The following is a 42,519-nucleotide window of genomic DNA, read 5'->3' as shown; positions in this document are numbered from 1 at the left end:
CTGGCGCTTTATTAACCCTAAACTTAAAGAATTGTATGGTGTAGATACCATGCCCCAGACTGCCGAAAACGTCGCTGAACAGTTCAACGTTAATCGTGCAGATCAGGACCAGTTTGCCTTGGTGAGCCAACAACGCACCGCAAGCGCGCAAGCCAAAGGCTTTTTTTATAAAGAAATCGTGGCAGTTGAAATCCCTCAGCGTAAGGGCGATGCTGTTGTGATTGATACCGATGAGCATCCACGTGCATCGACCACGCTTGAAGCTTTAAGCAAACTTAAACCTGTTGTAAAAGCAGATGGTTCTGTGACTGCGGGGAATGCTTCAGGTATTAACGATGGTGCAGCAGCATTGCTGATTGCTTCTGATGAGGTAGTTCAAGCTTACAATTTAAAACCACGTGCCAAGATCATTGCTTCAACAGCAGTGGGTGTAGAACCGCGCATTATGGGTTTTGCTCCGGCACCAGCGATTAAAAAATTACTTAAACAAGCCAACCTGACTTTAGATCAGATGGATGTGATTGAGCTTAACGAAGCTTTTGCTGCACAAGCTTTGGCCGTGACCCGTGATTTAGGCTTACCAGACGATTCTGACAAGGTAAATCCAAACGGTGGTGCGATTGCTTTGGGTCATCCGCTTGGTGCATCAGGTGCACGCCTAGTGACCACAGCCTTAAACCAGCTTGAGCAAACAGGTGGCCGCTACGCTTTGTGCTCAATGTGTATTGGTGTAGGTCAAGGCATCGCATTGATTATTGAGAGAGTCTAATCATGAGCCAGTTATATGCCAGCTTGTTTTATCAAAAAGACGTCACGGACATCTTTAGTGACTCATCTTTAATCAAATATATGATTCAGGTTGAAGTTGCGTTAGCTCAAGCACAGGCAAAAGTTGGCGTGATTCCTCAAAATGCGGCTAATACCATTGCTCAAGTAGCTGAGCAGGCAATAGAAAAGTTTGATTTTCCAGCGTTGGCTGTAGCAACAGGCTTAGCTGGAAATATCGCAATTCCATTTGTAAAACAGCTTACGGCAATTGTTAAAGATGTAGATGAAGATGCTTCACGTTATGTGCATTGGGGTGCAACGAGTCAGGATATTTTAGACACAGCCTGCATTTTGCAATGCCGCGATGCGTTAAATATTGTGGAAGCACAACTTCAACACTGCTACAGCACTGCATTACAACAAGCTAAGCAATATCGTCATCAAGTCATGATTGGACGTACATGGTTACAGCAAGCTTTGCCAATCACTTTAGGGCATAAACTCGCTCGTTGGGCTTCTGCATTTAAGCGTGATTTAGATCGTATACAAGCTATGAAATCACGTGTACTCACTGCTCAGTTAGGCGGTGCTGTAGGTTCATTAGCTTCTTTGCAAGATCAAGGTTCATTTGTAGTGAGTGCATTTGCTCAGCAGCTGAATCTGACTGTACCGACAAGCACATGGCATGGTGAGCGCGACCGTATTGTAGAAATCGCAAGTGTGCTTGGCATGATTGTTGGGAATACGGGCAAGATGGCACGTGATTGGTCACTAATGATGCAAACTGAAATTGCCGAATTGTTTGAACCAACTGCAAAGGGCCGTGGTGGTTCATCAACTATGCCGCATAAGCGGAATCCAGTTGCAGCAGCTTCAGTACTTGCAGCAGCAAATCGTGTACCAGCACTTATGTCTAGCATCTATCAAAGCATGGTGCAGGAACATGAGCGTAGCTTAGGTGCGTGGCATGCTGAATGGTTAGCAATCCCTGAAATTTTTCAGCTTTGTGCTGGAGCATTAACTCGTACTGGTGAAGTTTTACAAGGTTTCGAAGTTAATGCTGAGCATATGCAGCAGAACCTTGACTGTACCAACGGGCTGATTATGGCAGAAGCTGTGATGATGGCGCTTGCTCCAAAAATTGGACGTTTAAATGCTCATCATGTTGTTGAAGCCGCTTGTAAAATAGCCGTGGCTCAAAAGCAGCATTTATCTGAGGTTGTTAGTCAGTTAGATGAAGTAAAAGAACATTTTAGTCAAACAGAAATTTTGGAAATATTTAAAGCAGAAAACTATTTGGGCAACATTCAAGCTCAAATTGATGCTGTTCTGCAAGAAGCACAAGGAGGAGACATAAAGTGAAACAGCTTATAACCAATCGACAAGGTAAACAGCTCGCTGTATATACCGACGGATTAAAAGATGCTCCAGCACTTGTGTTATCTAACTCGTTAGGAACAGATCATGGAATGTGGCAGCCGCAAGTAGATGAGCTTAAAAGTCATTTTAATGTCATTACATACGATACACGTGGTCATGGCGAAAGTGATGTGATTGCTGAAACTTCTTTGCAAAATTTAGGTGAAGATGTTGCTGATATTTTAGACGCCTTAAATATTGAAAAAGCTCATTTTTGTGGCATTTCAATGGGCGGAATTACAGGGCTTTGGTTAGCTATCCATTACCCAGAGCGCTTTCTAAGCATTACTGTCGCAAATTCGGCGGCAAAAATTGGACAGGCTGAGGCGTGGTTGAGTCGCGCAGAATCAGTAGAACAAAATGGACTGGCTGAATTGGTTAAAACCACGCACACACGTTGGTTTAGCGAAAAATTCGACTATCAACATAATGTGGTTGCACAAACGACGATTCAAAGTCTGGCAAACACACCAGCTCAAGGTTATGCCAATGCGTGTCGTGCTTTAGCACATGCTGATTTAAGAGATGAAATTACGCAAATCCAAGTTCCAGTATTGCTCATTGCAGGAACGGCAGATCCAGTGACAACAGTAGCAGATGCTGAGTTTATGCAGAATGCTATTAAGAACAGTCAAATTGCTAAATTGGAAGCATCTCATCTTTCTAATATCGAGCAACCGCAAAGATTTACACAGGAATTGACTAGGTTTATTCAGCAAATCTAATAGCTTAGTAGTTTAAAAGGAATTGGCCTTAAGGAGGCAAATATGGCGTCTCAGGATTACGCTGCACCAAATAAAAGTATCGATGCTCAAGCATTAATTAATGATGCTCCACTCAGTAAGTATCAATGGATGATTGCAATCATCTGTTTCTTAATTATTTTTACAGATGGTATCGATACTGCTGCAATGGGTTTTATCGCTCCAGCTTTGGCTCAAGACTGGGGTGTTGATCGCTCTCAGTTAGGCCCAGTGATGAGTGCTGCACTTGGTGGAATGATTATTGGAGCTTTGGTTTCTGGCCCAACAGCTGACCGTTTTGGTCGAAAAATCGTTTTAGCTTTTTCGATGCTTGTATTTGGTGGTTTTACTTTAGCATCTGCTTATGCAACCAACTTAGATAGTCTTGTCGTTTTACGCTTTTTGACAGGTATTGGTTTGGGTGCAGCGATGCCAAATGCCACCACATTATTCTCTGAATACTGTCCAACACGCATTCGTTCACTGCTGGTGACATGCATGTTCTGTGGCTACAACCTAGGAATGGCAACAGGTGGTTTTATTAGTAGTTGGCTTATCCCGACCTACGGTTGGCACAGTCTATTTTTACTTGGCGGCTGGTCACCTTTGATCTTAATGGTTTTAGTGATTTTTGTCTTACCTGAGTCTTACCGCTTTTTAATTGTTAAAGGTAAGAACCCTGAAAAAGTACGCAAGATCTTAAATCATATCGCGCCAACTCAAGTTCAAAATGCGACTGCATTTCACGTACCTGAAGAGAAAACTGAAACAGCTCAAAAGAAAAATGTGTTTGGAATTATGTTTTCTAAACCATATGCAAAAGGAACACTTTTACTTTGGTTGACCTATTTCATGGGCTTAGTGGTTGTTTACTTGCTTACAAGCTGGTTACCAACACTCATGCGTGAAACAGGTGCTTCAATGGAGCGTGCTGCATTTATTGGTGGATTGTTCCAGTTTGGTGGTGTGGTAAGTGCATTGTTCATCGGTTGGGCGATGGATAAATTTAACCCGAACCGAGTTATTGCCATTTTCTACTTTGCTGCGGGTCTATTTGCGATTGCTGTTGGTCAAAGTTTAGGAAACTCAACATTACTTGCTGTATTGGTTCTTTGCGCAGGTATCGCGATTAATGGTGCGCAATCTTCAATGCCAGCTTTAAGTGCTCGTTTTTATCCAACGCAGTGCCGTGCAACAGGTGTGTCTTGGATGACGGGTATTGGACGTTTCGGCGCAGTATTTGGTGCTTGGATTGGTGCCGTACTACTTGGTAATGATTGGTCGTTTACTGCCATTCTCAGTTTATTACTAATTCCAGCGACTGCTGCGGCTGTTGCTGTATTTGTTAAATCACTTGTTGCGCATACCGATGCAACTTAATAGAGGTCTATCACAATGAATGATGAACAACGCTATAAACAAGGCATTGAGGTGCGGACTGAAGTTTTGGGTGAAAAGCATGTTGGTCGGTCTTTGCAAAACTTAAATGACTTTAACCAAGATTTTCAAAACTTTATTAGCCGTTACGCATGGGGTGAGGTGTGGTCTCGTCCGGGCCTACCGCGTCATACACGTAGTTTAGTGACGATCGCAATTTTATTGGCGCTTGGCCGTGAAGATGAACTACGCATGCATTTACGTGCTTGCTTCAACAATGGCGTAACCAAAGAAGATTTAAAAGAGTTGATCTTACATAGCTCACTCTATGCAGGTTTACCTGCTGCAAATGCTGCAATGCATATGGCCGAAGAAGTCTTTAAAGAGTTGGGAATAGAAGTCAACTCAGTTGCAGCAAAAGAACAGGATTAAGGAGATAAAGATGTCACAACATAGCTGGGGTGCTTACGCCCAACGTAATACAGAAGACCATCCACCTGCATATGCGGAAGGTTATAAGACAAGTGTTTTACGTTCGCCAAAAAATGCATTGATTTCTATTAATGAGACTTTAACTGAAGTTACTTCACCGCATTTTTCTTCAAATTTGTTTGGCCCAAAAGATAACGATTTGATTTTGAACTATGCCAAAGATGGTTTACCAATTGGTGAGCGTGTCATTGTTCATGGTTATGTCCGTGACCAGTTTGGTCGTCCTGTTAAAAATGCACTTTTAGAAGTATGGCAAGCCAATGCTTCTGGTCGTTACCGTCATCCAAACGATAAGTTTATTGGTGCAATGGACCCTAACTTTGGTGGTTGTGGTCGTACCTTAACTGATGAAAACGGTTTTTATATTTTCCGTACCATTAAACCGGGTCCGTACCCATGGCGTAACCGTATTAATGAATGGCGTCCAGCTCATATTCACTTCTCTTTAATTGCTGATGGTTGGGCTCAGCGCCTAATTTCGCAGTTTTATTTTGAAGGCGATACGCTCATTGACACTTGCCCGATTTTAAAAACGATTCCTTCTGAAGATCAACGTCGTGCATTGATTGCACTAGAAGATAAAAACAACTTTATCGAAGCTGATAGCCGTTGTTACCGTTTTGACATCACTTTACGTGGTCGTCGAGCGACTTACTTCGAAAATGATTTGACTTAATCGGGAGCACGAGCATGAATAACTGGAATTTTCAGGAACTAAAAGAAACTCCATCTCAAACAGGTGGTCCTTACGTTCACATTGGTTTATTGCCACAACAAGCAAATATTGAAGTATTTGAAAACAACTTTAATAACCAGTTAGTACAAGACCAAACTAAAGGCGAGCGTATTCGTCTTGAAGGCCAAGTGTTTGACGGATTAGGTTTACCGCTACGCGATGTGCTGATCGAAATTTGGCAAGCCGATGCGAATGGTATTTATCCAAGTCAGGCAGATACGCGTGAGCAAAAAGCTGATCCTGCATTTCAAGGTTGGGGTCGTACAGGTGCAGACTTTGAAACGGGTGTTTGGAGCTTTAATACAATTAAGCCGGGCGCGACAGCAGGCCGTAAAGGTTCAATTCAGGCACCGCATATTGCATTAGTTATTTTCGCTCGCGGTATTAACTTAGGTCTTCATACACGTGTTTATTTTGAAGATGAAGCCGAAGCAAATGGTAGTGACCCAATTTTAAATAGCATTGAGTGGGCACCGCGTCGCCAAACGCTTATTGCAAAACGTTTTGAAGAAAATGGTGAAATTGTTTACCGCTTTGATATTCGTATTCAAGGCGATAACGAAACAGTATTTTTTGATATTTAAGAAACACCTAAGGCTACACATGATTGTCCATGGATGCGTGTAGCCTTTTTAAAGGACGGTATGAAAGAGATGAAAATGAAAACATTATTAAGCTTAAGTTTGCTTGCACTCCCATTTTTTACAGCACAGGTGAATGCTGAACCTGTTGCTTTAGCTACTCAAACACAACCTGCGACTACGGCAGTTAAAACAATTGTTCCAATTACAGCAAAAACTAAAGAACAAGCTTTGGCGCAAGCTCAAGTCATTGCAAATACAGCAGATGCTGATTTGGCAGAGTTCCGTATCGACTTACTCAGTTTTGCGAGTGATACAAAACAAGTGATTGCATTGGGGCATGAATTAAAAAAGATTCTAGGTAATAAGCCACTAATCGCCACAATTCGTACTAAAAACGAAGGTGGTCAGCTTGAAATTAGCGATGCTGATTATGGTAAGACTTATCAGGCTTATTTAAAAAATCCGTTCATGGATTGGTTAGATGTTGAAATGTTCCGTGATCAAAAAGTAGTTTCAGAAATTGTTCAAAAAGCACATCAAAAGAAAGTGTTGATTGTGATGTCTAATCACGACTTCCAAAAAACGCCAAGCCAAGATGAAATTGAAAAACGCTTGTTAAAACAAGATCAAATGGGGGCAGATATTCTAAAAATTGCCGTAATGCCAAAATCTAAACAAGACGTTTTCACTTTAATGAACGCAACTTTAAAAGTAAGTCAGCAAACCACTAAACCATTGTTAACGATGTCGATGGGACAACTTGGTACGATTTCTCGTGTTGCGACTGCCAACATGGGCGGAAGTTATAGCTTTGGCATGATTGGTGAGGCGTCAGCACCAGGGCAAATTGATGTGACTAAGCTCAAACAGATTTTAAAAACCGTTCAACCAACAAACCCATAAATCATAAGGATATGATGAAATGAATACATTACGTTTAACTACTCTTGCATTAGGTTTGATGGTTTCAGGAATTACTGCGGCACAAACTTATGTTGTTGACCGTTATCAGGATGATAGCAATAAAGGTTCTTTACGCTGGGCAATTGAACAAGCCAATGCAAATTCAAGCGAAGCGAGCGAGATCTTGATTCAGGCGGTAGGCAAAGCACCTTATGCGATTAAATTAAATAGCGCACTTCCTGAAATTAAAGCACCTGTCAAAATCATTGGTACCCAGTGGGACAAAACTGGTGAATACATCGCAATTGATGGTTCAAATTACATTAAAGGTGAAGGTGCAAAAGCTTGTCCTGGTGCTAACCCTGAACAATACGGAACAAATGTCCGTACCATGACTTTACCGGGATTGGTACTACGTGACGTCAACAATGTCACTTTAAAAGGTTTAGACATTCATCGTTTTTGTATTGGTGTATTGGTTAACCGTTCAAGCAATAACCTTATTCAACATAACCGTATTAGTAATAATTACGGTGGTGCTGGTGTCATGCTTACTGGTGATGACGGGCAAGGTAACCCAACTGCAACCACGACCAATAACAATAAAGTTTTAGACAACATTTTCCAAGACAATGGTGATGGTTTAGAACTGACCCGTGGCGCTGCGTTTAACTTAATTGCAAATAACCATTTTGTTTCAACGAAAGCGAACCCAGAGCCATCACAAGGTATTGAAATTTTGTGGGGTAATGACAATGCCGTAGTCGGTAATAAATTCGAAAACTACTCGGATGGCTTACAGATTAACTGGGGTAAGCGTAACTATATTGCTTACAACGAAATGACCAATAACTCGATTGGCTTCAACATGACAGGCGATGGCAACATTCTTGATAGCAATAGAGTGCATGGTAACCGTATTGGTGTTGCTATTCGTTCGGAAAAAGATGCAAATGCAAAAATTACATTGACTAAAAACCTGATTTGGGACAATGGTAAAGATATTAAACGCTGTGAAGCTGGTGGTTCATGTGTACCAAATCAGCGTTTAGGTGCAATTGTATTTGGTGTACCTGCACTTGAGCATGAAGGTTTTGTCGGTTCTCGTGGTGGCGGTGTAGTTGTTGATCCATCTAAGCAACAAAAAACATGTACTCAACCAAATCAACAAAACTGTAATGCTCAGCCGAATCAGGGCATTAAAGCGCCGAAGTTAACCGCTACTAAAGGTTCAGTTGCTGTAGAAATTAATGGTTTACCAAACCAACGCTATCAAGTTGAGTTCTTTGGAAATCAAAATGCGACATCAAAAGAAGCTGAGCAATATTTAGGAGCGGTTACCGTTGCTACAGATGCCGAAGGCAATGCAAAAGCGAATTGGAAGCCAACTCTCAAAGTTGCTTCAATTACAGCGAATGTAACGGATCGTTTTGGCGCGACGTCTGAACTTAGTTCGGCCGTACAAACTAAATAATAACAATAAGGGAAGCGCCTCAAACTGAGGCGCAGCATAGAAATATAGAAATGATAAAAGGGACTTGAAATGCCAAATATAATGAAACTGAGTGTGTTAACAATCGCAGTATTAGGCAGTCAATTTGCACTTGCTAATGAGCCTTGGTCACAAGACCGTCAATGGTTGCTAGGCGACTGGAATGGTGAGCGCCAACAGCTAGAGCAACAAGGCTATAAATTTACGGCTTCTATTATGAGCCAAAGTGCCACAAATTTAGATGGTGGTTACAACGACAGCAATACTTTTGAAAATGCCGCGCAGCTTTCTTTAGGTGCAAACTTCGATTTAGAAAAGATTGCTGGGTGGAAAGATACAACAGCGAACCTAGTCGTGACTAAACGTGACGGAAATGCGCTTACTTTGGAGCGTATTAAAGACCCTCGTTCTAGCCAATTAGGTAATGCTCAAGAGATTTATGGTCGCGGTAAAATCTGGCGTCTGTCTCAAGCATGGGTAAAGAAAGGCTTTGTTGATAATACTATACAGGCCAAAGTTGGCCGAATGGGCATGTCAGAAGACTTTAATAGTTCTCAATGTGAGTTTCAAAACTTATTACTTTGCGGTGGACAGTTAGGAAAATCAATCGGTTCAATTTGGTACAACTCACCAGTTGGTGTCTGGGCTGCAAACGTTAAATATCAGTTTGCACCTGAGTGGACTTTGGGTGTCGGTGTTTATGAGGTAAATCCAGACAACATTAAAACTGAATCAAATAGTGATGGTTTTAATCTGGATATGAACAACGTTAAGGGTGCAACCATACCAGTTGAACTCGCATGGAAACCAAAGCTTGCTACTTTTAATGGTTTACCGGGTGAATATAAAGTAGGTGCGCTGTATTCAACCGCAGAAGCGAATGATATTAAAACTGCGGGTAAGGTTCATGATGGAAAACAAAGTTTCTGGATTAATGCACAACAACAACTGACGAATAACGGCCAAGATCCGAAACGCGGTTTATATGTAAGTTTTAACGGCGTTGTAAATGATAAAGCAACGACTTTTGTTCAAAGTACCCAACAACTTGCTCTTTGGTATAAAGGGCCATTTGATAGCCGTCCAAATGATTCGATTGGCTTTGGTATTGCCAATTATTTGGTCAATGATCGCGCTAAAGATAAGCAAATCGCAACAAACGAAAGCCGTGGATATTATAGCTATGATGCGATTGCATCTGACTATATTCCAATTCAAGACGATGAGCTAAATGTTGAATTGAATTATACCTATCAATGGTCTCCGGCCGTTATGTTACGTCCAAACATTCAATATATCCATCAACCTGCTGGTGTAAAAGCGGTCGATGATGCTTGGGTGGCGGGCTTAAGCGTTAAAGTCAATTTTTAACAATGTTGATGGCTGGTTAGACATAGTTTAACTGGCCCAAATGCTTGAACTATTGTGTTCAGTATATGTGGAGTAGGATCTATGTCTGAGTCAGATTCTAAGTTTCATATCTTATTCAAAATATGGTGTTTTCTATTAGGTCTAGTTTTATTGGCTACTGGTGTTTTTTACATCGTAGGCGGTGGAAAGCTAGTTTCATTAGGTGGATCTTGGTATTTCCTAGTTGCAGGACTGTTAATTACCATTTCTGCATTTAGTATTTTTCGTAAAAAGGCACTTGGTGTCTGGATTTTTGCGGCTGTTTTTGTTGGCACAGTCATTTGGTCATTTGTTGATGCAGGATGGGAATTCTGGCCGTTATTTTCGCGGTTAATGTTTCCTGCTGGTCTTTTTGCCGCACTGTTATTTACCTTGCCTTCAATTCGACGTTACCAATTTCAAACTAGCTTGGCATCTTCATCTTATGCAGTGGGTGGGGTAGTTGTTGTTGGTATGTTGATTGCGTTTTATCAAATGTTCCAACCGCATCCAACAGTAGCAAGTTCAGGTGAAAAGCTACCTTTAGTACCAGTTGACCCTGCTAAAAAACAGGTGAATTGGGAAAATTATGGAAATGATGCAGGTGGTAGTCGCTTTGTTGCTCTCGATCAAATTAACCGAGATAACGTTCATAAATTAAAAGAAGCTTGGCGTTTTAGAACAGGTGATTTTTCAACAGGTAGTGGTAATGGTGCTGAAGACCAAATGACCCCACTACAAGTTGGAAACAAAGTTTTTTTATGTACACCACATAACAACATTTTTGCGATAGATGCTGACTCGGGTAAACAACTCTGGAAAGCTGAAGTGAACTCAAAAGCTGATGCTTGGGAACGTTGCCGTGGGGTTGCATACTTTGATTCGACCAAGCCACTTGTACAACCAACTTTGGCTGGTGCAAATGCAGTAACCACAGTTGCAACCAATACAGCATGTCCGCGTCGTTTATATACCAATACACCTGATGGTCGTTTAATTGCAGTGAATGCAGATAACGGTCAGCGCTGTGCTGATTTTGGTGTAAATGGAACAGTTGATCTGTTAGAAGGTCTGGGAGCTGGAACTAAAGCTCCACGTTTTGAAGTGACTTCTGCACCGACTATTGCTGGAACAACCATTGTAGTGGGTAGCCGTATTGCCGATAACGTAGCAGCAGATATGCCGGGTGGTGTTATCCGTGGTTATGACGTCATTACTGGTAAACTTCGTTGGGCATTTGACGCACGTAATCCAGATCCTAACTATGTTCTTAAACCAGGTGAAATTTATAAACGTAGTTCGGCAAACTCTTGGGCTGCAATGTCATATGACCCTCAAATGAATACGGTGTTCTTACCTATGGGTAGCTCATCTGTCGACATTTGGGGTGGTAACCGTAATCCGTTAGATCATAAATACAATACTTCTGTTTTGGCACTTGATGCGACAACAGGTAAAGAAAAGTGGGTATATCAAACTGTTCATAACGATTTATGGGACTTCGATTTACCAATGCAACCAAGTCTAGTTGATTTCCCATTGAAAGATGGTACGACTAAACCTGCTGTTGTGATTGGAACCAAATCAGGTCAATTCTTTGTGCTTGACCGTGTAACTGGTAAACCACTGACTAAAGTAATTGAACAGCCAGTTAAGCCTGCCAATATTCCGGGTGAGCAATATAGTGCAACTCAACCACGTTCAGTTGAAATGCCTCAAATTGGTAATCAGACTTTAACTGAATCAGATATGTGGGGTGCAACACCGTTTGATCAGCTCATGTGCCGTATTAACTTCAAGTCAATGCGTTACGAAGGTCTATTTACTGCACCGGGTACTGACGTTTCATTAAGCTTCCCAGGTTCTTTGGGTGGCATGAACTGGGGTAGCATTGCTTTTGATCCGACTCATCGTTATATGTTCGTCAACGATATGCGCCTTGGCTTATGGGTTCAATTAATGGAACAAACACCTGAAGATATTAAGATTCAGGCGAGTGGCGGTGAAAAAGTAAATACAGGTATGGGTGCTGTACCAATGAAAGGTACACCATATAAAGTGAATAAAAACCGCTTTATGTCTGCCTTAAGTATTCCTTGTCAGAAACCACCATTTGGTACTATGACTGCAATTGACATGAAAACTCGTCAAGTCGCATGGCAAGTACCACTGGGTACGGTTGAAGACACTGGACCTATGGGCATCAAAATGGGCTTAAAAGCACCGATCGGTATGCCAACAATTGGCGGGCCGATGGCAACTCAAGGTGGCTTGGTTTTCTTTGCAGCAACACAGGACTACTATTTACGTGCATTTGATTCATCTACAGGTAAGGAACTGTGGAAATCACGCATGCCAGTGGGTAGCCAAGGAACTCCAATAAGCTATGTTTCACCGAAAACAGGTAAACAATTTGTGGTTGTTACGGCAGGCGGAGCTCGTCAGTCTCCTGATCATGGTGATTATGTAATCGCTTATAGCTTAGAACAATAATTAAATAAGGCAAAAGAGAGCAATTCTCTTTTGCCTTTAATTTTAATATGTTTTTTATATTAAAGTACTGTGGTAAATTCTATTGTTTTAATTAGATAGATTTACCAAATAGTAAAAAAGTGCTTTAACTCATTGCAAAACCTAAAATATTCTTAAGATTGAGAATACTTGAACCATAGATGTGGCCGAATGATTAGATATTTTTCACAATGTTTTACCTATAAATAAAACTGATTTGTTTATTAAGTTTTGTTTAACTTAAGGTTGTGAATTTTAATTAGAAATAAACATTATTGTCTTTTTAGTCCTTAAAAGTCGGATTTTTTTGCTGGAAAAACCAGCGTAAATATATATTTATATTATATTTATATAATTTATAGCATTACGTTAGAATGGTCATCGCAGATTATTACTACCCAGTAATAATTTGTATTTCAGGAATTTAAGCTTTTATTGGCTTAAGGCTCATCGCAAGATGGGCCTTTTTTTATGCTCTTTCGATCATAACATCTAATTATTATAAAAATAGCCTAAGCAATAAGCTGTATGAATTGATGAAAACAATCACAAAAAATAGTCTTTAATGACAAGAAGTGTATGATTTGATAAATTAAAGCCACTTGATAATAATAGGTGATACGATGAGATTTTTGGTTCTTGCAACTTTATCTGGTTTAGCTTTGATGGGTTGTGCTTCTGTTCAGCAAGCACCGAATACACAAGAGACAATTCGTTATGCTTCTAGTCCATGCTTTGGCGCATGTCCAATCTATTCTGTAGAAGTAACGCCTACAGGTTTAATTCGTTTTGAAGGCAAGCAATACACTAAAGCTATCGGTGTTAAAGAAATTCAAGGTAGCGTAAAAGACTATAAAAAACTTGCAGATGATCTAAAAGCTTATCGTCCTGAAACAGGTACACAATCTAAAACTGCTGGTTGTCAGCAAACGGCAACCGACATGTCTAGCTATTACATTTCATGGATTCAACCAAATGGCACGGAAACAAAATTAAGCCATTACACAGGTTGTATCTCCCCGGCAAATACTAGATTGAATAAGGTCATGGAAAAACTGCCTGAACAATTAGGCATTAAAGATCTAATTTAATGACAAAAGCCCCAAAATTTTGGGGCTTTTTCTTGTTAAGAAGAATTATAAACTCAAAAGTTTTATATTAAGTATTTCTAAAAAAATCAGCGTATAATACAGATTATAAAAACATATATTGTTAAGAGTGGTTATATGTCAAATATTGTCTATGCCTTTTTTGGTGGTTTATTACTCGGCATCGCAACAGTTGGATATTTATATATAAATGGTCGTATAGCAGGAATTAGTGGATTGCTTGCTCAAGTCATTAATCCTACTAAAGATACTTTTAAAAGTTCTGCATTCTGGTTCATTGCAGGACTTGTGATTACACCTTTCATATATGGCTATTTTTATCAGCCTGAAATTGAAATTAAAGCCAATACATTTGCACTTATTTTAGCAGGTTTACTTGTTGGTTTTGGAACACGACTAGGCTCTGGATGTACAAGCGGCCATGGCATTTGTGGTATGAGCAGGCTATCAAAACGCTCGATGATAGCGACAGCAGTTTTTATGTTTGCTGGCATGTTAACCGTTTATATCATTCGTCATGTATTGGGGTAATCCTATGAAAAACATTTTTGCTTTTATATTTGGTGGTTTGTTTTCATTAGGCTTAATGATTTCGGGCATGTCTAATCCAGAAAAGGTATTAGGTTTTTTAGATATCTTTGGGCAGTGGGATATCAGCTTAATGTTTGTGATGTTAGGTGCGATTGCTGTGGCATTTATTCCATTTCAAAAGGCTATAAGAAGTCCTAAAACGCTTTTTAATGAGAAAATTCAATTACCAATGAATACACAGATTGACCAAAGGTTAATTGTTGGTGCTTTTATTTTCGGTATAGGCTGGGGAATAGCAGGTATATGTCCAGCACCCGCTTTAACACTTATTGGATTAGGACATTTTGAAGCGCTCTATTTTATTGTGGCAATGTTATTAGGAATGTTTATTTACCGAGTCTTAAATAAAGGAAATTAAATCTATGCAACAACCTCTAGTAAAAGATTTTTTTGATGAAAACACCAATACTTTTAGCTATGTTGTTACGGATTTAGCGACTCGTCAATGCGTTATTATTGATAGTGTGCTTGACTACGATGCAGCTTCGGCGACTACAAAAACAACTAATGCTGATCTGATTGTCGATTATGTCTTGGCTCAAAACTTTGAAGTGCAATGGATTTTAGAAACCCACGTCCACGCCGACCATATGACTGCTGCCCAATATTTAAAATCTAAATTGGGCGGTACAATTGCGATTAGTCAAAAAATCTCAATCGTACAAGAAACATTTTCAGCTATCTATAATTTTGATTTTAATAAATTCAATGAAAATCAACCTTTTGACTATTTATTCGAAGATCATGAACATTTCAAAATAGGGGATATAGAAGCCTATAACATTCCTACACCAGGGCATACACCTGCTTGCTTAAGTTATGTGATTGCCGATGCTGTTTTTGTAGGTGATACTTTATTTATGCCTGATTATGGTTCGGCCAGATGCGACTTTCCTAAGGGAAGTGCTGCTGCACTTTATGATTCGGTACAAAAGCTTTATACACTTCCTGACAACATGCGCATGTTTTTATGCCATGACTATAAGCCCGAAGGCCGCGATGAATATGTCTGTCAAACAGATATTAAAACTCAAAAGCAAAGCAATATTCATTTAAACCGACGCGTTTCCAAAGACTCATTTATAAGAATGCGCCAAGAAAGAGATGCTACTTTGGCAATGCCAAAATTAATTCTGCCTTCAATTCAAATTAATATGAACGGTGGAAACTTTCCAGAACCAGAATCGAATGGCATCCGTTATTTGAAAATTCCATTCAATTACTTTTAGAAATAGCCTAAGCAGATTCATTTCGATCGTTTACGTGTTCGAATAGCCTAAGCTAATTATAAAATTGACACCTTATGGAATAGCCTAAGTAAGATTTAAAGAACTTGCCTTAAATCCCGCGAAGTCTCTTGCAATAAAGGCAAAATGTGTTGAATTAAATATTCTTCAGTTGTTTTCATAGTTGGAGAAACAATATTTAAAGCTGCAACCACTTTAAAGTCTTGTCCATAAATGGGTACGGCGAGCGCATGAACGCCTAATTCGTGTTCTTCACGTGAATAACACCAATCTTGCTCTCGAATCTCTTTTAGTAACTCTAAAAATTTATCATTTTCGACATGCGTATATTTAGTTAGACGCTGAAGAGGGTATTTTTGAAGCCAGTCCAATTGTTCTTCTTGGCTTAAATGTGCCAGTAAAATTTTACCCGCCGATGTCGCATGTGCAGGTAAGCGGTTACCCAAATGTAAGCCGTATGGGTTTACGCGGTCAGTTTGTTGGTGGGCGGCACTACGGGCAATAGTAATCGCTTCATAACCATCAAGCACCATCACTGAATAAATAAGTGAAGTTTGGTTAGTTAACAGATTTAATAAAGGCTGAGATACTTTTGGAAGTTGAGCTGCACCTAAATAAGCTCCTGAAAATTTAAGAACTTTCGGGGTTAAATAATAATAGTGACCATCTGACTCAAGATAGCCTAAATATTCTAAAGTTAATAAATGACGTCTTGCTGCTGCTCGGGTAAGTCCGGTTTTTTCGGCCGCCATGGAAATATTTAAACGGTGTTGATTACTACTAAAGCTATCTAAAATCGCCATGCCTTTACCGATGCCAGCAATGTAATCTTCATGACGAATCGTTTTTTTGTTGTCCTGATTCTGGATTATCCGTTCATCTTTACTCATTACTGGTCCTTGTACGATAGAAGCTTAGTAGATCAATTTGCTTTACTGAAAAAGTTTAATAATTTCATGTCGCAAAAATTGATGTCTTAAATTATCCCTTAAATCTTCGTGCCAAAACATACCCATTTTAATATTGGTTATCTGAAAAGGCATAGAATGTAAGCAAATTTCAGGACTATAAGATAAATGCTGCAAAATCATACGAGGCATGGTCAGGATTGCGTTGGCTTGAGCTGCCAGAACTTGTAATGCCGTTGAGTAGTTTTGACAGCGCATAAATACATTTCTTGAAATTTTTTGATGTTGGTTTAAATAAATATCTTCAAGTAAGGCACCCGTACGGCGTGATGAAACACCAATGTGTCGTCCATTAATATAACGAGATAAATCGACTTCTTTAAGTTGGCTGCAAATGACGAACTCATCTGTTACCAAATGATCAAAGGTAATTTTTGGAGATAAATATTGTTCTAGGTCAATCACGAAATCGAGCTGCTGCGTCGCCAAGTCCGTCATAATATGTTTTCGATCTAGCTTCATACTGACAAACTGCAAATCTAAATTAAGATTTTGAAAATGTTGAGCAAGCCTTGGAAGAATAATCGGTTCAATCTCATCATGAACGGCGATTTTTAAGCTTTTTAAACTGGTTGGATCAAAGACATGTTTCTGTTGGCTAATATTTTGAATCGTTAAAAGTGCTTGCTTAACAGTTGGATAAATTTGTTCTGCAAAAGGCGTTGCAGACATTTTATTGCCTACACGTATAAATACATCATCTTCAAGTTGCTGACGTAAACGCTGCAAAGCATGACTTGCTGCTGACTGCGTAATATTGAGACTGCTTGCCGCATTTGAAATACTTTTTTGCTCATAAATTGCGATAAAGAGCGGATATAAATTGATATCAATTCGGTGGAAAAAACTTAAGTCTAGGCCATACAAGTTATGAATATTATTCATGAGGTGTTATTTAATAAAATCATTTCATTCATATTAAGTTTCAAGTTATGTTGATGTAAAGACCAGATAATGATGTAAAGGAAAAAGAATGTTTGAACTCTCCAAGAAAGCTCAGGATTTTACTGAGCGAACAAGAAAATTTATTTTAGAAGAAATAGAACCTGTCGAAGCAAAATTTTGGGAAGAAGTTCATGAATTAAATCCAGATGGAAACTGGAAAAAGTGGCAGTGGCCCGAGCTTTTAGAAACTCTGAAATCTAAAGCTAAACAAGCTGGTCTTTGGAATATGTTTTTACCTGATGAAAAGTTGGGTGCAGGGTTAACTGTTCAAGAATATGCGCACATAGCTGAATTAACTGGCCGTAGTTTATTGGCACCAACCATTTTTAACTGTAATGCACCAGATACAGGAAATATGGAATTGTTATGGCGCTATGGCAGTGAACAGCAAAAACAACAATGGTTACAGCCTTTATTGAACGGAAAAATTCGTTCGGTTTTTTGTATGACTGAACCCGATGTTGCTTCAAGCGATGCAACCAATATGCAAGCGACTGCACTCATTGATGGTAATGAAATTGTTTTAAATGGCAAAAAGTGGTGGTCGTCTGGCTTAGGTGACCCAAATGCTAAAGTCATTATTTTTATGGCACATACACCAGATGAAACCAAAGACCGCCATCATCAACACTCTATGGTTTTAGTACCGATTGACACAGCTGGTGTCGAAATTCAACGGATGTTACCTGTGTTTGGTGACTACGATGCACCACATGGACATGGTGAGGTTCATTTTAATAATGTTCGAGTACCTATTGAAAACTTTATTGGTGGAGCGGGTCAAGGTTTTGAAATTGCACAAGGTCGTTTAGGTCCAGGGCGTATTCACCATTGCATGCGCTGTATTGGAGCTGCAGAAAAAGCTCTAGAACTGATGATTGATAGAGGCATGTCTAGAACAGCGTTTGGTAAAGAAATTTTAAAACTCGGTGGAAACCTTGAACGTGTAGCCGATGCACGGGTAGCCATAGATCAAGCCAGACTTTTAACCTTGTATGCTGCTTATAAAATGGATACTTTAGGAAATATGGCTGCTTTAACAGAAATATCTGCAATTAAAGTAGTCGCTCCGAGCGTTTTAGAAAAAGTAGTCGATATGGCAATTCAGCTACATGGCGGTGCAGGTGTTTCAAGAGATACGCCATTAACGGGTTTCTTTGCCCAAGCACGCAGTTTACGTTTAGCTGATGGTCCGGATGAAGTACATAAAGGCATGATTGCCAAATTAGAGTTGGCCAAACGTGGTTATTTCGGTCGTCATAAGAAAGTATAAGTTTAAAGGAAGTGAATATGTCGGTAATTGATGTAGGCGGTGAAGTACGTGAAGGTGAAGAGCTTAATATTGGGGCAGTTGAAAACTGGTTAAAAAACCAAGGTGTTGAGTTGGTTGGCCCAGCAGTCGTTACTCAATATACAGGTGGGGCGTCGAATTGGACTTATCGTTTAAAGTATGAAAATACCGATTTAATTTTGCGCCGTCCTCCAAAAGGAACAAAAGCGAAGTCGGCCCACGATATGGCCCGTGAATATATGGTGCAAAAAAATCTTGCGCCTTATTATCCGGTGCTTCCTAAAATGGTGGCACTTTGTCAGGATGAATCGGTCATTGGCTGTGATTTTTATGTCATGGAACGCATTGAAGGCATTATTCCTCGTGCAAAATTGCCACCTGAGCTTGGCTTTAATGAAGAAAATGTTCATGAGCTTTGTGTAAATGTTATTGATAAGCTGATTGAGCTGCATCAAGTTCCTTATGAGAACACACCTTTAGCTGAACTTGGCAAAGGTACTGGCTATTGTCGTAGACAAGTTGAGGGTTGGGATAAGCGCTATGAAAAAGTCCGTACAATCAACGTTCCTTCATTTAAATATGTTCGAAAATGGCTAAACGATAATATTCCTCAAGACTCTAAGACTTGCATTATTCACAATGATTGGCGTTTTGATAATGTGATTTTAGATCCACAGCATCCAACTGAAGTGATTGGCGTGCTCGATTGGGAAATGGCGACCTTGGGTGATCCATTAATGGACTTGGGCAGTGCTTTGGCCTATTGGGTTGAGCCTACGGATAATATGATTTTTAGATCAACACGCCGTCAGCCTACTCACTTAAAGGGAATGTTCTCTCGTAAAGAAGTCGTGGACTATTATTTGCAAAAAACAGGATTGGAGCCTCAAAATTGGGCTTTTTATGAAGTGTTTGGTGTATTCCGTTTAGCAGTAATTGCCCAGCAAATCTATTACCGTTATTACCATAAACAAACCCGAAATCCTGCATTTAAAGATTTCTGGATAGTGATTCATGCACTACATATCAGAGCTTTAAAACTTATAGCACAGCAAAAATTGCAAGAATCTGAATTTGCTCAGCAATCTCTACAGAAAATACAGGGTATTTTAAGAAGATGACCACAATTTATCTGGTAAGACATGGACAGGCATCGTTTGGTAAAAGTAACTATGATGAGCTGTCTGAAAATGGCGAGGCTCAGGCGACTTTGTTAGGTCGTTATTTTAAGCAAATATTGAAAGAACAACCTTATGTGGTTGCAGGAACTATGCAGCGCCATGAGCAAACTACAAAGCTCGCACTAAATGAATGCTTTCCAGATGCGCTGATTCATCATAATAATTTATGGAATGAGTTTAACCACCAACAAGTTTTTGCACGCTATGAGCCGCGTTTTGAACAGCCTGAACTGCTAAAAGCTGACGTAGCACAAGAACAAAACCCACGTGCGTATCTTGCCAAAATATTTGAAGGTGCCATTGGGCGATGGACCGATGGCGATTTTCATCATGAATATGATGAGTCTTGGCCACACTTTAAAGAAAGAGTCGAAACAGCATTGCAGCAACTTTGTGATGATTTAGCAAAAACCAAGCCTCGTTATGCAGTCGTTTTTACCTCTGGTGGTGTGATTTCTGTAGCCATTGGAAAATTGCTTGAACTGAGCCCCAATCGAACTTTTGCTTTGAATTGGGCAATTGCGAATACAAGCCTCACGACTTTGCGTTTGGTTGGAAATGAAGCTCAGGTTTTAAGTTTAAATGAACATCATTTTATAAAAGCTGAGCGTCCAGATTTACTGACATGGATTTAAAATAAGGATAAAAGCATGGCGAAGACAATTTTAATTACAGGTGCAAGTTCTGGATTGGGCGCAGGTATGGCGCATGAATTTGCTGCCAAAGGCTATAACTTAGCGATTTGTGCACGCCGTTTAGACAGATTGGAAACTTTAAAAACTGAACTTGAAAATGAGTACGGTATAAAAGTCATTGCAAAAAGTCTGGATGTCACCAATTACGATCAAGTTTTTGAAGTATTTCGCGCCTTTAAACAAGAATTTGGCTATTTAGACCGAATTATTGTAAATGCGGGAGTCGGAAATGGCCGTCGTATTGGTAAAGGTAATTTTGAAATTAACAGAGCTACAGCTGAAACAAACTTTATTTCTGCTTTAGCGCAGTGTGAGGCAGCAACAGAAATTTTTAGAGAGCAAAGCGCTGGTCATTTGGTGGTGATGTCATCCATGAGTGCGATGCGCGGATTACCAAAACATTTATCGACCTATGCGGCCAGTAAAGCTGCTGTTGCTCACTTGGCTGAAGGTATTCGTGCTGAATTATTAGATACACCAATTAAAGTCTCAACAATTTTCCCAGGCTACATTCGCACTGAAATGAATGAAGGTGCTAAACATCTACCTTTTGAGGTAGATGCCAAAACAGGATGTAAAGCTTTGGTTAAAGCTATCGAAAAACAACCTGTAAAGGCTTATGTGCCGCAGTGGCCATGGTTACCAATGAGTATTGCCATGAAGGTTTTACCTTTAAGATTGGTCAATAAACTAGGATAAAAAAATACCCCCTAAATTTAGGGGGTATTTTTTAATTAAAACTTTTTAGTGTAATTGACGAATAAACGGTCTTCGCCAAAGTCATTGCCATGTTTAACGTTGTAGTCAATCCGAATGTATTGCAGGGCAACACCTTTTAAGAACGGCTGCTGAAATGCGTAGTTTAAAATCACATTCGACTCAGTTTCATGGTTTTTCTCACCATTGGCTGCTTTAAAGTCATGTCCGTAAACATATTTCACCATCGCATTTAAACCGGGTACATAATCTTTAAAGTCGTAGCCATACATGACATGGTAAGACTTTTCATCTTCTTTAAAGAAACCTGTGGCATTCCAGTTAATGAAATACGTCTCTGGTAAGAAGCCATCTGGTAGCGGGTAAGCTGATTCACCAATAATCTGTTGGTAACCCAAACCAAAGGTATGGTTTTTTACCTTAACGGTTTCAAGTAATCCAATGTTTTGCGCATCAATATCAAAAGTATTGCCATCATCTTTTGCATTGAAGTATTTAAACTTAGAGGTGAGGGCAAAAGTTGGCTGTTTCCACGTATGTTCAAGCCCAACATAATGCTTGTTATACAGATCTTCCAAATTGCCAAAATAATATTCGCCCTTTAAAGACGGCGTGAATTGATAGCGCAGGTCAATGTAGTTCAAACCATCAGATTCTTTAGTAACCCCATTTGATGTGAAAGAAAACTTTTTAAAGTCTTCTTCATTTCTTGGCGACACTTTTTCAACCCGACCAATTTCAGCGTACAGTTGATCTGAAAGTTGTGACTTTAAGTTGGTTCCCCAATACGAAGTGAGTAACTGACGACTAGCATCGACTGCCGTTACAGGTAAATCGAGCCAGAGTTCACCGACACTTAAAAGTGTTTTGTTATAACCTAATTTTAAAGTGGCACCGTATTTTAAATAGTCTGAAGCCTGAGATTGCGTTTCTTTATTAAAAGGCAAAACTGTGTCAGCGACATGTTTGTCTGAACTCAAGCGCACGGCGTATTGAACCGATGCATCGGCCCCAATTGTGATTGGCTTGTCTGCTATGACTAACGGAGTGTCATGCATTTTCGATTTATAAAATAATGACGCTGCCTGAGACCAACTGCCGGTATCTTTTAAGGCATCATTATCAAAATCACGATTGATATAGGCATTTTTTAAAGTGAATTTCCATTCATCTTCAGTTTGCTGACTTGGATTTGCGGCCCATGAGTTGCTGCACATCAGTAATAAAGTGGCAACACCTAAAGTGCGTGGTTTAAAACGGTGAAATAATTCCATAATCCATTTCCCAGATGTATGCCAGTCCTCGGCACTACGTAATTTTGAATATTTCGGTACTCTCTAAGCGTTTAGTTAGAGAGTACATTTTGCAATTGGTGAGACCTATTAATTTAATTTTTCAAGCTTCATACTTTCACTAAAGAATTTGCAGCCTTTAAAAAGCAGTATTAGAGCCAGTACACACGACAGACCACCGACAATAGATAAAGAAGAACCCACCATTAACGGACTACCAAAAACTTTATCTGTGATAATGGCCACCAATGTTGTACCAATGCCGAGCCCAATTAAGTTACTCACTAAAAGGAAAAGGGCAGAAAGGCGTGCTCTAAATTGGTTTGGGGCTAACATTTGCAAAGCAGTTGCCGAAATTACTAGAGGGAAAGATGCGAAAAACATTGCAGGAATCAGTAAGCTTACTGAAAGCCAGAGTTGATCTGTTTGGGTAAAAAATGCAATGGGAATAATTAGGCCAACAATTCCAATCACACCAGTGAACATCGGAGCATCTTGACGACCTTTTTTAATAAACCAATCATTTAGCCAACCTGCACAAAATACGCCTAATGTATTTGCGACTAACAGAATCGTACCGAGCATATAGCCTGTCTCAGTCGGTGCGAGTTGAAACTTACGAATATAAAATGCAGGTGTCCAGCTAGTTAGACTATAGAGTGCCATTGCATAAAAGGTAAAACCTAAATAGTGACATGCAAATGTTTTCGAATGCTTTTTAATAAACTGAAGACATTGTGAAAATTTGATTTGGTCAACTTGTCCATTTTGATTGAGCTGTTGGCCTTTACGTGCAGGGTCTTTAACGGTCAGAATAAATAGCAGACCAATAATGATGCCGGGTAAACCTACTACAAAAAAGGCAATTTGCCATGCTTTAAGTGCGCCTAATAGTGGAACTTCAATGAGTGTCACGCCTTTAAGCAAGTTAATGACATAACCGCCAACTAAAAAGGCGATACCACCACCTAAAAAAGCGCCAATTGAATAAATCCCGACCGCGCGGCCTAGTTTGTCCTTACTAAACATGTCGCTAAACATTGAATAAGCAGCTGGAGATAACGCAGCTTCTCCCACACCGACCGCCATGCGGCTCAAGAATAGTTGAATAAAGTTTTTACTTAAACCACAAGTTGCCGTTGCTAGACTCCAAACAATAATCCCGATTGAAATCAGTTTTGGTCGTGAAAAACGATCGGCAATGTAGGCTAGGGGTAAACCCATAACGGCGTAAAACAGTGAGAAGGCCAGTCCATGTAACAAACTAAATTGGGTATCTGAAAGTTGGAGATCTGCTTTGATGGGTTCAATCATCAGTGCCAGAATTTGGCGATCAATAAACGAAAATATATATGCCAACATACAAAGTATGACCACATACCATGCATAGGCATTGCTTTTCTTCTGGGTCCTTTCAACAGCGATATTACTTTGGTTCATACACTTAATCCTTATGTATAAAACGCTTAAAGAAATTGATATCTAACTTTTATTATTCCTCTGAAGTTTTCGATATTTCCCCCTTTTAGATAAGAATAATAAATAGGCTAGAAATGAGTAATTTGGTCTCGTATAGACCGGAAGAGGGCGTCTAAACCCAATTAGGAGTTAATGGGTTTTTAAAGATCATGGAATTATTATTTTCTTTTTATATGTAAAATTCCATTACTTATTGAGTATGTTAGAATACCTAAAAAGTATGTTAAGTAAATAGATAGTAATAATTTGTTGAATTAAGAAACTGATTTTTATTTATTTTTTAAGATTGAAACTTATTTTGATAAAGAGCAGCGAGAAAAGAAGAACTGTTTCATGCTGCTCTTGAGTGTATCGAACCCGATAACAAGTCAAATAATTAACTTGATGGCATGAGGTCAAATAATTTTTTTAACTGGTGATTTAAATTGTGAAGCTCATCTTCTGAAAAAGCATTTAGAATGCCTGCTAAGGTAACCACACTAATTTGATTAATCTGTTCAACCAGCTCAACACCTTTGGCCGTTAATTTCACCATTGAGATGCGTTCATCGGTGGTAGAAGAGTAGACCTCAACAATTCCATCTTCTACTAAGCGATATACAGCTTTTGTTGCCGTAGTTAACTTTAAGGTAGAAAGATTAGCGATATCGGTGATACTGGCTTCACCCAAAGCATTAGTACTTAAAATGATTTTACGGCGTGTATTATCAATACCTAGTTTTTTTATTGATTTTTCAATGAGTTGTGAATATTTTCCGTTAACTTGGGAAACCCAAAAAAAAGGGAAGTTTTGAATACTCGACGGTTCTTTATTAGGAAGAAATTGTTCTAAATGATCAAGCATAGCTAAGCAATAACTTAGTGAAAAAAGGGTAATCCTATTATAAACAAAATTTTGGATATTTCCTTGAGAACAAATTATAAAAAATACTTGACAATTCCATTAAATTTTCCGATATTTCAATTAATAAATAAAAATACATGGAAAAGTGAATGAATATTGTTAGCCAAAGCGTGCACAAAGGAAGTGGCAAGCTCAAGGTGATGGTCAAGGACACAATTGATATTCAAGGTCTAAAAACCATCGCTGGTAGTCGAGCTTTATTAAATGTTGAACCTGCTCAAGATGATGCTGAGGTGGTTAAAAACATTTTAAAAGCTGACTGTGAAATTCTTGCCAAAACAAATTTGCACGAATTGGCTTTCGGTATTACTGGCATTAACCATGCTTTTGGTACACCCATCAACCCTAAATATCCTGAACTTATTCCAGGTGGCTCTTCGAGTGGTTCGGCTGCGGCAGTTGCTGCTAAACAAGCTGATTTTACTTTAGGTACCGACACGGGCGGCTCTATCCGTATGCCGGCTGCGTGCTGCGGAGTTTTTGGTTTAAAGCCAACTTTCGGTCGTGTCAGCAGAAAAGGCGTATATCCGCCGTCAAGTTCTTTAGATTGCGTTGGTCCTTTTGCAAATTCAGTCGAGATGATTGAAAAGGCTATGCAAATTATTGACCCAACTTTCAAACCTACTGAATTTACTAGCGCACCAAAACTTGTAGTTCTGGATGTAAGCGCAGATCAGGTTGTTTGGAACTGTATCCATCAAGCACTTCAAAAAGCCAATTTACAGACCGTTTTAGAAAAAGTTGAACATTTTGAAGCTGCTTATGATGCAGGCATGCAGATTATTAATTATGAAAATTGGCAAGCTTTTGGTGAGTTAACTGAAACCGGCTTAATTGGTTCTGATGTAAATGGTCGTTTATTAAAAGCGGCACACACCACTTTAGAGCAAGTGAAACAAGCGGAAGCGGTGAAAGCGCAGCTCACCCAAGAACTCGATGCTTTATTAGAAAAATATGATGCATTGGTTCTACCGACGCTTCCGCAAATTCCACCAAAAGTTTCTGAAGCTGAAAACACGGTCGCTTTTTTGAATCTTACCAGTTTAGTTCGACCATTTAATTTATCAGGTCATCCCGTTATTTCAGTGCCACTTGAAACCAGTGAAGGTTTACCTGTGGGCTTACAGATCGTATCGAAGCATCAAAAAGATGAGCAATTATGCGCAATAGCTAAATTTTGTGTTGATGCAATGCAATAAATTACAAGGAGTTAGATGATGAATAAGTTGTCTAAAATGGAGTTTGCTTCTCAGGACAAAGCAGTTGACTTAGATGCTTTGTGCCAAGAAATTCGTGAGCGCGCCTGTACAGGTGAATTTGATAATCAGGCTTATGTGAGCCAAGACGTTATCGAAAAGCTTAAGCAAATCGGTGTTTACCGTGCATTGGTTCCGAAACGTTTTGGCGGTGACGAATGTTCGCCACGACAGTTTTGTGAATTGATTGAAACATTATCTAAAGCTGATGGTTCAGTCGGTTGGGTAGCAAGTTTCGGTATGAGCCCTGCGTATTTGGGAAGCTTGCCTGAAGATACACTTAAAGAGTTGTACCAAAATGGCCCTGATGTGGTGTTTGCCGGAGGTATTTTTCCACCACAACCTGCTGAAATTACCGATGAAGGTGTTGTAGTTCGTGGACGTTGGAAATTCTCAAGTGGGTGTATGGGAGCTGACATTGTTGGGGTAGGAATTTCACCACTTAAAAATAATGAAATGCAGGGCTTACCACGCATGGCAGTGATGCCTGCCAAAAAAGCCAAAATTGAAATGACTTGGGATACCGTTGGCCTAAAAGGCACGGGAAGCCATGACTTAGTCGTCGAAGATGTATTGGTCGAAAAGAAATGGACTTTTGTCCGTGGTGAACCTTCAAAATTAAGCGAACCATTTTTTAAATATCCGTCACTGTCTTTAGCGACTCAAGTATTAACCGTTGTGGGTATTGGCGTTGCAGCTGCTGCATTAGAAGAATTTGAAAAATTAGCACCGGGTAAAGCATCTATTACGGGCGGGTCAGAAATTGCAAACCGCCCAGTGACTCAATATGAGTTTGCTCAAGCTGATGCAGAGTTTCAGGCTGCAAAATCTTGGTTTTATCAAACTATGGATATTGTTTGGAATGAAATTATTGCTGGTCGTGAAGCAACAGCTGAACAAATTAGTGATATGCGTCTGGCATGTACTCATGCAGCGCGAGTTTGCGCCAAAGTCACCCGAAAAATGCAAATGCTCGCGGGTATGACAGCAATTTATACCAACAATCCATTTAGCCGTTTTGTGAATGACACCAACGTGGTGACTCAGCATGCCTTTATGGGCGATGCGACTTTACAAAATGCAGGCTCAATCAGTTTCGGGTTAAAACCAACCCCAGGTTATTTATAAATTTTAATTTTTTAAAAAGGATATTGAGATGGAAGCTAAAAAATCATTACGCGTTTTGTTCTGCATGGGTATTAACCAAAACTTTTTTGATGCAGAACCTGCTGAAGCAAAAGCAGTTTGGGCAGCGTTTGGTGAAATGTGGAATGGTATTCATGACTTACCGGGCGTGCATGTTTTTGGAAATCTTGATGATGACCAAAGCATGGTTGGCCCAAGTGCAGGTTGGCCTTGGACAACGTACTTGCTTGCAGATGTTCCAGATATTGAAACAGTACATGCGGCTTGTAATTTGTTTAGAACTACAGTGGTTGGCGAAGGTCCATACAAACTTTGGAAATATTGCAAAGTTGAAGCTCGTGTTGGGCGTGAATTGATTATTCAACGTTAAGGCAATGACAATGACTGACAAAGTGAATATTGCAGAAATCATGAAGCGACTAGAACAGTTAGAAGCGCACAACGCCATTCGCAACTGCCTGAACCGTTATATGGAAATCTGTGATGAGCTCAATGCAAATACAGATCTTGATGAGTTAATGAATCTTTTTGATCAAGACTGCATTTGGGAAGGTATTGGTGAGAAGTATACCAAATCCTTTGGCCGTTATGATTCTTGGCAGTCGATTTACGACATGTTTAAAAGTTACACCCAAAAAGAGTCTCACTTTGTCATGAATGCGCACTTTGTAAATTCAGAACAAATTTATGTAAATCAAAATGATGCGAAAGCTTCATGGCTTATGTTGCAAACTTCAACGTTTAAAGATGGCCGTAGTCATCTGAATGCAGCAAAGCTCAATGTGAAGTTTCAAAAGCAAGCAGATGGAACATGGAAAATTAAACATTTCCAAACACAGAATATTTTCAGTCGTCCCGTATCGCATTGGCACAGTGAAGCCGAATTGCCGATACCTTCCCAGGAATGACCCAGGACATATTTAAAAGGACTATTGATATGAACAGTATTATCCCAACGCATAACATTGGCACTGATTACGAGGCTTTGGTTCAAAGTGACCGTGCCCATACTTCTCTTTATAAAGATGAACGCATTTTTGATGAAGAGATGGAAAAAATCTTTTATAGCACTTGGGTGTGGGTTGCGCATGCCAGTGAAATTCCAGAAGGCGGAAGCTATAAAACCATTAATATCGGTAAGCAACCTGTGGTTGTGGTGCGTGACCGTAAAAAGAAAGTCCATGTACTTTTAAACCGTTGCCGTCACCGTGCCGCAACCGTATGCGAACATAAAAAAGGAAAAACCAATAGTTTTGTATGTCCGTACCACGGTTGGAGTTATGCACTTGATGGCAGTTTACGCGGTGTGCCATCTCCAGAAAGTTACGGCGATTGTTTAGATAAGTCTGAATTACCGTTGGTGAGTCTACGGGTAGAAGAATATAACGGCATGATCTTCGCTTCATTTAAAGAAGACATTCAACCGCTTGAAGAGTTCCTTGGGCCTGCGAAAAAATGGATTGACCTATTTATGAAACAAGGAGCGGGTTATCCAATTAAAGTGTTGGGTGAACACCGTTTCCGTTTCCCAGGTAACTGGAAAATTCAGCTTGAAAATACCACTGATGCATATCACTTCCCGTTAGTACACAAGTCATTCTTAAGTTCTGTCGATGAAAAAACCGAAGAACTCTTTAACTTCGAGAACCAACCGGGCTTTGTTGAAGACTTAGGTAATGGTCACAGTGTCATGGTGATGATTCCTGAACTGGTTGATTTAGACGAAGACTTAATGGAGCGTCCAATACAAGAACGTTTTGAAGACTTGGCTCAAGCTTTGCGCGACGAAGGTCATGAAGAATTAGAAGTACGCCGTATTGTTCGTGCCGTTGGTGGTTCTGGCTTTAACTTAAATTTATTCCCGAATATTGCATGTTCAATGGCGTTCTTCCGTGTGTTACAGCCAATTTCAGTTGCTGAAACAGAAATTCATCACTCGGTGATTACGATGGACGGCGGTCCACAAATTGCCAACCAATACCGCTTACGTTTGCATGAACATTTCCAAGGTCCATTTGGTTTTGGTACGCCAGATGACTCGGAAGCTTGGGAACGCGTACAACATGGTGCCAATGCGGGTAATGATTTATGGATCATGCTGAACCGTGGTTTACCAGGCGAAGTCAAAACCGAAGATGGCTTAAAAAGTGATGTCAGTGCTGAAACTGGTATGCGTGCAGCATATCAGCAGTGGAAAAAGATGATGACGGCTTAAGGAGAGAGCAATGAATATGAATCTGCAATTATTAAATGAAGTCACTGCTTTCATCTGGGCTGAAGCAGATATGTTAGACCATAGTGAATACCGTGAATGGCTCAATTTATGGAATGAAAAGGGTGTTTATATCATTCCGATTGACCCAAACCTCACTGACTACGAAAACAACTTAAATTATGCCTATGACGATAATCATATGCGCACTTTGCGTGTAGAGCGTCTGGAAAATGGTGAAGCGATTTCTACAGCACCTAAAGCCAATACTGTGCGTAGTGTTTCTCGTGTACGAGTGATTCAAGATCAGGATGATGAAATCGTTTTGCGTTGTGCTCAAAATTTACGTGAATTTCGTAAAGAAAACCTCAAGCATTACACAGCTGATATTACTTACCATTTGACTCGTGATGCGGCTACAGGCTTTAAGATTAACCGTAAAATCATTAACTTGGTTAATTCAACCGATACCTTAGCTGGTATTAGCTACATTCTTTAGGAGCGGTAACATGAAACAAGTTGTTTTAGTGACAGGTGCTGCTTCTGGACTCGGTAATGTGATTGCTGAATATTTTGCGAGCCAAGGCCATCAAGTGATTTTGTCAGCCAGTACACTTGAAAAAGCCGAAAACGCTAAGGCACAAAGTCAGTATGCACAAAATATGTTTCCCTTGAAATTAGATATTTCAGTCGAGGCAGATTTTCATGCAGCAGTGCAATGGATTGAAGAGAAATTTTCTAAACTTGATGTGTTAATTAACAATGCCACCGTTACCAAAGCAACGCCCGTATTAGAAATTACTGCAGCCGATTTTGATTGGGTGACCCAAGTTAACCAACGCGGCACTTTTCAAGCTTGTCAAATTATTGGTCAATATATGGCTAAAAAAGGCTATGGACGCATCATTAATATGGCCTCGTTAGCGGGACAAAATGGCGGTACTGCAACGGGTGCACACTATGCGGCAACCAAAGGTGCGATTGTGACGTTAACCAAAATTTTTGCCAAAGAGTTTGCGGCAAAAGGGGTGACGGTCAATGCGGTTGCACCGGGTCCAATGGAATCACCAATCGTTCATAGCGTGGTGTCTGACGAGAAAATGGAACAGTTCATCCAGAATATTCCGGTTAAAGCCTTAGGAAGTATGCATTTTATTGCTGAAACTTGTGGGTTGCTTGCGAGTCCAAATGCGGGGTTTGTGACTGGTGCAACATGGGATATTAACGGTGGTTTATTCATGCGTTAAGCCAATCGCTTAACCATGAAAAGGGAGTTAAATCATGACTACACTTTATGATGTTGTCGTTAAAAATCGCCATGTGGAAGGTGGAAATATTGCAGTCATGGAATTTGAATCTGCAACTTCTACAACCTTGCCAAAAGTTGAAGCGGGTGCGCATATTGATGTGCACTTACCGAATGGCATGGTTCGCCAGTATTCACTTTGCCAAAATCCAAATGACGAAGGTAAGTTCCGCCTTGGTATTTTACGTGACCCTGAATCACGTGGTGGTTCAGTCTCGGCTTTTGATGAAATTAAAGATGGCATGCAAATTCAGGTGAGCGAGCCAAAAAATTTATTTCCACTTTTAAAAGCCAAACACAGCGTATTGATTGGCGGTGGAATTGGAATTACGCCGTTAATCACGATGGCATATCAACTTGCACACGAAGGCGAATCATTTGAGCTTCACTACTGTGGCGCTAGCCCTGAAAACTGCGCTTTTGTTGATGAAATTAAAAATGGTGAGTTAGCAAAATACACGAATTTCCATTTTAAATCCGAAGGTGCAAGCCACCGAGCATTTTTTGAATCTGCCATTAAAGATATTGACTCGGAAAGCCATATTTACACCTGTGGTCCAGTCGGTTTCATGGACTGGGTGATTAACCTTGCCACGACTCACGATTTTCCTGAGCAGCAAATCCACAAAGAATATTTCCAAGTTGAAACTGATACTTCTGGAGATTCATTTGAGGTGGTGGCTGAGCGTAGCGGAAAAATCATTATGGTTGAAGCTGGCGAAACAATTTTGCAGGCTTTGGCTAAAGAAGGCATCGACATTGAAATGTCTTGCGAGCAAGGCGTATGCGGAACCTGTATGTGCGATGTAATTGAAGGCGAACCTGACCATCGAGATGTTTATTTTACTGATGAAGAAAAAGCCAGCAATGAACAAATATTGGTGTGCTGTTCGCGCTCTAAAACACCGAGATTAGTTTTAGATATCTAATGCTCTCGCGATTTATATGGATGTAAGAAAAGGTTTAGGAGAAAGATGATGAATGTATTACAACAAATAGATGAGTTTACGGTCGATCCATTACAGTTCCGACGAGCATTAGGAAATTTTGCAACAGGCGTTACCATTGTTACCGCACAAAATGCACAAGGTGAGAAAGTCGGTGTAACCGCAAATAGTTTTAACTCGGTGTCACTCGACCCACCACTTATTTTGTGGAGTATTGATAAAAAGTCTTCAAGTTTTTCAGTGTTTGAAGAGGCGACACATTTTGCAGTCAATATTTTATCGGGTACCCAAATTGAGCTGTCTAATAAGTTTTCGAGACGCAATATTGATAAATTTGCCGACACCAATTTTCAACTTGGTGCAGGACGCGCACCTATTTTAGAAAATTGTTCTGCAGTGTTTGAGTGCGAACGTTATCAAGTGATAGAAGGTGGTGACCACTGGATTATTGTTGGTAAAGTGGTTCGTTTCCATGACCAAGGTCGAAGCCCGCTGGTCTACCACCAAGGCGCATATTCTTGTGTAATGCCGCATCCAAGTCTTCAAGTTAAGCAAACTGAAGAGAATGGCATAGACCAAACACATTATGGGCACTTATATAATAATGTTTGCTATTTGATGAGTCGTGCTTTTAAAGCTTATCAAACCGACTATATCCCTAAACAAATGGCTTCGGGTTTCCGTACCAGTGAATCACGTCTTTTGCTCGTTTTAGCCAGCGGTACTGCCTCAAGTAAAGAGGATTTACCGCGCGATATTGCCATGCCAATGCAAGAAGTTGAAAGGTCGGCTGAAATTTTAAAATTTGAAGGGTTGCTGGTCGATCACGATAATTTATACGGATTGACCGAGAAAGGTAAACAAACGGCGCAGTATTTATTTGATATTGCCGATAGCCACCAAAATGAAGTGTTTAAAAAATATTCTGAGGAACAAAAGGATATTTTTATTACCATGCTGCGAGACTTTGCAGGAGTAGCATAAGCCTCATTAAGCTGATAAATTGAATTGATTTATCAGCTTCTTTACATCTAGCTGACTATCATCAAAACAATTCCAAGGATAAGGAATTTTTGGCACACAATTTGTTTCTCAATAAAACAAGATTGTAAATAAGCCAAGACAGTGCACCACCACAAACGCAAAATTTTGAGCGGTGGCACATGTATAGAGAGGTAAGGGATGAACCAATATGTAAGCGATGCATTACTCACATGGACGCACCATATTAAAAGTGTGTGCGGCAATTTTGAAACCGATTTTGACGGAACCCGTAATTTATTCATTGGTGAAGTTCAGTGCTTTTTATTGGGCGATACCGAAATTGCTTTTATCAAAAACAATGCCAATAAAATTGTCCGGAAAGCCGATGAAATTGATCGAGTGAATAATCGTTTTTGTTTTTTGATTTTGCAGTATTCGGGGAAAATGCTACTCGAATATAAAAATGAAACCTTAAGCCTAAATGAAGGCGATATTGTGTTGGTCGACCCGGTCGAAACAATTTCGATGTATCCGCAAGGTTTGGTAAGTCAGATTTCAGTCCATCTGTCGCGTGAAAAATTACTTAAAGAAAATATTAGTACCGAATATTTTGGAAAACTGATTACTCAAAATATGAGTGGTTTTTTGCTCAAGAATATTTTGAAAAATATGTCTGCTGAAAACATTAAACTTTGGTACGCAACCGAAGATGGTAATGCTTTTGAAGATGCGTTAATTGCTTTAATCAAACCCACAATTAATTATAAAAATATTAATAGCTCAAATAATCTTATGGAAAAAGCTGAGCGTTATATTATAGAAAACTTAGCAAAACCAGATTTAACCCCTAAATTAATTGCAGAGCATATTGGGGTATCGCTGCGTCATCTCTACCGTCTATTTCTTCAAGAAAATTTATCTATTAACAAATATATACAGCTCAAACGCCTAGAAAAAGTCAAAGCAGATTTGCTTGATAAAAGAAATAAACAAAGCTCAATTACCCAAGTTGCCTTGAAATGGGGTTTTTGGGACGGTGCTCATTTCTCAAAAATCTTTAAAAAGACTTATGGTATTTCTCCTAAAGAATTTAGAGAGGGTATGTCGGTTTAATTCTTTCATCTCTCAATGTCATTTTTAGACAAGTTCGACGTCATTCTTGAACAAGCTAGCCCTATGTAACTGTGTTGAAATTAAATTCATTAGAGCAGGTTAGATAAGCTTAATAACTATAAAACTATTAAGTTGGTCTAATGAATTTCACTCACAGGAAGTGCATTTTAACTGTCTGATTCAGATAGTTCAGGGATAGATGAAAAGGATGAACCCAATGCGTAAACAACGATTATTGAATGACATACAAAAAATACTGGCACTTAACTTATCAATCGCTGCAAGCTTTTGGGGACTCAATACTCAAGCGTTTGCGCATGGTGGCAAGGCCGAAATGGTCTCACTTTATCAAAACATGAGTGAGCAAGGCGCTAAAGTTGTCAAAGACGATTTTACCAATACTTATATGATCACCAAAGGCTCTATGGTGGTTCGAGCTAAACCCAATTCAGATCAGGTTTTGGTGAACGGCAAACCTTTCAAGCTCAGTGTCCCTTTACTAATCAAAGATTATAAGCCTGTTATTGGAAAAGACTTTTTTAATGAAGTATTCCAGTCTGGTTTAGATCAAACTTTTAAAATTGAAAATACGTTTCACCCGCTCAATAGCTTAAATTCTGACGAAATTAAAAAGACATTTGATGTGATTAATCGCTCGAAATACGCCTATAAAAATATGCGTTTTGCCGAGTTAAAGCTTAAAGAACCAGAAAAAGCCAAAGTCTGGGATTACTTTATTAATCACAAAGAATTTAAAGAAGATCGTATTGCCTCATTTATTTTGTTAAAGGGGAGTCAAGCGATTGAAGGTGAAGTTAATCTTAATACTCAACAAGTCACAAAATGGAATGTACTTAAAGATACTCACGGTATGGTATTGCTTGATAATTTTGAAGCTGTACAGCGCGTAATTGAGACAAGTAAAGAATATCAAGACGCGTTACGCAAACGCGGCATTTCCGATGTGAAGAAAGTGATTGCTACTCCACTAACTGTTGGATATTTTGGCGGTAAAGATGGGCTTGATAAACAACTCAATATATTAAAAGTCGTCGCTTACCTCGATGTAGGCGATGGTAATTATTGGGCGCATCCAATTGAAAATTTAGTTGCTGTAGTCGATTTAGATAAAGAAAAAATTATCAAGATTGAAGAAGGTGCGATTATTCCTGTGCCGATGGCAAATCGACCTTATATGTCGAATAAGCCAGTAGCAAGTAAGCTAAAACCACTCAATATTTCTGAACCTGAGGGCAAAAACTTTAGCATTACAGGTCAAACCATACATTGGGGGAACTGGTGTTTGCATGTGGCCTTAGACTCTCGTGTTGGCTTACAACTTTCAACTGTGACTTATAAAGACAAAGGCGTTAAGCGTAAAGTCATGTATGAAGGGAACTTGGGTGGAATGGTGGTTCCATATGGTGACCCTGATATTGGATGGTACTTCAAATCTTATTTGGACTCTGGCGAATATGGTATGGGTACGCTGACCTCATCTATTCTTCCTGGAACAGATGCACCCGACAACGCTGTTTTACTTGATGCTGTGATCGCAGACTATAAAGGCCAGCCACAAGTAATTCCAAATGCAATTGCCATTTTTGAGCGATATGCCGGACCTGAATATAAACATCACGAAATTTTTGGTAACCAAGATGCGAGTGAGGCCCGCCGTGAACTGGTGGTGCGCTGGATTAGTACAGTTGGAAACTATGATTACATGTTTGACTGGGTATTTGCCCAAAATGGTGTAATTGGGATTAATGCGGGTGCAACGGGGATTGAAGCTGTTAAAGGTGTTAAATCACGCACTATGCATGACAGTACCGCTAAAGAAGACACCAAATATGGAACTTTAATTGACCATAATATTGTAGGTACAACGCATCAGCACATCTATAACTTCCGCTTAGATATGGATGTTGATGGGGAAAATAACAGCTTTATGCATATGGACCCTGTGGTGAAAGCCAATGACAAAGGTGGTGTTCGTACAAGCTCAATGCAAATTGATAGTAAAGTGATTAGTAATGAGCAAAATGCGGCTGAAAAATTTGATCCATCCACTATTCGCTTACTCACGAATTTCAACAAGGAAAATAAATTAGGCAATCCGGTTTCTTACCAACTCATTCCGTTTGCAGGTGGAACACACCCTGTGGCCAAAGGAGCCAATTTCTCTAAAGATGAATGGTTATTTAAACGTTTGAACTTTATGGATAAGCAAATTTGGGTGACTCAGTACAATCCAGACGAACGCTACCCTGAAGGGAAATATTCAAACCGTTCAACTCATGACACAGGATTAGGACAATTCATTGGCAACAATGAGAATATTGAAAATAAAGACCTTGTGGTGTGGATGACAACAGGAACAACCCATGTGGCACGTGCTGAAGAGTGGCCAATCATGCCAACAGAATGGGTAAATACACTCATCAAACCTTGGAACTTCTTTGACAGTACCCCGACTTTAAACTTGGGTGAAGACGAGCAAAACACACAGCACGACCATCACTAAACGGGTGCATGATCTAGAGTGGGTAACGAATCAGTTACCCACACTTGAGCACGGTTAGGCCGTTCGCAAAAAAGGAATTTCTCAATGAAAAATTTATTTTCTCAGGTTGTGAGAGGGACTCTCTTTGTCTCATTTTTTTCAACTGTGCATGCTGGTGAGCTTGAAATTAAGCCAACTTTTGAAGCAACTTTTGGGGCTTTTAGTAGCGGCAAAAGCTATAACGGCGAAAACCTAGATGATGAAAGAGTCAATTGGCAAGAAGGTCATCTTAAATATGGTGCGAAGGGAAACTATACCTTTAAAAACAATCAGCTCTATGCAAGCTTGAGCGGTATTAGCTCGGCAACATTTGGTGATGGTGACGCCGGCCAAAATAGTAATGGCAAAGAACGTAAAACAGATGTGAATGAATGGATTATTGGTTTTAAAGATGGCACCAATAAAGATGAATTAACGACCTATGATTTAAGTATTGGTCGACAAAATATCATGATTGGTGATGGGTTCTTCATTGCGGGTGATGCATTAAATCTCGGTAAAGCACCTGCGGAGGGCATACTAGATCGGGGCGGGGCATATTATCTGGCAGCTCGTCGAAGCTTTGATTTTACAAGTTTGCTTCAATACAAACCGCAGGAAAATACAACGCTAAAGCTGGCTTATTTAAAGTCCGACAATAAAGCACAATTTTCCCCAGAACTCTTTGTGACTGATCTGATGTATCAGCTTAAAGATAAGGGCGTTGGGTTTACCTATTTAAATGTATTAGATCTTAAAGATGCTGAACATGTTTCAGGACGACAAGACCTTAAAAATTATGCTTTACGTTTGAATTATCAACCTTTACCAGAACTACAGGTTAAAACTGAGTTTGTAGTTCAAGATAAAAAAGATAGCCACGAAAATGCTGGCTACTTAGCGCTGAACTATAACTTTTTATCTTCAAAATATACGCCTTCATTAGGCTACCGCTTTAGTCATTTTTCAGACCAATACGACACTATGTTTTATGGGAATACAGTCGGCTTTGGCACATGGTTTCAGGGTGAAGTTGCCGGAAACTATGCGGGTCCATTTAATAAAAATGCAGATATTCATCAAGTTTCTTACATGATGAACTTGAAAGAAAATTTTATGTTGGGTGCTTTGGCTTATAAGTTTAAAACACTAAATAAGTCTTTAGCCAATGTGGATGGTCATGAGCTGGATGTGTTTTCAGTCTGGTCGGTTAATAAAAAATTCAATGTTATTCCTTTAGTGGGACTCTATAAACCAAAACACGATATCTATAGCGGTGGTACTCAAAACTACGATGACAAAACCAATGTCTATGCGCAGTTAATTTTGCAATACATCTATTAAATTAGAGCGAAGGAGACCGTATTTATTGGCGGTGCATTCATAGAAATAAAATTAGGATGAAATCAGATGAATCAACAATATGACTATATCGTGATTGGTGCTGGCTCAGCAGGCTGTGTAGTCGCAGCACGACTATTAGAAGCCAAGGCAGGGCGTGTTCTTGTTCTAGAGGCAGGAAGCCGAGATAGCAGTATGTTTCATACTATACCTGCAACAGTAGTTAAAGTATTCCAGCAAAAATCATGGCAATACATGACTGTTCCGCAGAAATATTGTAATCATCGTGAAATGATCCTTGCACAAGGAAAAGTGTTGGGAGGTGGAAGCTCGGTTAATGGCATGATCTATTGCCGAGGCCAACGACAGGATTATGATTTATGGGCCTCGGAATGGGGATGCAATCAGTGGTCTTATCAACATGTGCTGCCTTTTTTTAAGAAAGCAGAAAAAAATGAAAGTCTTGCTGATGAATATCATGGACAAAATGGCATTTTACCTGTCAGTGAAAACCGTTATCGCCATCCTTTAACGCTTGCTTGTATTAAAGCAGGTCAACAAATGGAGATGAATTACGTCAATGATATTAATGGTTGGGATCAGGCGGGTGTAGGGTTTTATCAAACTACTACTCAAAACGGTTCTCGGGCGAGTACCTCAAAAACTTATTTAAAGTCAGTCGAAAACCACCCAGACCTTACGGTTATTACGGATGCCTTGGTACATAAAATTGAAACTCAAGGTGATCAGGTTACTGGGGTGACTTATAGTGTTGGCGGAAAATCACCAATTACGGTACAGGCTCAAAAAGAAGTCATTCTGAGTGCTGGTGCAATTGGCAGTCCTAAGGTTTTATTACTTTCGGGAATTGGTCCAAAACAGCATTTAGATGAACTCGGAATAGAATGCATTCGTGACTTACCTGTAGGTGAAAATTTTCACGACCATTTGCATATGTCGGTTAATGCGACAGTAACAACCAATAATAGTCTGCTCGGTGAAGACCAAGGTTTAGCCGCAGTACGACACTTTTTACAGTGGTGTTTTACACGTTCAGGATTGTTAACCACCAATATTTTAGAGGGTGGTGGTTTTATTGACACCAATAACAATGGTCGACCTGATGTCCAATTTCATTTTTTACCTGTGCTAGATAATTTCGATAATACTCCTGGTGAAAAAGCAGTGGCACAGGCACATGGCCTTACCATTAAAGTCGGACATGTACAGCCAAAAGCACGTGGGACTTTACGTTTAAGCAGTAAAGATCCAAAAGATTTGCCTGTCATTGACCCTAATTATCTAGGACATCAAGAAGATATTGATGCAAATATCCGTGCGGTACAGGCCGGACTTCGCCTATTACAACAACCAGCATTGAAAGCGATTGTCAAAGAAGTGATTGAGCCTGCAAATGTCGATCCTGATGATATTGAAGCGATTGATAAATGGATGCGTCAGAACATTAAAACGGTCTATCACCCCGCAGGTAGCTGCAAAATGGGTAATGCTCTACAAGATTCGGTCACAGATCAGACGCTTAAAGTACATGGTTTCAAAAACTTACGTGTGGTGGATTGTTCTATTTGCCCACAAGTTCCAAGCGGTAATACCAATGCAATTGCCATCATGATTGGTGAGCGTGGTGCCGACTTTATTTTGAATCAGGTCGCGTAGTTGCTGCCATAACAAAATTTTAGAAATGAAAAGAGGAAAAGAAAATGAGTGAAGTTCAGATTTTAGAAAGCGTACAACAATTTATGGCACGTCAACATGGACATTTTATTGATGGAAAGTTAGTTGTTGCCGAGCTTTTAGATAAAGTGAATATTGTGAATCCATCGACTGAACAAGTGGTTGCTCAAATTAGTATTGGTAGTCAACACGATGTAGATAGTGCAGTGAAAAGTGCTGAACATGCTTTTCAAAATGCTTGGGCTGAAACAACGCCGTATGAACGTGGCGTTAAACTGAACAAGCTAGCCGATTTAATTGAGCAATATGGTGAAGAACTTGCACAGCTCGAATCGTTGTCTACTGGAAAACTTATCAATATTTCCCGTCATCTTGAAGTTGCACAATCCGTTATTTTCTTAAGATATTTTGCTGGTTGGGCAACCAAGATTAATGGTCAAACCATGCAACCGTCTATTCCTTCTATGCAAGGTGAGAAATATACGGCCTTTACTTTAAGGCAACCAGTAGGTGTGGTTGCAGGGATTGTGCCTTGGAATTTTTCACTGATGATTGGTGTGTGGAAAATTGGCTCAGCTTTAACAACTGGTTGTACCATTGTGCTTAAACCAAGTGAATTTGCCAGCTTATCTTTATTACGTTTAGCTGAACTTGCCATTGAGGCAGGTATTCCGGCTGGTGTAATTAATGTAGTGACAGGTAAGGGCGATACAGGGCAATATTTAATTGAATCATCGCTGGTTAAGAAAGTCTCTTTTACAGGTTCAGTGCCCACAGGTATTGCGATTGGTAAACTTGCGATAAGCAGTGATTTAACTCGGGTAAGTCTAGAGCTGGGCGGTAAAAATGCAATAGCCGTTTTGGCCGATGCAAATATTGATGAGATTTTACCAACTTTGTTGCAAGCAACTTTTGTACATCAAGGCCAAGTTTGCGCATCGCCAGAGCGGTTTTTTGTACATCATACAAAATATGATGAACTTGTCGAGAAACTCTCGAAAGCACTCTCGCAGTTCAAAATTGGATCGGCTATGGATGAAGGAAGTATGTTTGGTCCGCTCTCTAATCAGCCACATTTTCTTAAAGTAAAACATTATTTAGATATGGCTAAAGCCAACAACCAGATTATTGCAGGGGGTGAGGCTCTAGATCAGACAGGATATTTTGTACAGCCGACTTTAATTTCCTTTAAAAATAAGGATGATCCTTTATTTTCAGAGGAAACTTTTGGTCCAGTGGTTGGGATAATGCCATTCGAAACTGATGAAGAACTCGTTCAACTGATGAATCAGTCGCGCTTTGGTTTAACCGCAAGTATCTGGACAAATGACTTATCTAAAGCTTTGCGTTTAATTCCTAAGATTGAAGCAGGGACCTTGTGGGTCAATATGCATACGTTCTTAGACCCATCAGTTCCATTTGGCGGGGTAAAAGCTTCAGGAATTGGCAGAGAGTTTTCTGATGCATTTATTGAAGATTACACCGAATTAAAATCGGTCATGATTCGGTATTAATTTTAAAAACTAAATGCAGATATAAAAATGGCCCCTATAGGCCATTTTTTTGAATCATTAAATTAACCTAATAAAAAATCCTTTAGGATTTTATTAAAAGCTTCGGGTTGCTCTACATTGGAAATATGAGAAGCATCTATTTCTACAAGTTTTGATTGTGGAATGCGTTGCTGCATAAATTCACCATCTGTAACAGTCGTTACAGGGTCTTGAGTTCCAGCAATCACCAATACAGAAATTTTAATGTCTTTTAACTGCTCACGGACATCCGCTTTAGCCAAAGCCTCACAACAATTGGCATAACCCATTGCGCTGCCAGCACTTAAGTCGTTACACAGGTTGTTGACAATAGAAGGATGACTTTGGATAAAGGGATCTGTAAACCATCGCGAAGCTGCTGTAGCGGCGATTGGCTGTAAACCTTGCTCACGTACTAATTTTGCACGGTCAAGCCATGCCTGTTCTTGTCCAATTTTAGCGGCAGTATTTGCCACAACTACATGACTAAAACGGTCAGGGTAGTGAATTGCCAGCCATTGACCAGTTAAACCGCCCATAGAAATACCACAAAAAGCAGCTTTGCTAATATTTAGATGGTCAAGTAAACGGATAACGTCTTCACTTAGTTGCGCTATAGTGTATGGGCCGTCAGGCGTAGATGATGAACCGTGACCACGCGTGTCATAGCAGATCACAAAAAAATGATCTTTTAACTCATTAAACTGTTTTTGCCACATGCCATAATTGGTGCCCAAAGAATTGGAAAACACCAGAGCAGGGGAAGATGGCTCGCCAAAAGTTTGATAGTTAATTTGTGCATCGGCAGATTGAAAAGATGGCATTTGTTTCTCCTTAAAGTGCTTCAACACGTTCAATAATCAATGCGATACCTTGACCTACACCAATACACATTGAGCACAAAGCATAACGACCACCTGTTTGCTCAAGCTGGTTTAGGGCTGTGGTCACGAGGCGTGCACCTGATGCACCCAGTGGATGGCCCAATGCAATTGCACCACCATTTGGATTTACCTTGCTGCTATCATCTGGCAAGCCTAAATCACGGGTAACTGCCAAAGCTTGTGCAGCAAAAGCTTCATTCAACTCAATCACATCCATCTGATCTAAAGTCAGGTTGGCTTGTTTAAGTAGTTTTTTAATCGCTGGCGCTGGAGCAAAACCCATAATGCGTGGTTCTACACCCACCGCTGTTGAAGCAATGATCTTGGCACGCGGTTTTAGGTTATAAGCTTGAACTGCTTCGTCAGATGCAATCAGCAGAGCGGCTGCACCATCATTAATGCCTGAAGCATTCCCCGCAGTAACTGTGCCATCTGCTTTAACCACAGGTTTAAGTTTGCTTAAACCTTCAAGCGTAGTAGATGCACGTGGATGTTCATCAGTATCAATCACAACAGCATCACCCTTACGCTGAGGGATTTCAACTGCCACGATTTCTTTAGAAAAAAAGCCTTTGGCTTGCGCGCTTGCGGTGCGTTGTTGGCTCACCAAGGCAAACTGGTCCTGATCTGCACGATTGACGTTGAACTGTTCAGCCACGTTTTCTGCAGTCTGGGGCATGGTGTCTACACCATACAATTCTTTAAGTTTTGGGTTAATGAAGCGCCAA

40 protein-coding genes are annotated in these 42,519 nt (G+C 39.9%); 33 read left to right on the top strand and 7 right to left on the bottom strand.

Annotation, left to right across the window (positions count from 1 at the left end; all coding sequences use genetic code 11):
- The 15 genes from AC1PJP_RS08920 to AC1PJP_RS08850 form a co-directional block, all read left to right on the top strand.
- Nucleotides 1-769 (top strand): acetyl-CoA C-acyltransferase (locus AC1PJP_RS08920; RefSeq protein WP_479766835.1); only part of this gene is annotated, 769 nt, incomplete at its 5' end.
- A 2-nt stretch (nt 770-771) separates the two neighbouring features.
- A complete protein-coding gene (pcaB, locus tag AC1PJP_RS08915; protein ID WP_479766834.1) occupies nt 772-2,130 on the top strand; it encodes a 3-carboxy-cis,cis-muconate cycloisomerase in 1,359 nt (452 codons plus the stop codon).
- Complete coding sequence (gene pcaD, locus AC1PJP_RS08910; RefSeq protein ID WP_005306050.1) at nt 2,127-2,912, top strand: 3-oxoadipate enol-lactonase; 786 nt, start codon at nt 2,127-2,129, stop codon at nt 2,910-2,912. Before pcaB ends, pcaD (AC1PJP_RS08910) begins: the two co-directional genes overlap by 4 nt.
- 42 nt (nt 2,913-2,954) lie before the next feature.
- Nucleotides 2,955-4,310: a 4-hydroxybenzoate transporter PcaK gene (gene pcaK / locus AC1PJP_RS08905; protein ID WP_004792024.1), complete on the top strand. Its 1,356-nt coding sequence runs from the start codon at nt 2,955-2,957 to the stop codon at nt 4,308-4,310.
- A gap of 15 nt (nt 4,311-4,325) precedes the next feature.
- Nucleotides 4,326-4,739 carry a 4-carboxymuconolactone decarboxylase gene (gene pcaC, locus AC1PJP_RS08900; RefSeq protein WP_005306044.1) on the top strand — a complete coding sequence of 138 codons (414 nt, stop codon included), beginning with the start codon at nt 4,326-4,328 and terminating at the stop codon, nt 4,737-4,739.
- A gap of 10 nt (nt 4,740-4,749) precedes the next feature.
- The gene (gene pcaH, locus AC1PJP_RS08895; RefSeq protein ID WP_016137964.1) at nt 4,750-5,475 is read left to right on the top strand and encodes a protocatechuate 3,4-dioxygenase subunit beta; all 726 of its coding nucleotides are present in this window, start codon (nt 4,750-4,752) and stop codon (nt 5,473-5,475) included.
- A gap of 14 nt (nt 5,476-5,489) precedes the next feature.
- Complete coding sequence (gene pcaG / locus AC1PJP_RS08890) at nt 5,490-6,119, top strand: protocatechuate 3,4-dioxygenase subunit alpha (RefSeq protein ID WP_416717958.1); 630 nt, start codon at nt 5,490-5,492, stop codon at nt 6,117-6,119.
- Between the two features lie 75 nt (nt 6,120-6,194).
- Nucleotides 6,195-7,022 (top strand): type I 3-dehydroquinate dehydratase, encoded by an 828-nt coding sequence (gene aroD, locus AC1PJP_RS08885; protein WP_416685993.1) that lies wholly within the window; start codon nt 6,195-6,197, stop codon nt 7,020-7,022.
- Nucleotides 7,023-7,041: 19 nt separating this feature from the next.
- Complete coding sequence (locus tag AC1PJP_RS08880; protein ID WP_479766833.1) at nt 7,042-8,496, top strand: right-handed parallel beta-helix repeat-containing protein; 1,455 nt, start codon at nt 7,042-7,044, stop codon at nt 8,494-8,496.
- 69 nt (nt 8,497-8,565) lie between these two features.
- Nucleotides 8,566-9,885 (top strand): carbohydrate porin, encoded by a 1,320-nt coding sequence (locus AC1PJP_RS08875; RefSeq protein WP_479766832.1) that lies wholly within the window; start codon nt 8,566-8,568, stop codon nt 9,883-9,885.
- A gap of 81 nt (nt 9,886-9,966) precedes the next feature.
- Nucleotides 9,967-12,396: a glucose/quinate/shikimate family membrane-bound PQQ-dependent dehydrogenase gene (locus tag AC1PJP_RS08870; protein ID WP_479766831.1), complete on the top strand. Its 2,430-nt coding sequence runs from the start codon at nt 9,967-9,969 to the stop codon at nt 12,394-12,396.
- A 650-nt stretch (nt 12,397-13,046) separates the two neighbouring features.
- Nucleotides 13,047-13,505: a DUF6438 domain-containing protein gene (locus AC1PJP_RS08865; RefSeq protein WP_081399304.1), complete on the top strand. Its 459-nt coding sequence runs from the start codon at nt 13,047-13,049 to the stop codon at nt 13,503-13,505.
- Nucleotides 13,506-13,640: 135 nt separating this feature from the next.
- Nucleotides 13,641-14,054 (top strand): YeeE/YedE family protein, encoded by a 414-nt coding sequence (locus AC1PJP_RS08860; protein ID WP_044100149.1) that lies wholly within the window; start codon nt 13,641-13,643, stop codon nt 14,052-14,054.
- A gap of 4 nt (nt 14,055-14,058) precedes the next feature.
- Nucleotides 14,059-14,472, top strand: coding sequence for a DUF6691 family protein (locus AC1PJP_RS08855; protein WP_034591164.1), 414 nt, complete (start codon nt 14,059-14,061; stop codon nt 14,470-14,472).
- A gap of 4 nt (nt 14,473-14,476) precedes the next feature.
- On the top strand, nt 14,477-15,343 hold the full coding sequence (locus AC1PJP_RS08850; RefSeq protein ID WP_151828232.1) for an MBL fold metallo-hydrolase: 867 nt from the start codon (nt 14,477-14,479) through the stop codon (nt 15,341-15,343).
- Between the two features lie 95 nt (nt 15,344-15,438).
- Here the strand turns inward: AC1PJP_RS08850 and pcaU are convergent, their stop codons facing one another.
- Together pcaU and AC1PJP_RS08840 are read right to left on the bottom strand one after the other, a co-directional pair.
- On the bottom strand, nt 15,439-16,251 hold the full coding sequence (gene pcaU / locus AC1PJP_RS08845) for an IclR family transcriptional regulator PcaU (RefSeq protein WP_019458809.1): 813 nt from the start codon (nt 16,249-16,251) through the stop codon (nt 15,439-15,441).
- Nucleotides 16,252-16,293: 42 nt separating this feature from the next.
- Nucleotides 16,294-17,214, bottom strand: coding sequence for a LysR family transcriptional regulator (locus AC1PJP_RS08840; protein ID WP_479766830.1), 921 nt, complete (start codon nt 17,212-17,214; stop codon nt 16,294-16,296).
- Between the two features lie 88 nt (nt 17,215-17,302).
- On the opposite strand from AC1PJP_RS08840, the gene AC1PJP_RS08835 reads away from it, so the two are divergent.
- From AC1PJP_RS08835 to AC1PJP_RS08820, 4 genes are read left to right on the top strand one after another with little or no spacing between them, the layout of a single operon-like run.
- Nucleotides 17,303-18,547, top strand: a complete 1,245-nt coding sequence (locus AC1PJP_RS08835; protein ID WP_479766829.1) for an acyl-CoA dehydrogenase family protein — start codon at nt 17,303-17,305, stop codon at nt 18,545-18,547.
- Between the two features lie 17 nt (nt 18,548-18,564).
- Nucleotides 18,565-19,686, top strand: a complete 1,122-nt coding sequence (locus AC1PJP_RS08830) for a phosphotransferase family protein (RefSeq protein WP_479766828.1) — start codon at nt 18,565-18,567, stop codon at nt 19,684-19,686.
- On the top strand, nt 19,683-20,381 hold the full coding sequence (locus tag AC1PJP_RS08825; RefSeq protein WP_479766827.1) for a histidine phosphatase family protein: 699 nt from the start codon (nt 19,683-19,685) through the stop codon (nt 20,379-20,381). The genes AC1PJP_RS08830 and AC1PJP_RS08825 overlap by 4 nt, the downstream gene beginning before the upstream one ends.
- A gap of 15 nt (nt 20,382-20,396) precedes the next feature.
- Nucleotides 20,397-21,140: an SDR family oxidoreductase gene (locus tag AC1PJP_RS08820; RefSeq protein WP_479766826.1), complete on the top strand. Its 744-nt coding sequence runs from the start codon at nt 20,397-20,399 to the stop codon at nt 21,138-21,140.
- Between the two features lie 35 nt (nt 21,141-21,175).
- On the opposite strand, the gene AC1PJP_RS08815 is transcribed toward AC1PJP_RS08820, so the two are convergent.
- From AC1PJP_RS08815 to AC1PJP_RS08805, 3 genes are all read right to left on the bottom strand, one after another.
- Nucleotides 21,176-22,432, bottom strand: a complete 1,257-nt coding sequence (locus AC1PJP_RS08815) for an OprD family outer membrane porin (protein WP_479766825.1) — start codon at nt 22,430-22,432, stop codon at nt 21,176-21,178.
- 108 nt (nt 22,433-22,540) lie between these two features.
- Nucleotides 22,541-23,890, bottom strand: coding sequence for a spinster family MFS transporter (locus tag AC1PJP_RS08810; RefSeq protein ID WP_479766824.1), 1,350 nt, complete (start codon nt 23,888-23,890; stop codon nt 22,541-22,543).
- A gap of 415 nt (nt 23,891-24,305) precedes the next feature.
- The gene (locus AC1PJP_RS08805; RefSeq protein WP_009392094.1) at nt 24,306-24,773 is read right to left on the bottom strand and encodes a MarR family winged helix-turn-helix transcriptional regulator; all 468 of its coding nucleotides are present in this window, start codon (nt 24,771-24,773) and stop codon (nt 24,306-24,308) included.
- A gap of 149 nt (nt 24,774-24,922) precedes the next feature.
- Between AC1PJP_RS08805 and AC1PJP_RS08800 the strand changes: the two genes are divergently transcribed.
- The 14 genes from AC1PJP_RS08800 (at nt 24,923) to AC1PJP_RS08735 (ending at nt 40,889) form a co-directional block, all read left to right on the top strand.
- Complete coding sequence (locus tag AC1PJP_RS08800; protein ID WP_479766823.1) at nt 24,923-26,032, top strand: amidase; 1,110 nt, start codon at nt 24,923-24,925, stop codon at nt 26,030-26,032.
- A 36-nt stretch (nt 26,033-26,068) separates the two neighbouring features.
- Nucleotides 26,069-27,217: an acyl-CoA dehydrogenase family protein gene (locus AC1PJP_RS08795; RefSeq protein ID WP_079393539.1), complete on the top strand. Its 1,149-nt coding sequence runs from the start codon at nt 26,069-26,071 to the stop codon at nt 27,215-27,217.
- A gap of 28 nt (nt 27,218-27,245) precedes the next feature.
- Nucleotides 27,246-27,605, top strand: a complete 360-nt coding sequence (locus tag AC1PJP_RS08790; protein ID WP_000387554.1) for a hypothetical protein — start codon at nt 27,246-27,248, stop codon at nt 27,603-27,605.
- Between the two features lie 4 nt (nt 27,606-27,609).
- Nucleotides 27,610-28,143 carry a nuclear transport factor 2 family protein gene (locus AC1PJP_RS08785; RefSeq protein ID WP_192835664.1) on the top strand — a complete coding sequence of 178 codons (534 nt, stop codon included), beginning with the start codon at nt 27,610-27,612 and terminating at the stop codon, nt 28,141-28,143.
- A gap of 29 nt (nt 28,144-28,172) precedes the next feature.
- Nucleotides 28,173-29,450: an aromatic ring-hydroxylating oxygenase subunit alpha gene (locus tag AC1PJP_RS08780; protein WP_192835663.1), complete on the top strand. Its 1,278-nt coding sequence runs from the start codon at nt 28,173-28,175 to the stop codon at nt 29,448-29,450.
- Between the two features lie 10 nt (nt 29,451-29,460).
- Nucleotides 29,461-29,946, top strand: coding sequence for an aromatic-ring-hydroxylating dioxygenase subunit beta (locus AC1PJP_RS08775; RefSeq protein WP_009392089.1), 486 nt, complete (start codon nt 29,461-29,463; stop codon nt 29,944-29,946).
- 10 nt (nt 29,947-29,956) lie between these two features.
- Entirely contained in the window at nt 29,957-30,694 is a 738-nt protein-coding gene (locus tag AC1PJP_RS08770) for an SDR family NAD(P)-dependent oxidoreductase (protein WP_049836819.1), read from the top strand.
- Between the two features lie 34 nt (nt 30,695-30,728).
- Nucleotides 30,729-31,682, top strand: coding sequence for a PDR/VanB family oxidoreductase (locus AC1PJP_RS08765; RefSeq protein ID WP_151750320.1), 954 nt, complete (start codon nt 30,729-30,731; stop codon nt 31,680-31,682).
- A 45-nt stretch (nt 31,683-31,727) separates the two neighbouring features.
- The gene (locus AC1PJP_RS08760; protein WP_192835662.1) at nt 31,728-32,684 is read left to right on the top strand and encodes a p-hydroxyphenylacetate 3-hydroxylase reductase component; all 957 of its coding nucleotides are present in this window, start codon (nt 31,728-31,730) and stop codon (nt 32,682-32,684) included.
- A 198-nt stretch (nt 32,685-32,882) separates the two neighbouring features.
- Nucleotides 32,883-33,797 carry a transcriptional regulator FeaR gene (feaR, locus tag AC1PJP_RS08755; RefSeq protein ID WP_004708584.1) on the top strand — a complete coding sequence of 305 codons (915 nt, stop codon included), beginning with the start codon at nt 32,883-32,885 and terminating at the stop codon, nt 33,795-33,797.
- 208 nt (nt 33,798-34,005) lie between these two features.
- Nucleotides 34,006-36,321 (top strand): primary-amine oxidase, encoded by a 2,316-nt coding sequence (gene tynA, locus AC1PJP_RS08750; protein WP_479766822.1) that lies wholly within the window; start codon nt 34,006-34,008, stop codon nt 36,319-36,321.
- A 144-nt stretch (nt 36,322-36,465) separates the two neighbouring features.
- On the top strand, nt 36,466-37,683 hold the full coding sequence (locus tag AC1PJP_RS08745; protein ID WP_479766836.1) for a hypothetical protein: 1,218 nt from the start codon (nt 36,466-36,468) through the stop codon (nt 37,681-37,683).
- A 66-nt stretch (nt 37,684-37,749) separates the two neighbouring features.
- Nucleotides 37,750-39,357, top strand: coding sequence for a GMC family oxidoreductase (locus AC1PJP_RS08740; protein WP_192835660.1), 1,608 nt, complete (start codon nt 37,750-37,752; stop codon nt 39,355-39,357).
- Nucleotides 39,358-39,401: 44 nt separating this feature from the next.
- Nucleotides 39,402-40,889 carry an NAD-dependent phenylacetaldehyde dehydrogenase gene (locus tag AC1PJP_RS08735; RefSeq protein WP_192835659.1) on the top strand — a complete coding sequence of 496 codons (1,488 nt, stop codon included), beginning with the start codon at nt 39,402-39,404 and terminating at the stop codon, nt 40,887-40,889.
- Between the two features lie 62 nt (nt 40,890-40,951).
- Here AC1PJP_RS08735 and pcaD (AC1PJP_RS08730) read toward each other — a convergent pair whose 3' ends face one another.
- Nucleotides 40,952-41,731 carry a 3-oxoadipate enol-lactonase gene (gene pcaD / locus AC1PJP_RS08730; protein ID WP_192835658.1) on the bottom strand — a complete coding sequence of 260 codons (780 nt, stop codon included), beginning with the start codon at nt 41,729-41,731 and terminating at the stop codon, nt 40,952-40,954.
- Nucleotides 41,732-41,741: 10 nt separating this feature from the next.
- Nucleotides 41,742-42,519 (bottom strand): acetyl-CoA C-acyltransferase (locus tag AC1PJP_RS08725; RefSeq protein ID WP_479766821.1); only part of this gene is annotated, 778 nt, incomplete at its 5' end.

The organism is Acinetobacter sp. V116_7 (genome assembly GCF_056735735.1).
This window is presented reverse-complemented; position numbering and strand designations above follow the sequence as displayed.

What these genes read in the sequence shown, in the direction of transcription:
- AC1PJP_RS08735 (WP_192835659.1), top strand. Translation starts at nt 39,402, where the DNA reads ATGAGTGAAGTTCAGATTTTAGAAAGCGTACAACAATTTATGGCACGT.
- tynA (WP_479766822.1), top strand. Translation starts at nt 34,006, where the DNA reads ATGAACCCAATGCGTAAACAACGATTATTGAATGACATACAAAAAATA.
- pcaG (WP_416717958.1), top strand. Translation starts at nt 5,490, where the DNA reads ATGAATAACTGGAATTTTCAGGAACTAAAAGAAACTCCATCTCAAACA.
- AC1PJP_RS08815 (WP_479766825.1), bottom strand. Translation starts at nt 22,432, where the DNA reads ATGGAATTATTTCACCGTTTTAAACCACGCACTTTAGGTGTTGCCACT.
- AC1PJP_RS08760 (WP_192835662.1), top strand. Translation starts at nt 31,728, where the DNA reads ATGATGAATGTATTACAACAAATAGATGAGTTTACGGTCGATCCATTA.
- AC1PJP_RS08825 (WP_479766827.1), top strand. Translation starts at nt 19,683, where the DNA reads ATGACCACAATTTATCTGGTAAGACATGGACAGGCATCGTTTGGTAAA.
- AC1PJP_RS08830 (WP_479766828.1), top strand. Translation starts at nt 18,565, where the DNA reads ATGTCGGTAATTGATGTAGGCGGTGAAGTACGTGAAGGTGAAGAGCTT.
- AC1PJP_RS08790 (WP_000387554.1), top strand. Translation starts at nt 27,246, where the DNA reads ATGGAAGCTAAAAAATCATTACGCGTTTTGTTCTGCATGGGTATTAAC.
- AC1PJP_RS08795 (WP_079393539.1), top strand. Translation starts at nt 26,069, where the DNA reads ATGGAGTTTGCTTCTCAGGACAAAGCAGTTGACTTAGATGCTTTGTGC.
- AC1PJP_RS08850 (WP_151828232.1), top strand. Translation starts at nt 14,477, where the DNA reads ATGCAACAACCTCTAGTAAAAGATTTTTTTGATGAAAACACCAATACT.
- AC1PJP_RS08840 (WP_479766830.1), bottom strand. Translation starts at nt 17,214, where the DNA reads ATGAATAATATTCATAACTTGTATGGCCTAGACTTAAGTTTTTTCCAC.
- AC1PJP_RS08810 (WP_479766824.1), bottom strand. Translation starts at nt 23,890, where the DNA reads ATGAACCAAAGTAATATCGCTGTTGAAAGGACCCAGAAGAAAAGCAAT.
- AC1PJP_RS08870 (WP_479766831.1), top strand. Translation starts at nt 9,967, where the DNA reads ATGTCTGAGTCAGATTCTAAGTTTCATATCTTATTCAAAATATGGTGT.
- aroD (WP_416685993.1), top strand. Translation starts at nt 6,195, where the DNA reads ATGAAAACATTATTAAGCTTAAGTTTGCTTGCACTCCCATTTTTTACA.
- AC1PJP_RS08765 (WP_151750320.1), top strand. Translation starts at nt 30,729, where the DNA reads ATGACTACACTTTATGATGTTGTCGTTAAAAATCGCCATGTGGAAGGT.
- pcaU (WP_019458809.1), bottom strand. Translation starts at nt 16,251, where the DNA reads ATGAGTAAAGATGAACGGATAATCCAGAATCAGGACAACAAAAAAACG.
- AC1PJP_RS08740 (WP_192835660.1), top strand. Translation starts at nt 37,750, where the DNA reads ATGAATCAACAATATGACTATATCGTGATTGGTGCTGGCTCAGCAGGC.
- feaR (WP_004708584.1), top strand. Translation starts at nt 32,883, where the DNA reads ATGAACCAATATGTAAGCGATGCATTACTCACATGGACGCACCATATT.
- AC1PJP_RS08805 (WP_009392094.1), bottom strand. Translation starts at nt 24,773, where the DNA reads ATGCTTGATCATTTAGAACAATTTCTTCCTAATAAAGAACCGTCGAGT.
- pcaC (WP_005306044.1), top strand. Translation starts at nt 4,326, where the DNA reads ATGAATGATGAACAACGCTATAAACAAGGCATTGAGGTGCGGACTGAA.
- AC1PJP_RS08800 (WP_479766823.1), top strand. Translation starts at nt 24,923, where the DNA reads ATGAATATTGTTAGCCAAAGCGTGCACAAAGGAAGTGGCAAGCTCAAG.
- pcaD (WP_192835658.1), bottom strand. Translation starts at nt 41,731, where the DNA reads ATGCCATCTTTTCAATCTGCCGATGCACAAATTAACTATCAAACTTTT.
- pcaK (WP_004792024.1), top strand. Translation starts at nt 2,955, where the DNA reads ATGGCGTCTCAGGATTACGCTGCACCAAATAAAAGTATCGATGCTCAA.
- pcaH (WP_016137964.1), top strand. Translation starts at nt 4,750, where the DNA reads ATGTCACAACATAGCTGGGGTGCTTACGCCCAACGTAATACAGAAGAC.
- AC1PJP_RS08780 (WP_192835663.1), top strand. Translation starts at nt 28,173, where the DNA reads ATGAACAGTATTATCCCAACGCATAACATTGGCACTGATTACGAGGCT.
- AC1PJP_RS08875 (WP_479766832.1), top strand. Translation starts at nt 8,566, where the DNA reads ATGCCAAATATAATGAAACTGAGTGTGTTAACAATCGCAGTATTAGGC.
- AC1PJP_RS08770 (WP_049836819.1), top strand. Translation starts at nt 29,957, where the DNA reads ATGAAACAAGTTGTTTTAGTGACAGGTGCTGCTTCTGGACTCGGTAAT.
- AC1PJP_RS08835 (WP_479766829.1), top strand. Translation starts at nt 17,303, where the DNA reads ATGTTTGAACTCTCCAAGAAAGCTCAGGATTTTACTGAGCGAACAAGA.
- AC1PJP_RS08880 (WP_479766833.1), top strand. Translation starts at nt 7,042, where the DNA reads ATGAATACATTACGTTTAACTACTCTTGCATTAGGTTTGATGGTTTCA.
- AC1PJP_RS08860 (WP_044100149.1), top strand. Translation starts at nt 13,641, where the DNA reads ATGTCAAATATTGTCTATGCCTTTTTTGGTGGTTTATTACTCGGCATC.
- AC1PJP_RS08775 (WP_009392089.1), top strand. Translation starts at nt 29,461, where the DNA reads ATGAATATGAATCTGCAATTATTAAATGAAGTCACTGCTTTCATCTGG.
- AC1PJP_RS08785 (WP_192835664.1), top strand. Translation starts at nt 27,610, where the DNA reads ATGACAATGACTGACAAAGTGAATATTGCAGAAATCATGAAGCGACTA.
- AC1PJP_RS08855 (WP_034591164.1), top strand. Translation starts at nt 14,059, where the DNA reads ATGAAAAACATTTTTGCTTTTATATTTGGTGGTTTGTTTTCATTAGGC.
- pcaB (WP_479766834.1), top strand. Translation starts at nt 772, where the DNA reads ATGAGCCAGTTATATGCCAGCTTGTTTTATCAAAAAGACGTCACGGAC.
- AC1PJP_RS08820 (WP_479766826.1), top strand. Translation starts at nt 20,397, where the DNA reads ATGGCGAAGACAATTTTAATTACAGGTGCAAGTTCTGGATTGGGCGCA.